Source organism: Micromonospora sp. CB01531 (assembly GCF_001905095.1).
Taxonomy (GTDB): Bacteria; Actinomycetota; Actinomycetes; order Mycobacteriales; family Micromonosporaceae; genus Micromonospora.
The window spans coordinates 1-56,666 of record NZ_LWLS01000073.1; the positions used below are offsets into that span (position 1 = coordinate 1).

At 73.2% G+C, this 56,666-nt stretch carries 53 protein-coding genes and 1 tRNA gene; 28 read left to right on the forward strand and 26 right to left on the reverse strand.

All coding sequences use genetic code 11. The features are described from left to right. Window positions 1-6: 6 nt before the first annotated feature. From A6A27_RS46050 to A6A27_RS20875, 3 genes are all read left to right on the forward strand, one after another. The gene (locus tag A6A27_RS46050; protein ID WP_073836331.1) at window positions 7-327 is read left to right on the forward strand and encodes a hypothetical protein; all 321 of its coding nucleotides are present in this window, start codon (window positions 7-9) and stop codon (window positions 325-327) included. 169 nt (window positions 328-496) lie between these two features. After that, window positions 497-1,009 (forward strand): hypothetical protein, encoded by a 513-nt coding sequence (locus A6A27_RS20870; protein WP_073836332.1) that lies wholly within the window; start codon window positions 497-499, stop codon window positions 1,007-1,009. Beyond that, window positions 1,002-1,793 carry a phosphotransferase gene (locus A6A27_RS20875; RefSeq protein WP_073836333.1) on the forward strand — a complete coding sequence of 264 codons (792 nt, stop codon included), beginning with the start codon at window positions 1,002-1,004 and terminating at the stop codon, window positions 1,791-1,793. Before A6A27_RS20870 ends, A6A27_RS20875 begins: the two co-directional genes overlap by 8 nt. Before the next feature lie 229 nt (window positions 1,794-2,022). Here the strand turns inward: A6A27_RS20875 and A6A27_RS20880 are convergent. Further along, window positions 2,023-2,097 (reverse strand) — tRNA-Val (locus A6A27_RS20880). 51 nt (window positions 2,098-2,148) lie between these two features. Continuing rightward, window positions 2,149-2,715, reverse strand: a complete 567-nt coding sequence (locus A6A27_RS20885) for a TIGR02611 family protein (protein ID WP_073836334.1) — start codon at window positions 2,713-2,715, stop codon at window positions 2,149-2,151. A 274-nt stretch (window positions 2,716-2,989) separates the two neighbouring features. On the opposite strand from A6A27_RS20885, the gene A6A27_RS20890 reads away from it, so the two are divergent. After that, a complete protein-coding gene (locus A6A27_RS20890) occupies window positions 2,990-3,421 on the forward strand; it encodes an SsgA family sporulation/cell division regulator (RefSeq protein ID WP_007457244.1) in 432 nt (143 codons plus the stop codon). Between the two features lie 87 nt (window positions 3,422-3,508). On the opposite strand, the gene A6A27_RS20895 is transcribed toward A6A27_RS20890, so the two are convergent. Then, entirely contained in the window at window positions 3,509-4,285 is a 777-nt protein-coding gene (locus A6A27_RS20895) for an SDR family oxidoreductase (RefSeq protein ID WP_073836399.1), read from the reverse strand. A gap of 202 nt (window positions 4,286-4,487) precedes the next feature. On the opposite strand from A6A27_RS20895, the gene A6A27_RS20900 reads away from it, so the two are divergent. The 4 genes from A6A27_RS20900 to A6A27_RS20915 all read left to right on the forward strand — a co-directional run bounded on the left by A6A27_RS20900 (window position 4,488) and on the right by A6A27_RS20915 (window position 6,744). Next, window positions 4,488-5,360: a helix-turn-helix transcriptional regulator gene (locus A6A27_RS20900; RefSeq protein ID WP_443189986.1), complete on the forward strand. Its 873-nt coding sequence runs from the start codon at window positions 4,488-4,490 to the stop codon at window positions 5,358-5,360. A gap of 7 nt (window positions 5,361-5,367) precedes the next feature. Next, on the forward strand, window positions 5,368-5,823 hold the full coding sequence (locus A6A27_RS20905) for an RrF2 family transcriptional regulator (RefSeq protein WP_073836336.1): 456 nt from the start codon (window positions 5,368-5,370) through the stop codon (window positions 5,821-5,823). Between the two features lie 115 nt (window positions 5,824-5,938). Continuing rightward, window positions 5,939-6,118 carry a DUF4236 domain-containing protein gene (locus A6A27_RS20910; protein WP_073836337.1) on the forward strand — a complete coding sequence of 60 codons (180 nt, stop codon included), beginning with the start codon at window positions 5,939-5,941 and terminating at the stop codon, window positions 6,116-6,118. Window positions 6,119-6,228: 110 nt separating this feature from the next. After that, window positions 6,229-6,744 carry a potassium channel family protein gene (locus A6A27_RS20915; protein WP_073836338.1) on the forward strand — a complete coding sequence of 172 codons (516 nt, stop codon included), beginning with the start codon at window positions 6,229-6,231 and terminating at the stop codon, window positions 6,742-6,744. On the opposite strand, the gene A6A27_RS20920 is transcribed toward A6A27_RS20915, so the two are convergent. Together A6A27_RS20920 and A6A27_RS20925 are read right to left on the reverse strand one after the other, a co-directional pair. Beyond that, window positions 6,716-7,612: a hypothetical protein gene (locus A6A27_RS20920; protein ID WP_073836339.1), complete on the reverse strand. Its 897-nt coding sequence runs from the start codon at window positions 7,610-7,612 to the stop codon at window positions 6,716-6,718. The genes A6A27_RS20915 and A6A27_RS20920 overlap by 29 nt on opposite strands. A 25-nt stretch (window positions 7,613-7,637) precedes the next feature. Next, a complete protein-coding gene (locus tag A6A27_RS20925; protein WP_073836340.1) occupies window positions 7,638-8,159 on the reverse strand; it encodes a VOC family protein in 522 nt (173 codons plus the stop codon). Between the two features lie 50 nt (window positions 8,160-8,209). On the opposite strand from A6A27_RS20925, the gene A6A27_RS20930 reads away from it, so the two are divergent. Together A6A27_RS20930 and A6A27_RS20935 are read left to right on the forward strand one after the other, a co-directional pair. After that, a complete protein-coding gene (locus A6A27_RS20930; protein ID WP_073836400.1) occupies window positions 8,210-8,671 on the forward strand; it encodes a MarR family winged helix-turn-helix transcriptional regulator in 462 nt (153 codons plus the stop codon). Between the two features lie 57 nt (window positions 8,672-8,728). Beyond that, entirely contained in the window at window positions 8,729-10,267 is a 1,539-nt protein-coding gene (locus A6A27_RS20935; RefSeq protein WP_073836341.1) for a tetratricopeptide repeat protein, read from the forward strand. A gap of 1 nt (window position 10,268) precedes the next feature. On the opposite strand, the gene A6A27_RS20940 is transcribed toward A6A27_RS20935, so the two are convergent. Together A6A27_RS20940 and A6A27_RS20945 are read right to left on the reverse strand one after the other, a co-directional pair. Next, window positions 10,269-11,687 carry an ATP-binding protein gene (locus A6A27_RS20940; RefSeq protein ID WP_443189987.1) on the reverse strand — a complete coding sequence of 473 codons (1,419 nt, stop codon included), beginning with the start codon at window positions 11,685-11,687 and terminating at the stop codon, window positions 10,269-10,271. 47 nt (window positions 11,688-11,734) lie between these two features. Continuing rightward, window positions 11,735-12,391 (reverse strand): response regulator transcription factor, encoded by a 657-nt coding sequence (locus A6A27_RS20945; protein WP_073836343.1) that lies wholly within the window; start codon window positions 12,389-12,391, stop codon window positions 11,735-11,737. Window positions 12,392-12,486: 95 nt separating this feature from the next. Between A6A27_RS20945 and A6A27_RS20950 the strand changes: the two genes are divergently transcribed. Together A6A27_RS20950 and A6A27_RS20955 are read left to right on the forward strand one after the other, a co-directional pair. Continuing rightward, window positions 12,487-13,620 carry a LolA family protein gene (locus A6A27_RS20950; protein ID WP_073836401.1) on the forward strand — a complete coding sequence of 378 codons (1,134 nt, stop codon included), beginning with the start codon at window positions 12,487-12,489 and terminating at the stop codon, window positions 13,618-13,620. 288 nt (window positions 13,621-13,908) lie between these two features. Beyond that, window positions 13,909-16,128 (forward strand): HelD family protein, encoded by a 2,220-nt coding sequence (locus tag A6A27_RS20955; RefSeq protein ID WP_241825373.1) that lies wholly within the window; start codon window positions 13,909-13,911, stop codon window positions 16,126-16,128. Window positions 16,129-16,222: 94 nt separating this feature from the next. Here the strand turns inward: A6A27_RS20955 and A6A27_RS20960 are convergent, their stop codons facing one another. Then, entirely contained in the window at window positions 16,223-16,645 is a 423-nt protein-coding gene (locus A6A27_RS20960; protein ID WP_073836345.1) for a hypothetical protein, read from the reverse strand. A 183-nt stretch (window positions 16,646-16,828) separates the two neighbouring features. Here A6A27_RS20960 and A6A27_RS46840 point away from each other — a divergent pair, with 183 nt between their 5' ends. Both A6A27_RS46840 and A6A27_RS20980 read left to right on the forward strand, forming a co-directional pair. Continuing rightward, window positions 16,829-18,871, forward strand: a complete 2,043-nt coding sequence (locus A6A27_RS46840; protein ID WP_274534570.1) for a glycerophosphodiester phosphodiesterase family protein — start codon at window positions 16,829-16,831, stop codon at window positions 18,869-18,871. Between the two features lie 168 nt (window positions 18,872-19,039). Next, window positions 19,040-19,435, forward strand: coding sequence for a hypothetical protein (locus tag A6A27_RS20980; RefSeq protein ID WP_073836402.1), 396 nt, complete (start codon window positions 19,040-19,042; stop codon window positions 19,433-19,435). A 59-nt stretch (window positions 19,436-19,494) separates the two neighbouring features. Here the strand turns inward: A6A27_RS20980 and A6A27_RS20985 are convergent, their stop codons facing one another. The 3 genes from A6A27_RS20985 to A6A27_RS20995 form a co-directional block, all read right to left on the reverse strand. Further along, window positions 19,495-20,454 carry a sporulation protein gene (locus tag A6A27_RS20985; protein WP_073836403.1) on the reverse strand — a complete coding sequence of 320 codons (960 nt, stop codon included), beginning with the start codon at window positions 20,452-20,454 and terminating at the stop codon, window positions 19,495-19,497. Between the two features lie 135 nt (window positions 20,455-20,589). Further along, window positions 20,590-21,366: a DeoR/GlpR family DNA-binding transcription regulator gene (locus A6A27_RS20990; protein WP_073836346.1), complete on the reverse strand. Its 777-nt coding sequence runs from the start codon at window positions 21,364-21,366 to the stop codon at window positions 20,590-20,592. Between the two features lie 29 nt (window positions 21,367-21,395). Then, window positions 21,396-23,462: a beta-galactosidase gene (locus A6A27_RS20995; protein WP_073836347.1), complete on the reverse strand. Its 2,067-nt coding sequence runs from the start codon at window positions 23,460-23,462 to the stop codon at window positions 21,396-21,398. 272 nt (window positions 23,463-23,734) lie between these two features. Between A6A27_RS20995 and A6A27_RS21000 the strand changes: the two genes are divergently transcribed. The 6 genes from A6A27_RS21000 to A6A27_RS21025 all read left to right on the forward strand — a co-directional run bounded on the left by A6A27_RS21000 (window position 23,735) and on the right by A6A27_RS21025 (window position 30,917). Further along, the gene (locus A6A27_RS21000) at window positions 23,735-25,063 is read left to right on the forward strand and encodes an ABC transporter substrate-binding protein (RefSeq protein ID WP_073836348.1); all 1,329 of its coding nucleotides are present in this window, start codon (window positions 23,735-23,737) and stop codon (window positions 25,061-25,063) included. 22 nt (window positions 25,064-25,085) lie between these two features. Then, window positions 25,086-26,042 (forward strand): carbohydrate ABC transporter permease, encoded by a 957-nt coding sequence (locus tag A6A27_RS21005; RefSeq protein WP_073836349.1) that lies wholly within the window; start codon window positions 25,086-25,088, stop codon window positions 26,040-26,042. Beyond that, window positions 26,039-26,947, forward strand: a complete 909-nt coding sequence (locus A6A27_RS21010) for a carbohydrate ABC transporter permease (protein WP_073836350.1) — start codon at window positions 26,039-26,041, stop codon at window positions 26,945-26,947. Before A6A27_RS21005 ends, A6A27_RS21010 begins: the two co-directional genes overlap by 4 nt. Next, entirely contained in the window at window positions 26,944-29,157 is a 2,214-nt protein-coding gene (locus A6A27_RS21015) for an alpha-galactosidase (RefSeq protein ID WP_073836351.1), read from the forward strand. Before A6A27_RS21010 ends, A6A27_RS21015 begins: the two co-directional genes overlap by 4 nt. Before the next feature lie 113 nt (window positions 29,158-29,270). Then, complete coding sequence (locus A6A27_RS21020; RefSeq protein ID WP_198940385.1) at window positions 29,271-29,663, forward strand: YciI family protein; 393 nt, start codon at window positions 29,271-29,273, stop codon at window positions 29,661-29,663. A 66-nt stretch (window positions 29,664-29,729) separates the two neighbouring features. Further along, on the forward strand, window positions 29,730-30,917 hold the full coding sequence (locus A6A27_RS21025; protein ID WP_241825370.1) for a DUF6596 domain-containing protein: 1,188 nt from the start codon (window positions 29,730-29,732) through the stop codon (window positions 30,915-30,917). Window positions 30,918-31,025: 108 nt separating this feature from the next. On the opposite strand, the gene A6A27_RS21030 is transcribed toward A6A27_RS21025, so the two are convergent. From A6A27_RS21030 to A6A27_RS21050, 5 genes are all read right to left on the reverse strand, one after another. Beyond that, window positions 31,026-31,184 (reverse strand): cellulose binding domain-containing protein, encoded by a 159-nt coding sequence (locus tag A6A27_RS21030; protein ID WP_083672750.1) that lies wholly within the window; start codon window positions 31,182-31,184, stop codon window positions 31,026-31,028. A gap of 116 nt (window positions 31,185-31,300) precedes the next feature. Further along, window positions 31,301-31,975 (reverse strand): response regulator, encoded by a 675-nt coding sequence (locus A6A27_RS21035; protein ID WP_073836354.1) that lies wholly within the window; start codon window positions 31,973-31,975, stop codon window positions 31,301-31,303. Continuing rightward, window positions 31,972-33,264, reverse strand: coding sequence for a sensor histidine kinase (locus A6A27_RS21040; RefSeq protein WP_073836355.1), 1,293 nt, complete (start codon window positions 33,262-33,264; stop codon window positions 31,972-31,974). The genes A6A27_RS21035 and A6A27_RS21040 overlap by 4 nt, the downstream gene beginning before the upstream one ends. Continuing rightward, the gene (locus A6A27_RS21045; protein WP_073836356.1) at window positions 33,261-34,109 is read right to left on the reverse strand and encodes a hypothetical protein; all 849 of its coding nucleotides are present in this window, start codon (window positions 34,107-34,109) and stop codon (window positions 33,261-33,263) included. Before A6A27_RS21045 ends, A6A27_RS21040 begins: the two co-directional genes overlap by 4 nt. Beyond that, window positions 34,109-35,053, reverse strand: a complete 945-nt coding sequence (locus A6A27_RS21050) for an ATP-binding cassette domain-containing protein (RefSeq protein ID WP_073836357.1) — start codon at window positions 35,051-35,053, stop codon at window positions 34,109-34,111. The genes A6A27_RS21045 and A6A27_RS21050 overlap by 1 nt, the downstream gene beginning before the upstream one ends. Window positions 35,054-35,290: 237 nt before the next feature. On the opposite strand from A6A27_RS21050, the gene A6A27_RS21055 reads away from it, so the two are divergent. Continuing rightward, complete coding sequence (locus tag A6A27_RS21055) at window positions 35,291-36,253, forward strand: TIGR03557 family F420-dependent LLM class oxidoreductase (RefSeq protein ID WP_073836358.1); 963 nt, start codon at window positions 35,291-35,293, stop codon at window positions 36,251-36,253. Between the two features lie 161 nt (window positions 36,254-36,414). On the opposite strand, the gene A6A27_RS44320 is transcribed toward A6A27_RS21055, so the two are convergent. From A6A27_RS44320 to A6A27_RS21090, 7 genes are all read right to left on the reverse strand, one after another. After that, window positions 36,415-37,422, reverse strand: a complete 1,008-nt coding sequence (locus A6A27_RS44320; protein WP_073836359.1) for a hypothetical protein — start codon at window positions 37,420-37,422, stop codon at window positions 36,415-36,417. A 41-nt stretch (window positions 37,423-37,463) separates the two neighbouring features. Then, on the reverse strand, window positions 37,464-38,267 hold the full coding sequence (locus A6A27_RS21065) for an endonuclease/exonuclease/phosphatase family protein (protein ID WP_073836360.1): 804 nt from the start codon (window positions 38,265-38,267) through the stop codon (window positions 37,464-37,466). A gap of 10 nt (window positions 38,268-38,277) precedes the next feature. Beyond that, the gene (locus tag A6A27_RS21070) at window positions 38,278-39,768 is read right to left on the reverse strand and encodes a phosphatase PAP2 family protein (RefSeq protein WP_073836361.1); all 1,491 of its coding nucleotides are present in this window, start codon (window positions 39,766-39,768) and stop codon (window positions 38,278-38,280) included. Between the two features lie 70 nt (window positions 39,769-39,838). Beyond that, a complete protein-coding gene (locus tag A6A27_RS21075) occupies window positions 39,839-40,840 on the reverse strand; it encodes a YihY/virulence factor BrkB family protein (RefSeq protein WP_073836362.1) in 1,002 nt (333 codons plus the stop codon). Beyond that, complete coding sequence (locus A6A27_RS21080; RefSeq protein ID WP_073836404.1) at window positions 40,833-41,840, reverse strand: diacylglycerol/lipid kinase family protein; 1,008 nt, start codon at window positions 41,838-41,840, stop codon at window positions 40,833-40,835. Before A6A27_RS21080 ends, A6A27_RS21075 begins: the two co-directional genes overlap by 8 nt. Before the next feature lie 124 nt (window positions 41,841-41,964). Beyond that, entirely contained in the window at window positions 41,965-42,543 is a 579-nt protein-coding gene (locus A6A27_RS21085) for a Clp protease N-terminal domain-containing protein (protein ID WP_073836363.1), read from the reverse strand. Continuing rightward, entirely contained in the window at window positions 42,543-42,779 is a 237-nt protein-coding gene (locus tag A6A27_RS21090) for an HTH domain-containing protein (RefSeq protein WP_073836364.1), read from the reverse strand. Before A6A27_RS21090 ends, A6A27_RS21085 begins: the two co-directional genes overlap by 1 nt. 107 nt (window positions 42,780-42,886) lie before the next feature. Between A6A27_RS21090 and A6A27_RS21095 the strand changes: the two genes are divergently transcribed. The 4 genes from A6A27_RS21095 to A6A27_RS21110 all read left to right on the forward strand — a co-directional run bounded on the left by A6A27_RS21095 (window position 42,887) and on the right by A6A27_RS21110 (window position 48,038). Beyond that, window positions 42,887-43,684, forward strand: a complete 798-nt coding sequence (locus tag A6A27_RS21095) for a PP2C family protein-serine/threonine phosphatase (protein ID WP_073836365.1) — start codon at window positions 42,887-42,889, stop codon at window positions 43,682-43,684. A gap of 119 nt (window positions 43,685-43,803) precedes the next feature. Further along, entirely contained in the window at window positions 43,804-44,631 is an 828-nt protein-coding gene (locus A6A27_RS21100; RefSeq protein ID WP_073836366.1) for a universal stress protein, read from the forward strand. A 126-nt stretch (window positions 44,632-44,757) separates the two neighbouring features. Then, entirely contained in the window at window positions 44,758-47,160 is a 2,403-nt protein-coding gene (locus tag A6A27_RS21105) for a phosphoketolase family protein (protein ID WP_073836367.1), read from the forward strand. Next, entirely contained in the window at window positions 47,112-48,038 is a 927-nt protein-coding gene (locus A6A27_RS21110; RefSeq protein ID WP_073836368.1) for a universal stress protein, read from the forward strand. The genes A6A27_RS21105 and A6A27_RS21110 overlap by 49 nt, the downstream gene beginning before the upstream one ends. A gap of 34 nt (window positions 48,039-48,072) precedes the next feature. Here the strand turns inward: A6A27_RS21110 and A6A27_RS21115 are convergent, their stop codons facing one another. Beyond that, window positions 48,073-50,412, reverse strand: a complete 2,340-nt coding sequence (locus tag A6A27_RS21115) for a heavy metal translocating P-type ATPase (RefSeq protein WP_073836369.1) — start codon at window positions 50,410-50,412, stop codon at window positions 48,073-48,075. A 189-nt stretch (window positions 50,413-50,601) separates the two neighbouring features. Here A6A27_RS21115 and A6A27_RS21120 point away from each other — a divergent pair, with 189 nt between their 5' ends. Continuing rightward, complete coding sequence (locus tag A6A27_RS21120) at window positions 50,602-51,612, forward strand: Acg family FMN-binding oxidoreductase (RefSeq protein ID WP_073836405.1); 1,011 nt, start codon at window positions 50,602-50,604, stop codon at window positions 51,610-51,612. 91 nt (window positions 51,613-51,703) lie between these two features. Further along, window positions 51,704-53,377 carry a GAF domain-containing sensor histidine kinase gene (locus A6A27_RS21125; protein ID WP_198940386.1) on the forward strand — a complete coding sequence of 558 codons (1,674 nt, stop codon included), beginning with the start codon at window positions 51,704-51,706 and terminating at the stop codon, window positions 53,375-53,377. Between the two features lie 48 nt (window positions 53,378-53,425). Here the strand turns inward: A6A27_RS21125 and A6A27_RS21130 are convergent, their stop codons facing one another. Beyond that, window positions 53,426-54,064, reverse strand: coding sequence for a response regulator (locus A6A27_RS21130; protein WP_073836371.1), 639 nt, complete (start codon window positions 54,062-54,064; stop codon window positions 53,426-53,428). Window positions 54,065-54,252: 188 nt separating this feature from the next. Here A6A27_RS21130 and A6A27_RS21135 point away from each other — a divergent pair, with 188 nt between their 5' ends. After that, the gene (locus tag A6A27_RS21135) at window positions 54,253-55,227 is read left to right on the forward strand and encodes an Acg family FMN-binding oxidoreductase (RefSeq protein WP_073836372.1); all 975 of its coding nucleotides are present in this window, start codon (window positions 54,253-54,255) and stop codon (window positions 55,225-55,227) included. Window positions 55,228-55,297: 70 nt separating this feature from the next. On the opposite strand, the gene A6A27_RS21140 is transcribed toward A6A27_RS21135, so the two are convergent. After that, window positions 55,298-56,305 carry an NAD-dependent epimerase/dehydratase family protein gene (locus tag A6A27_RS21140; RefSeq protein WP_073836373.1) on the reverse strand — a complete coding sequence of 336 codons (1,008 nt, stop codon included), beginning with the start codon at window positions 56,303-56,305 and terminating at the stop codon, window positions 55,298-55,300. Between the last annotated feature and the right edge of the window lie 361 nt (window positions 56,306-56,666).

Genomic DNA, 56,666 nt, shown 5'->3' on the forward strand with positions numbered 1-56,666 from the left:
TGCGCCCTGCCGAGTTCCCGGACGCTCACTAAGCCGGATCGGCCGAGCTACAGGACGGAGACAGCACCCCCGCATACCCCGCTGCGGCCGATGTGGGCGTGCCGCTCGTGTGGCCGGCCATGGCCCTGCGCCGAGGCGCGTCTCCTACTAAAAGTTGAGTACGAGTCCGCTCTCCCCGCCCTCTCGATTTACCTCAGCGGCTTGATGTACGAAGCAATGCGCGACCTCTTCCATCTAAACCCGCACGACGGGCCGAGCCCGCGCGAGATGTTCGAGCGCTTCGTGGCCTGGGGGCCGTTCCGAAGGTCAATCCTGGAGGGCCGGTGACCATGGGCTGTCGCCTGCCGAGGGCGAGGGCGCCTCCGCACCGACCTTGCCGCGAGCCTCCCGCGTACCCGTGATCGCTGACGCAAGACATGCACGGACGCAACTCCGCTTCGAAGGTGACGCGAAGCCGCACCTTCCTCGCTGCCCCGCACAGAATCAAGGAGGAGTCTTGAGTATCACCGCATACAGGCCGGTCACGACGACCGCCGTAGACCCTCGCACCCTCGTCTCGGCCGAGGTGTTCGACAAGATCGCCCGCTACGTCGCTGCCCGGCAGGAGGTGACCCAGACCTACGCCGAGCGTGCGGTCGGGCAGTTCCTCGTCTTCCTGAAGGCGTACGCCGACCGTGTGGACCAGCCCGACTTCGGGATGCTCCTGCCGACCGGCGAGTCCTACCGGGTCGTGCCGACCCGGCCGGTCGACGCCGTATGGCACGCCGCCCTCCAGATCAGTGAGCCCTACACCGCCGCCTGCAAGGAGATCGCCGGCCACTACGTACACCACCGGCCGATCCTGACCGAGGCCATGCAGGACGGCACCGCCATCACCTACACACTCGCGGCGCTGCACGACACCGGCTACCAGGTCGACATGGAATTCTGGGGTGGTGAGGCCGAGTCCTGCTGCCCGCCGAACCCGCCTCAGCCCCGGCAAGTAGCAGAGAAGAGAACCGATGCGTAGCGACTGGACAGCTCTGCCTGAGAGTGTCACGGCAGGGATCGCCGAACGGATCCGCGGAGCCTTCGACGTAACCCCGGCTCCCAGTGGCAACCACGCGGAGATCGCCTCAACGGTCACCGGGCCCGCCGGACCGGTCTTCGTCAAGGCGGCCTTGGGAGAGTTGAACGTTCGGTCACTGCGCTACGAAATGGCGGCAACCCACGCCATCGATCGGCACCCACCCGCAGTTCTGTGGCACTTCGAGTCCGATGGCTGGCTGGTGGTGGGGACCGAGCATCTCGCCGGCCGCCACCCCGACCTGTCACCCGGCAACGCAGACCTCGATCTACTCGCAGTCACGCTGAAGGCACTTCAGGACACTCCCGCCCCGGGCGAGCCATGGTTCACCCCGACAGCCCGGCTCGGGTTCGCGCACCCGGCGATGGACGGCGAGACACTCATCCACTCCGACCTCAACCCGGCCAACCTGATCGTGACCACACACGGCCTACGGATCGTCGATTGGGCGTGGGCAACCAAGGCCGCACCATGGGTCGAACTCGCGTTGCTCGTCCAGTGGCTGATCGGCAGCGGCCACAGCGCCGCACAGGCAGAAGAATGGCTAGCGCAGTTTCCCGCATGGACGGCAACTGACCGCGACGTCCTGGACGACTTCGCGTCAAGGAACGCATCGAAGTGGTCGGCGAAATCCCGGCAGAGCACCGAGGGCTGGGTACACGACCTCGCGATGTGGACCGGCGAGTGGGCGGCCCACCGGATCAACGGCCATCAGTCACGCCGGTGAGACGTAACGGGCCGCCAGTTCGTCACGCGGGGCCGGTCGCGGTACGTCCGGCTCCACGATCAGCCGGCGAGCCCGGTCGGGCACGTAACCAGTACCGCCGGGAGGCCGACGGCGGTCGGACACCTAAGCCGAACCGCCTGCTCCCAATCTGCTCCCAATTTAAGGGGCAACAGCTCGGAAGCCCGTTACCGGCTGGACCGGTGACGGGCTTCCTACCTGCGTATATCTATGGTGGGCGATACTGGGATCGAACCAGTGACCTCTTCGGTGTGAACGAAGCGCTCTCCCGCTGAGCTAATCGCCCTCAGCGCCGATGACTCTACCTGATCGACACTGCGGACCAAAAACCCGGGGGTCAGTGCGTCGCGAGGTAGTGCAGCGCCCGGGCGACCAGGTCGATGCCGAGGCTGTACTTGAGGGACAGCCACACCGCCACGCTCACGAACACCAGCCCGGCCGCACCGAGCACGAACCGCATCGGCAGCGACTGGCTGGTCGCCCAACGGGTCCAGGCCTGGACGTTGCGCCGGGTGAAGGTGAGCAGCCGGCGGGCCCAGTGGAACTCGACGGCCCAGACGCCCAGCCCGGCGATCACCAGCAGCCAGCCGGGCCCGGGCAGCGGGATGAGGGCGATACCGACAGTGACGATGATCGCGCCGGCGATGGCGATGAAGATCTTGAGGGTGATCCGGCCGGTGGGGTTGGCGCGGATCAGGTCGAGGGTGGTCTGCGCCCGGGTCCGCCAGCCGCCGCGGCGCCGCTCGGCGACGGCGCTGCCGGCACTGCCCTGGGGGGTGCCGCCAGCACCCCGCGGACCGCCGTTCACCGGCACCTCGCACCCCCGCCTTTCGGCTGCTCGGGCCGCTCCTTTCGGCGGGTCGGCCGTGGTCCTCGGCTCCACCGAGGAACCCTTCGTGACCATTTCCACCCCTAGTGTCGCGCGCGACCGTCACCCCTGCTGAGGACTGGACGTTACCGGAGTAAGTCGACGACTGAACCACCCGTTGCCGGGCGGGACGACGGACTGGGCAGAAGAGGGAATCCTACAAGAATTTTCACATTCTCAGAGGCGCTTCCAACCCCCTTCCCACCACTGGGTGAAGTCAGCGTATGGCGGAGCGTAACCAGGAGTAGCGGCTGAGTATGGGAAAAGCGGGACACGCGCGTTCCGCAGCGGTGCCGGGGGGAGAACGTCCATGAGTGTCATCCGACCGACGACCGTAGAGGTCGAGACGTCGCTAAGGCTCGTCGCGCCTGACGCCACCGCCTTGCCGGTGCGTGCCAGCTTGCGTTACGACCCTGCTGACCCGTATGCGGTCCATGTCCTGTTCCACGCCGAATCCGCCGGTGGCGAGGCGGTGAGCTGGTCGTTCGCTCGCGAACTGCTGGTCACCGGACTCGACGAGCCGGCCGGCATCGGCGATGTTCGGGTCTGGCCGTGGGCCACGCCGCGCGGCGACTTCGTCGCGCTCGCGCTGTCGTCCCCGGACGGCAACGCCCTGTTCGAGGTCCCACGCAGCGTCCTCGTGCGCTTCCTGCGCCGGACCTACGTCGTCGTCCCGCGCGGCCGGGAGGCCGAGCACCTGGACGTCGACACGGCGGTCAACCGGCTGCTCGCCGGCCGCTGATGACGCACACCGGGGCCGTGCGGATCTGCCGAGTCCGCGCGGCCCCGGTCCGTCACCAATTCGGGTACGCCGTCCCTGCTGCCCGATTCAGCCGTGGGTGGTGATTCCGCCGTCTACCGGGATCACCGCGCCGGTCAGGTACGCGCCGGCCCGCGACGACAGGTAGATCGCGGTGCCCGCCATGTCCTCGGGGCGGCCGATCCGGCCCAGCGGCACCTGCTGCTCGATCGCGGCCCGGGATGCCGGATCGTCCAGGGCGAAGGCCATCATCTTGCTCTCGAACGGCCCGGGGGCGATCGCGTTGACGGTGATCTGCTCGCCGGCGAGCTGGTGGGCGAGGCTGCGGGTGAGCATGTGCACGGCCGCCTTGGTCGCCGAGTAGGCGTACACCTCCATCCAGGGCACGCGGAGGCCGTCGATCGACCCGATGTTGATCACGCGGGCCGGATCTTCGGCGCTGGCTGCCGCGCGCAGCGCCGGCAGCAGCGCGGTGGTGAGCCGGAAGACGGCCTTGACGTTGACCGCCCAGAGCTTGTCGAAGGCGCTCTCCGGGTATGCCTCCAGCGGCGCGCCCCAGGTCGCGCCGGCGTTGTTGACCAGCACGTCGAGCCGGTCGGTGCGCTCCCGCACGGCGGCGGCCAGCCCCAGCGCGCCCTCGTCGTGGCCCAGGTCGGCGGGGATCGCCTCGCACCGGCCCATGCCGGACAACCCCTTGGCCACGGCCGCGCAGACGTCAGCCTTACGCGAGGAGATGATGACCTTCGCGCCGGCCTGGACGAAGCCCCGGGCGATCATCAGCCCGATCCCTCGTGAACCGCCGGTGACCAGGACCGTCTTGCCTTCGACCGAGAACAGATCCGTCATGCCCATCCCATCGCGAGTCGGCGGGGCCGCGGGTCGGTCGGACGGCCCATGCGCTACCGATCGGTAACCTAACCGCCTCGCCTTCCCGGCGACAAGACCCGCCCGGTCGGGTGAAACTGCCAAGGTGCAAGGTGCGCCGGGCAGGGTTAACGTCGAGACGATGGTCACTAACGGTCAGCTTCCCCCGGCAACCCGCACCGACCTGTCCGCCCCCGGATACGACAACGACGACATCACCACCGGCGCCCTCGCTGACCTCGCGCCCGGACCCGGCTGGCCCCGCCCCGTCCTGCTCGACGCGGACCTGCTGATCCTGGTCACCAGCGGTCACGGCACCGCCGAACTGGACTTCCGGGCCCGGCCCTGCCGGCCCGGCACCCTGCTCTACGTCCGCCCCGGCCAGGTGCTGCGCTGCCTCGGCCCGCACCTCGACGCCACCGTGGTCTGCTGGGGGGCCGGGTCGCTGCGCGGCCTCGACGTCGACCCGGACGCGGTGCCGGCCTACCGGCAGCTCGCCGGGGAGGACGAGGACGCGGTGATCAGCGAAGTGACCCAGCTCGCGGTCGACGCCGAACGGCACGCCGGAGTGCCCGCCGCCGCCGTGCTGCTCCGCCACCAACTCGCCGTGCTGCTGCTGCGGCTGAGCCTGCTCCCCGGCGGAGTGGAGCGGCAGACGACCCGCGCGGAGACGGCGACCTTCCACCGGCTCTGCCGGGAGGTGGAGCGCGGCTACCGGCACACCCGCCGGGTGGAGGACTACGCGGCGCAGCTCGGCTGCTCCGTGCGTACGCTCACCCGGGCCTGCCTGGCGGTGACCGGCCGCAGCGCGAAACAGGTGATCGACGAGCGGGTGGCGTTGCAGGCCAGCCGGCTGCTCGCCGCCACCGACGAACCGATCGCCCGGATCGGCCGGCGCCTCGGCTTCCCCGAGCCGACCAACTTCGGCCGCTTCTTCACCCGCGAGATCGGGGTGAGCCCCGGCGCGTTCCGGGCCGCCCGGGAACGACCACTGCCCGTCCGCCTGGTGCGCCCCCGCCCGCCCGTCGACTCCCCCGCGCAGCCGCGCCGGGCATGATGGCAGGGTGCAGATCTCCGCGCGCGGCGACTACGCGGTCCGGGCCGCACTGAGTCTGGCCACCGCGTACCCCGCCCTGCTGTCAACCCAGGCCATCGCGGCCGAGCAGGACATGCCCCGCAAGTTCCTCGAGGCCGTCCTGGCCGACCTGCGCCGGGCCGGGATCGTCCGCGCCCAGCGTGGCGCCGAGGGCGGCTACACCCTGGCCCGGCCGCCGCGCGACGTCACCATCGGGCAGGTGCTGCGCGCCGTCGACGGCCCCCTTGCCGGGGTACGCGGGCTGCGCCCCGAGGAGACCCGGTACGAGGGCGCGGCGCAGAACCTGCCCCGGCTCTGGGTGGCGGTCCGCGCCGCCGTGCGGCAGGTCGTCGACGAGGTGAGCCTGGCTGAGATGGCCAGCGGCAAGCTGCCCGGGCACGTCCGCAAGCTGATCGCCCGTCCCGACGCCTGGGAACCTCGCTGACCCGTCCGCTCCCCGGCGCCGCGCGCCTCCGGTGCGGATCCGACCCGGTTTCGCAAACCACCGGTTCGGGCATGTTCGAGGCCGCGGAGGCAGACAGACGGGAAGGAGCCAGGCGATGGGCATCATGTTTCGCAAACGGAAAAAGTTCGGCCCGCTGATCCTCAACTTCACCGAGAAGGGCTTCTCCTCGTGGAGCATCAAGGTCGGCCGATGGTCCTGGAATTCGCGTACCCGGGCACACCGGGTGGACCTGCCGGGGCCGCTGTCGTGGAAGCAGGACAAGTCGCGGGCGTGACGCCGTGAGGTCGGGTGGGGTGCCGGTGAACCGCCGGCACCCCGCCCGGCGTCCGGGCGACTTTTCTTTTCGGGGCGAACCGGCCGCCCGACCCGGCGGAGAATCGCGGCGTGGCGAACGGGGTGTACCGGCGGGAACGACTGCGGGCGCTGCTGGCCTGCCTGCTGCTGGTGGCCGCGTACTTCCTCGTGCCGCTGGCCCCCGACCCGAACGCGGCCCGGCTGACGCTGCGCGCGGTGGGCACCCTGCTCGTGGTGGGCGTCGTCGCCACCCTGGTCACCCGCCAGGTACGCCGTCAGCTCACCGCCTCGGCCGGCAACACGCCGGCCCGCTCGCTGGCCAACCTGGTCGTGGGCCTGGTCGCCGGCCTGCTCGTCTTCGCCCTCGCCGACTACATCATCGCGAACAACGCCCCCCACCAGTTCTCCGGCTTGTCGACCCGGGTGGACGCGCTCTACTTCGCGCTCGCCACGCTGACCACCATCGGCTACGGGGACGTGCACGCGCAGGGACAGGTCGCTCGGGTGGTGGTCTGCGTCCAGATGCTGTTCAGCATCGGGGTGATCGCCACCGGGGCGTCCATCGTGGTCCGGCAGGTCACCCAGCTGCGGCAGCCGAAGCGGTGATCAGCACGTCGCCGCCGAGCCGGCCGTGCTCGGGCTGCCGGGTCACCGCCCCGGAGGCGAGCAGCGAGGCCAACGCCCGGTTCGCGTCGGCGGCCCGGTAGACCGTCGAGGTGGCCGCGAAGCGGCGCAGTTCGGTCACTGTACGCGGGCCGGAGCGGGTGAGTTCGGCGAGCAGTTCGCGGCGCAGCGGGCCCGGTTCGGGTTCGAGGGTGATGTCGAGCAGTCGCCCCGCCGGGTCGGCCGGGTCGCGGTAGCGCACTCCGGCGTACTCGTCGACCGCCCAGAGCGCGTCCTTGAGCGTTTCCAGGCTCCGGTCCGAGCCGGTGGCGTAGCCGAGCAGCCGGGCCGGCGCACCGTCGGCGGGCACCAGTTCCACCTCGGTGACCAGCGGGAACCCGGCTGCGGTCAGCGCCGGCCGCAGGGGTCGCCCGGGCGCGGTGACCAGCAGCAGCTCGGCCGGTCGGCCGGAGGCGGCGGCGGCCAGCACGGCCGGGTCGGGGTCGCCGCCGTCGACCACGGTCAGCAGCGGAGCGCCGGCCGCGCCGGCGGCCTTGAGCGCCACCGGCAGCCGGTCCGGATGGCCCGGCACCACGTGCACGGCCACGTCCGCCGGGAGGGCCGCCGCCACGGTGCCGAGCCGGGCCGGCAGTTCCGCGCCGCTGTCGGCGAGCACCAGCACGGTCAGCCGCCGGCCGCGCAGCCGGTCGGCGAACTCGGCGACCACCCGCAGCGCCTCCTCGGCGTCGCCCGTGTCGCAGCCGGTGAAGGCGAGGGCGAGGGTGGCCCGCCGGGAGCGGTGCAGCGCTGCCGGCAGCCAGTGGTCGAGCTGCCGGACGAGCAGTTCGCGCAGGACGGCGTCAGTCGACATCCTGTCGTTCTACCGCATGGCCGACTCAGGCCGGGATGGAGATACCCACGCCGCCACGGGTCTGGCCGCCGTAGCGCTGCCGCTCCCGGTCGAGGTCGAGCCGGCCGATCCGCTTGCGGGCGGCCAGGGCGGCCTCGTCCAGCAGGTCGGCGGGAACGATCCAGACGATCTCGAACTCCAGCCCGTCCGGGTCCCGGCCGTAGAGGCTCTTGGTGGTGCCGTGGTCGGAGGCGCCGACCAGGGCGTCGGCGGCGGCCAGCCGCTCGGCGGTGGCGGCCAGCTCGTCGAGGGTGTCGAGCTCCCAGGCCAGGTGGTAGAGGCCGACGGTCGCCCGACCGGCCGGGGACGGGCCGGCGGCCGCGCCGATCTCGAACAGGCCGAGGTCGTGGTCGTTGGTGGAGTCGGGCGCCTGCAGGAAGGCGGCGCCGCGGAACCCGTCCGGGGTCATCGGGACCGGACGGAAGCCCAGCACGTCGCGGTAGAAGGCGACGCTGCGCCCGAGGTCGCGGACGTAGAGGACGGCGTGGTTGAGGCGGTGGATTCCCATGACCTCGACGGTAGCGCGGTTTTGTTGAGCGCTCAACAACTAGCGGTATGATGGCCGTCATGACCCGGTGGCTGGACCCCGACGAGCAGCGGACCTGGCGCGCCTTCCTCACCGCCTCCCGGGCGCTGATGGACACCCTCGACCGCGAACTGCAACGCGACGCCGGCATGCCGCACGCCTACTACGAGATCCTGGTCCGGCTCTCCGAGGCCCCCGACCGGCGGCTGCGGATGAGCGAACTGGCCGACGCCACCGGCTCCTCCCGCAGCCGGCTCTCGCACGCCGCCGCCCGGCTGGAGGCGGCCGGCTGGATCCGCCGCGAGGACTGCCCCACCGACCGGCGCGGGCAGATCGCCGTCCTCACCGACGACGGCTTCGCCACCCTCGCCGCCGCCGCGCCCGGCCACGTCGAAGGCGTCCGCCGGCACCTCTTCGACGCGCTCAGCCCCGCCCAGGTCGACCAGCTGCGACGGATCAGCGAAACCCTGACCGACCACCTGACCGGATCCTGACCAAACTGATCCACTCCGGGACTTGTACTTACCGTCGCCGGATGAGCACGATGGGGCGTGACCTCCGGCTTCGCTGACCTGACTGTCCAGGCGCACCACCTGGTGTCCGAAGGCGACCTCGCCGGTGCCCAGCAGCTGCTCGCCGACGCCCTGATCGACGCCGATCCGCGTCCCGCCAACGCCTCCCCGGAACTGGCCGAGGCCGCCGGCCTCCAGGCCCGGGTCCTGATCGCGCTCGGCGAGCCACACTCCGCACGCGGCTGGGCCGCCTTCGCGTACGCCGCGGCCACCCGCCTGTACGGGCGCTCCGACGAACGCACCGTCACCGCCGCCGCCACCCTGGCCGCCGTGCTGCACCGGGTCGGCAGCGAAGCCCGCGCCGCCCGGCTCTACTCCAACGTCATCATCGAACTGACCGCCCGCGACGGACCGGAGTCGCAGCGGGTGCTCGCCGCCCACGCCGACCTGGCCACCGTCGAGTACGCCCGCGGCCAGTGCGAGAGCGCCCGCGACCGACTGCAGACCGCCTGGGAACTGCACCGCGAGGTATACGGCGACGACCACCCCAACAGCATCAAAATGCTGGCCAAGCTCGGCGCGATGGAGCGCGACTGCGGCCGGCTGGCCGAATCCCACGAGCACCTAGCCCTCGCCGAGGAACTGTGCCGGCAGCACCTGCCCACCGACGACCCACTCACCGCCCAAGTGGCCGGGCTGGCCCGGGCCACCGCCGACCCGGACCACATCTGCCCCGAACCGGAGCCACCCGCCCAGCCGGCGCCGGTCGTACCGGCCGCCCGCGTCCCCCCGCCCGCCGAGGGGCCGCCCAAGCCCACCCTCCCCGAGCCGCCGCTCTACCACCCGCCGGACCGCGCCGACGGCGGGCGCCCCGCCGTGCCCGCCCCCCGGACGCCACCCGAGGCCGCCGACGAGCCATTCGACGACCACCCGTGGCCGCCGGACGAACCGGCCGAGGAACCCTGGCGCCCCGGGGAGAGCGCGCTGCCCCCGACCGTGGTCGGGCTGACCGACGACGAACCCGAGGGCGTACGTCGGGTGCCGCAGCCCGCCGAACCCGAGACGCTGGCGCGCCACCTCCCGGTGCATGTCCCCCGGCCGCCCGCGCCCGAGGGCCGGACCGGACCACGGCTGCCGCTGGTGCTGGCCGGGGTAATCGTGGTGCTGCTGATCGGCGCGATCGCGGTGGTCGCCGGCGTGTCCCGGCTGGACCGGCCCCGGGAGACGCCCGACCCCTCCCCCACCACCGGCCACACCGCGACCGGCACCCCCTCCGGTACGCCGAACGCCACGCCCGCCGCCTCCCCCGGCACCCCGCCCCAGCAGGTTCGGCTGACCGACCGGCGCGACAGCATCCTGCTGAGCTGGACCTACCCACCCGGCGCCGAAGGGCCGGTGGTGGTCGCCGGGGGCCGCACGGGCCAGCCGCAGCACACGTTCCTCGAACTGCCCGCCGGGACCGACAGCTACATCGCCTACGGGCTCAACCGCAACACCGACTACTGCTTCACCGTCGCGCTGGTGTGGTCCACCGACACGGTGGCCCAGGCCCCCTCGGTCTGCACCCGCCGCAGTTGAGTCAGTCCACCTCCGGGTCGACCAGCGCCGGCAGCCGCACGGTCACCCGCAGCCCCGGCCCGGACTCGATCGCCGAATCCGCCGGCACGGCATCGGCGAGGTCGACACCGCCGCCCGCCCGACGGACCAGTTCGCGGACGATGGCCAGACCCAGGCCGGCACCACCGGCGTCGCGCGCCCGCGCGTCGTCCAACCGGGTGAACCGCGCGAAGACCCGCTCCCGGTCGGCCACCGGGATGCCCGGCCCGTCGTCGGTGACCGTCACCAGGTGGTACGCCCGCCCCGGGCCCACCCCGCGCTGCCCGGGCACCGGCGGGTCGGGGTACGGGCCGGTGACCTCGAGCCGCACCTCGCCGCGAGCGTGCCGCAGCGCGTTGTCCACCAGGTTGGCCAGCACCCGGCGCAGCTCGGCCGGGTCACCCTCGGTCCACAGCGGCCCCGACGCCGGCGCGAGGCATACCGGCGGGGACGGGTAGCGGTCGGCGACGGTGCGGAGCAGCTCGCCCAGCTCCACCGGGCCCACGATCCGCGCCGGGGAGCCGTCCGGCCGGGTGGCCTGCTCGTCGACCCTGGCGAGCAGCAGCAGGTCGTCGACGAGCCGGCTCAGCCGGTCGGTGTCGGCGAGCAGGTTCTCCGTCACCGCCGGCCAGTCCGTCCCGTCGCCCAGCCGGCGGGCCACCTCCAGCTCGGTACGCATGTTTGTCAGCGGGCTGCGCAGCTCGTGCGCGGCGTCGGCGACGAACGCCCGCTGCCGGGCCCGGGCCGCCTCCAGCCGGTCGAGCATGTCGTTGAGAGTGATCGCCAACCGCTGGATCTCGTCCGCCGCGGCCGGTACGGGCAGCCGCCCCGGCCCGGCCCGTCCAGTGATCTCGGCGGCGCCGCGACGCAACGACTCCACCGGGCGCAGCGTCGCGCCGATCACCCGCCAGGCGACCACGGCGAGCCCGGCGACGAGCAGCGGGAAGCCCACCAGCAGCAGGGTCCGGACCATGTGCAGGCTGTGCCGGACGTCGCTCATCGACTTGGCGACCAGCACGGTGAGCGGCTCGGCCGGGGTGCCCGCCGGCACGGTCACCACCCGTACCGGGCCGGTGAGCCCGACCCGCCGGCCGTCGACGACGAGGCGCTGGCGCTGCCCGGCGCGGAGCTGGTCGGGGCGGAGCATCGGCACCAGCCGGTCGGCGTCGATGGAGGCGGCCCGGATCCGGCCCTGCCCGTCCACCACCTGCACCCGGAGCTGACCGCCGGCGACCGGCAGCGGGTCGGGCAGGGCGTCGGAGGCGCCGAGCAGTGCCACCGCGTCCGCGGTCCGGAACGCCTCGGCGTCGACCGTGCGCTGCAGCGTCCAGCCGAGCGCGCCGAGCAGCAGCACCCCGCCGAGCGCGAGCCCCACGCTCAGCCCGGCCACCCCGATCACCAGCAGCCGGGCCCGCAGGCCGAGGCTGGGCAGCCAGCGGCGCGGGCCGGTCATGTGGCCAGCCGGTAGCCGGCGCCCCGGACGGTCTCCAGGCGTTCCCGGCCGATCTTGCGGCGCAGGTAGCCGACGTAGACCTCGACGGCGTTGGGGGCGGTGTCGAGGCTGGCGTCCCAGACGTGGTCCAGCAGCTCGGTCTTGGACACCACCTGGCCGGCCCGGCGCATCAGGTAGTCGAGCAGGGCGTACTCGCGGGCGGTCAGGGCCACCTCGGCGTCGGCCCGGGTCACCCGCCGCCGGGCCGGATCCAGCCGCAGGTCGCCGACGGTGAGCACGGTCGGGCGTTCCGGCGCGCCCCGGCGCAGCAGCGCCCGCAGCCGGGCCAGCAGCACCACGTACGAGAAGGGCTTGGTGAGGTAGTCGTCCGCACCGCAGTCCAGCCCGTCGGCCTGGTCGTACTCGCCGTCCTTGGCCGAGAGCATGAGCACCGGCAGCCAGTGCTCCTCGGCTCGCAGCCGGCGCACCACCTCGTAGCCGGACAGGCCGGGCAGCATCACGTCGAGGATCATCGCGTCGTAGCCGCCGTGCCGGGCGGCGTCCAGCCCGGCCGGGCCGGTCGACTCGACGTCCACCGCGAACCCCTCCGCCGCCAGGCCCCGCCGCAGCGCGGACGCGAGCCGCGTCTCGTCCTCCACCACCAGCAACCGCACCCGTCCAGGGTGCCACCCGGGTGACACCCCTAGGGAATCTCCTCAGCGGCCTCACAGCGACCCTCCTGCACCATTACGGTCAGGAGGTGCCCATGATGTCCGTACTGAAGAACCGTGCCGTGCTGCGCTGGCTGGTCCCGGTGACCGCGGGGGTCGCCGTGGTCGGCGGCGGCGCCGCGATCGGCACGTTGGCCGCCGGGGCCGACCCGGCCCTGCCGCCGCGCACCGCGGCGCAACTGCTTGAGGATCTGCGCTCGTCCCGCCTGGACGGGCTCTCCGGCACCGTGGTGCAGCGCGCCGATCTCGGGCTGCCGCCGATCGCCGACCTGGCCGGCGCGGCCGGCGGCAACGAGCTGGCCAGCCTGCTCACCGGAACGCACACCGTGCGGGTCTGGTACGCGGGCCCAGACCGGCAGCGGATCGCCCTGGTCGACACGCTCGGTGAGCGGGACATGCTGCGCAACGGCCGCGACGTGTGGTCGTGGAGCAGCCGGACCAACACCGCGTCGCACCGGACGCTGTCGGCCACCGAGAAGACGATGCCGTCCGCGCCGGCCACCCCGGTCGACGCCGCCGACAAGGCGCTCGCGGCGATCGACCCGAGCACCGCGGTCACCGTCGGGCGCAGCGCGAAGGTCGCCGGCCGGGACGTGTACGAGCTGGTGCTGACGCCGCGCGACAAGGACTCGCTGGTGCATCAGGTGCGCGTCGCGCTGGACGCGAAGGAGCACGTGCCGCTGCGGTTCGAGGTGCTCGCCGACGGCGCCGACCAGCCGGCGTTCGAGGTGGCCTTCACCCAGGTCGACTTCCGCACGCCGGACGCGGACCAGTTCCGGTTCAACCCGCCGCCGGGGGTGACGGTCACCGAGGAGAAGGCGAGCGCGCCCGGGTCGACCCGGCAGCAGCGGCCGGACGCCGAGCGGCGGCCGGACGTGCGTACGGTCGGGACCGGCTGGACGACGGTGCTGGTCGCGAAGTTGGACGCGGCGGGCCTGACCGGCGCCCCGGGTGCCAAGCCGGGCGAGGCGGCGGCGCCGGCCGGCGCTCCGGACCGGGCTGGCGCGGACGCGGTGGCCGGGCTGCTGGGTGGGCTGCCGAAGGTGAGCGGTGACTGGGGCAGCGGCCGGCTGCTGACCGGGAAGCTGTTCAGCGTGCTGCTCACCGACGACGGCCGGGTGCTGGCCGGCCTGGTCACGCCGGAACGGCTCTACCAGGCGGCCAAGGGCTGACCTAGCAAGCGAGCCTCATCAGGGGCCCGGACGGCGGAAGCCGTCCGGGCCCCTGATGCGTGTGCGGAGGAAGCGCGGCGCGGCGGTGTGAGGTGGCCACGGACGGCCTGGTTCACTTGGCCCGGTAGCGGGCCAGGCGGTATCTTTCTCAGTTCAAACACAAAAGGAACGGCCCATAAAAGCCATTCCTGCAGCGATTTTAGGCGATGAGGAGCCGGCTTGTCAACGCACTCCGACGTAGAGCTGCACCAGGACGACGAGATCGGGCGCGAGCAGGAGTACGTCTCGATGCTCTACGACCGGCTGGACGGCATGCGCGAGCAGGCCGGCCGGCGGCTCACCGAGGAGCTGCGGAGCACCGGCGGCACAATGCAGGCCCGCTCCCAGCGCGACGCCGCGGTCGGGATGTACGCCGACCAGGTCGAGCAGTTCTCCGCGGTGGAGACCGGCCTCTGCTTCGGCCGCCTCGACGGCGACGACGACTCCCGCCGCTACATCGGCCGGATCGGGATCTTCGACACCAGCGGCGACTACGACCCACTGCTCATGGACTGGCGGGCCCCGGCGGCCCGGGCGTTCTACCTCGCCACCGCCGCCAACCCGCAGGGCATACGCCGGCGCCGGCACCTGCGCACCCGGGAGCGGAAGGTCACCGGGATCAACGACGAGGTGCTGGACATCGCCGCCGCCTCCCCCACCGCCCACGAGGAACTGACGGGCGAGGCGTCGCTGCTCGCCGCGCTGAACGCCGGCCGCACCGGCCGGATGCGCGACATCGTCGAGACCATCCAGGCCGAGCAGGACCGGATCATCCGCGCCGACCTCCCGGGCGTGCTCGTGGTGCAGGGCGGTCCCGGCACCGGCAAGACGGCGGTGGCGCTGCACCGGGCCGCATACCTGCTCTACACGCACCGGCAGCAGCTCTCCACCCGGGGCGTGCTGCTGGTCGGCCCGAACGCCACCTTCCTGCGCTACATCTCCCAGGTGTTGCCCGCGCTGGCCGAGACGGGTGTGCTGCTGCGTACCCAGGCGGACCTCTTTCCCGGGGTGCAGGCCCGGCGCACCGAGCCGGCGGAGACCGCCGCGTTGAAGGGGCGTGCGGTGATGGCCGAGGTGCTGGCCAACGCGGTACGGGACCGGCAGTGGGTGCCCGAGGAGCCGCTGGAGATCGAGCTGCCGCAGCGGGAGACCCTGACCCTGGACCCGGCCGTGGTCCGGGAGGCCCGGGAACGGGTCCGCCGCGCCGACCGCCCGCACAACCTCGCCCGCGCGCTGTTCGACATCGAGATCGTGCACGCGCTCGCCGACCAGGTCGCCGAGCGGATCGGCGCCGACCCGCTCGGCGGGGAGAACCTGCTCTCCGAGGCCGACCGCGCCGAGATCCGCCGGGAACTGCGCGACGAGCCCGAGGTCCGGGCCAGGCTGGACGAGCTGTGGCCGGTGCTCACCCCGCAGCGGCTGCTCGCCGACCTGTACGGCGCGCCGGAACGGATCGCCGCCGCCGCGCCGATGCTCACCGACGCCGAGCGGACCATGCTGCACCGCGAGCCGGGCGGCTGGACGCCGGCCGACGTGCCGCTGCTGGACGAGGCGGCCGAGCTGCTGGGTGAGGACGAGCGCGCCGCCGCGGCCCGCCGGGAGCGGATCCGGTCGCTGCAACGCGAGTACGCCGAGGGCGTGCTGGAGATCGCCCGCGGTTCCCGGTCGATCGACGTCGAGGACGAGGCGGACGGCGGCGAGATCCTCGGCGTCACCGACCTCATCGACGCCGACCGGCTGTTGGAACGGCAGGAGGAGTCCGACCGGCTGACCACCGCGCAGCGCGCCGCCGCCGATCGGAGCTGGGCGTTCGGGCACGTGATCGTCGACGAGGCGCAGGAGCTGTCGCCGATGGCGTGGCGGCTGCTGATGCGCCGGTGCCCGAGCCGGTCGATGACCATCGTCGGGGACGTGGCACAGACCGGCGCCCTCGCCGGCACGCCGTCCTGGTCCGAGGCGCTGGCGCCGTACGTGGCGGACCGGTGGCGGCTGGAGGAGCTGACCGTCAGCTACCGCACCCCCGCCGAGATCATGGCGGTCGCCGCCGACGTGCTCGCCGCGATCGACCCGGCGCTGCGCCCGCCCCGCTCCGTACGCGCCAGCGGCGTGCCTCCGTGGGACCGGACCGTCGACGCCGACCGGCTCGCCGCGGAGCTGGTCGCGGCGACGGCGCGGGAGGCGGCCGGGCTGACCGACGGGCGGCTCGGCGTGATCGTGCCGGCCGGCCGGGTGGCGGAGCTGGGCGGGGCGGTCACCGCCGCCCTGCCGGAGGCCGCCGTCGGGGAGCAGCCAGAGCTGGCGAACCGGGTGGTGGTGCTCACCACCGAGCAGGCCAAGGGCCTGGAGTTCGACTCGGTCCTGGTGGTGGACCCGGACCGCATCGTCGCCGAGTCCCCGCGCGGCCACAGCGACCTCTACGTCGCTCTCACCCGCGCCACCCAACGCCTAGGCATCCTCCGCGCCCCCTAACCCCCGGCTGATCATGAGGTTGACGGCGATCGCGATCTCCACGAGTGCCGCCAACCTCATGATCGACAGGGCGGGGATCCCGCCGGTCAGCCGGTCAGCCTGGGTGGGGTCGTTCGTCGGTGAAGTTGCCGACCTGGCTGCCGCTCGACGACGCGTCACTCGTGGAGCCGCCGGCCGGGGTGCTCAGGCCACCGGTGGTGGCGTCACCCGTGGTGGTCGGGGCCACCTTCCCGCGGTGCCGCTCCGGCTGGCGGGCCAGCCTGCGGGCGCTGGCCGGGCCGGCCGTGCCCCCCGTCGTGGTGACCGCGCCCTGACCGCGCGTCGGGCCGCCGTCGCGCAGCACGTTCGGGTCGACCGGCACGTGCGCCGGGTCGTCCGGATCCTCCTCCTGAATCACCCGCAGCACATCGGTCTGCGGCACGGTGACCTCGTCCACCGCGCCCTTGCCGTACACGCCGCCGGCGATCCGGTCCTCGGCCCGCCGGGCGGCCTCCTGCCGCATGTCGTCCTCACGCACGTCAACCACCTCGCAGCGTTCTCGGATCTCTGGTGCGTGCCCGACGACCGGCGGTCCAAACCCACGCTGGTCGTCCGCCCGGGTTCACCGGCGCGTCTCCCGCTGCTCGCCTGTCGGCCGCCCGGGCTGCCCATGCTGAGCCGCGGGTTGGCGGGACCCGCCCGCCCCCGAAGGGAAGACAGCGTGCGCACCGTACGCCGTACCACCCTCGCCGCGCTCCTGGCGGCGACCGTGACCGCCGGTCTCCCGGCGGCCGCCGAGGCGGCCCCGCGGCCCGGCCGAACCTTCGACCTCCAGGCCCACCGCGGCGGCCTGGGCCTGCGGGTGGAGAACACCCTCGCCTCGTTCGGCAACGCCCTTCAGCTCGGCGTGAGCACGCTCGAACTGGACGTGCAGATCACCGAGGACGGACAGGCCGTGGTGACCCACGACCGGAAGGTCAGCGCCGCCAAGTGCGTGGACACCGCACCGGCCACCCCGGGTGACCCGGAGTACCCGTACGTCGGAAAGTACGTCAACACGCTCACCCTGGCCCAGGTGCGCACGTTGGACTGCGGCTCGAAGACCCTGGCCGACAAGCCCGGCCAGCTCGCCGTGCCCGGCGCCCGGATGCCCCTGCTGCGCGAGGTCTTCGCCCTGGTCAAGCGCTACCGGGCGGACGACGTGATGCTCAATGTGGAGACCAAGGTGGAGGCCGGCGCGCCGGCCGAGACCGCGCCGCGCGAGCAGTTCGTGCAGGTCACCGCGCGGGAGATCCGGAACGCCGGGATGCTGCGCCAGGTGACGATCCAGAGCTTCGACTGGGGCGCGCTGATGCGGATGCGCCAGGTGGAGCCGCGACTGCCGCTGGTGGCCCTGACCAACTACGACTTCCTGCAGGTCGGCCAGCCGGGCGCCTCGCCGTGGCTGGGCGGCCTGGACATCGACGACTTCGGCGCCGACCCGATCGCCGCGATCCGCAGCTTCGGCGCGGCGGCCTTCTCACCGGTGCACGGCTTCCCGCAGAACGGCACAGTCACCGATGCCGGCTACCGGCCGTACGTGACGAAGGAGATGGTGGCGCACGCGCACCGCAACGGGATCAAGGTGATCCCGTGGACGGTGGACGACGTGCCGACCATGGCGAAGCTGATCGACGACGGCGTGGACGGCCTCATCACCGACTACCCGGACCGGCTGCGCGGGCTGCTCGCCGAGCGCGGCTACCGGCTGCCCCGGGCGTACGTCTCGCCCTTCGACATCCAGGCCCACCGGGGCGGCCGGGCCACCCGCCCGGAGAACACCCTCCCCGCCTTCGCGCACGCCCTGCAGAACCCGGCCATCTCCACTCTGGAGCTGGACACCGGAGTGACCGCCGACGGGCACCTGGTCGTGCTGCACGACCGGGCGGTCAACGGGTCGCACTGCGTGGACACCGCGCCGGTACGCCCCGGAGACCCGAAGTACCCGTACGTCGGGAAGCTGGTGCACGAGCTGACCCTGGCCCAGTTGAAGACCGTCGACTGCGGCGCGAAGACGCTGCCCGAGTTCCCCGCCCAGGTGGCCGTGCCGGGCGCCCGGATCCCCACCCTCGACGAGGTCTTCGCCCTGGTGTCGTCGAGCGGCCGGGACGACGTCCGGATGAACATCGAGACGAAGATCAGCCCGCTGGTGGCCGACACCGAGCCGTACCAGAGCTTCACCCGCAAGCTGGTCACCGCCATCGAGCGGGCCGACTTCACCCGGCGCGCCACCGTCCAGTCGTTCGACTGGCGCACCATCGAGTACGCCCACCGCCTCAACCCCCGCATCGACACCGTCGCCCTGGTCTGGCAGTACGGCCCGGTCGAGTGCGCCACCCTCGCCGACGAGTGCTCGCTGCAGGCGGTCTACGGCGACCCGACGGTGCGGAGCCCGTGGACCGCCGGTCTGGACTGGTGGCGCCACGAGGACCTGGGCAAGCTGGTCCGGCAGTCCGGCGCGACCACGGTGTCGGCGAACTGGCAGGTGCACGACCCGGGGCAGGGCACGGTGGCCTCGGCCGACTGGTACCTGCGGCAGAACCCGGCATACTTCCACGGACCGGACGTCCCGACCCTGCAGCGGCGGTACGGGCTCACTGTAGTCCCCTACACCGTCAACGACGCGGCGGTGATGCAGCGGGTCATCGACCTCGGCGTGGACGGCCTCATCACCGACGACCCGGACCTGCTGATCACGGTGGCCGTACGCAACGGCCTGCGCTGACCGACCGGCAGGAGCCCCGGGGAGACCACATCCGCCGCCGATCGGGTGTTACCTCTCCGGGGCCCTCGGGTAGACGCGGGGTGCCCCCGCCACGAAACGCGAACCGTGCCGTGGCCGAAACGCGGTAGCGGGGCGGGTGTGCAACTCATCGCATCCGAGGAGGACAAGATGAGCACGCAGGCTGCGTCCACCAGGCCCGTGAACCGGCCGATGCAGGAGACGCCGACCCGGGCGAGGCAGGACATGCCCGACCGGGCAGCGATGGAAGAGACCCGCCAGATGCCGATGATGCACGACGGCTTCCGGGAGCGGGCGCCGGGCACCGAGACGAAGCAGGCGTTCCTTACCACCGAGTTCTGGGTGTACGCCGCCGCCGTCGCGGTCGTCGTGGTCGTCTCGTACTGGCATGGCTCGATCACCAGCGGGCTGAAGATCACCAACCCGAACCTGTCGTGGTGGTACATCACCGTGCTGACCGCCGCGTACCTGTTCAGCCGTGGTCTGTCCAAGGCTGGTAGCACACGGCGGTCCTTCGCCGAGCGCCGGGCGGCCCGGCGCCAGTGAGCAACACCTGAGAGCGGCGGTGGCCCCGGGAGTTTCCCGGGGCCACCGCCGTGCGTGGACTACTCGAAGTCCCCGCCGAAGTCCCCGAAGTCGCCCTCGAAGGCGTCCTCGATCAGTTCACCGGCGACCAGGCCACCGGCCACCCCCAGGGCGGCGCCCGCCACCATGCCGCCGACCCCCGGCCCACGGCGCCCGTGGTGGCCGTGGTGCCCGTGCGGTCCGAAGCCCTGGGCCCGCAGGTTGCCGTAGCGAGAGGTGGTCTCCCGCAGCCAGCCGTCCACCACCTGGGCCCAGTCGGTGCGGCCCGCGTCGCTGTGCGGGACGGTGTACCGGCCGAAGACGTCGTGCCCGGCGGTGAAGAAGCCGCCCCGCTTGTCGCACTCCAGGATCACCTCGACGCCACGCTGGCTGGTCACGAAGGTCAACTCGACCTCGTTGACGGCCTGCGCGTACTGCGGCGCGGCGAAGAACTCGATCTCCTGATAGAACGGCAGCGTCTGCTGCACGCCGTAGATGTGGCCGCGCTCCAGGTCGGCGTGCTTGAACCGGAAGCCGAGCGTCTGGAACGCCTCGAGGATCCGCTCGTGGATCGGCAGCGGGTGCACCGCCACCTGGTCCAGGTCGCTCTTGTCCACCGCGCGGGCCACCGCGACCTCGGTACGCAGCCCCATGGTCATACCGCGCAGCCGCTGCCCGTACACGTCGGTGACCGGGGTCTCCCACGGCACCGGGAGCTGGAACGGGAGGGAGAGCTGCTGCTTCGGCGCCAACTCCAGGCGGCCGCTGACCGGCATCCGGTGGAACTCCATGATGCCGGCGTACTCGGAGTCGCCGCTCTCGACCTCGACCCGGGTGACCAGGCCGACGCTGATCTGCTCGATGCTGGCCGGCACGTCACCGCCGACCAGGTTGACGTGCCCGTCGAGGGCCAGGCCGGGCCGGGTGTTCGGGTTGGTCAGCACCGTGTCGACGCTCGGGCCGCCGACGCCGAACGCGCTCAGCATCTTCTTGAAGACCATCGCCACTCCGCTTCCACCTTCGGCACACTCCACGACAGAGCGCGCACGGGACCACCAAAGGCACGTTAACCTGCAGCGCTGTGAAGTGGCTGTGAGCACGAGGGCCTCCGCCGGCACGGCGCGCTCGTCGCGGTGTCAGTCGACCCTCACGACGATCAGCTCGCCGACCTGCTCGCCGATCTGCTGCCGTCCCTCCGCGGGCAGCCCGCCGTCGGTGATGAGCACGTCGGCCGCCGCGAGCGGGGCGATGGTGGCGATCCCGATGGTCTCCCACTTTGTGTGGTCGGCGAGCACGACGAGCCGCCGGGCGGCCGCGATCAGCCCTCGGTTGACCGCCCCCTCCAGCAGGTTCGGCGTGGTGAACCCGGTTCGCGGACTCATCCCGTGCACGCCGAGGAAGAGCAGGTCGACGTTGAGGGCGGCGATGGCCGCCTCGGCCACCGGCCCGGTCAGCGCGTCCGAGGGCGTACGGATGCCACCGGTGAGCACGACGGCCTGGTCGGGGCGGGGGTTCTGGTAGAGGGCGTCGGCGACCGGGACCGAGTTGGTGACCACGGTGAGCCCGCGAACGTCGGCGAGCCGGGCGGCCAGGGCGGCGGTGGTCGTGCCGGCGGAGAGCGCGATCGCCATCCCGGGCTCGACCAGACCGGCGGCCCGCTCGGCGATGGCCCGCTTCTCGGCCTGCTGCCGGATCGACTTCGCGGCGAACCCGGGCTCCTCGGCCGAGCCGGGACCGGCCAGCGTCGCACCACCGTGGACCTTGTCGACCAGCCCCCGCTCGGCGAGCACCTCCAGGTCCCGCCGGATGGTCATGTCCGACACCCCGAAGCGGCTGACCAGATGGCTGACCCGGACGCCACCACGCTGGCGGATCAGCTCCAGGATGGCGCTCTGCCGTTGCTGGGCGAGCATGGATCCTCCTTCGGGTGCAGGGGCCACGGTCAGGCGGCCTCGGCCGTCCGGTCCGTCGCCGGATCGCCGGCCCCCACCCTGGCCGGCGCCGGCTGGTCGGCGGCGCGGGCCGGGATTTCGCGGACCACCGCCACCTCGCCGGCGGGGACCACCAGCTCGCCGTCGCAGCGGCCGCCGCCGAGCAGCTCGACGCCGGTGACCGCCAGCCGGGCCTCGGCGTCGGTGTGGTTGATGACGAACAGCCAGCTCCGGTCGGCGGACCGGCGGCGGACCACCTCCACCCCCACCGGGGCGGCCACCGGCGGGCGGGCGCCGGACTCGGCGAGCAGCCGGGCGACGAGCCGGTCGGTGGCGGCCGCGTCCAGCCGGGTGGCGACGTACCAGGCGGCTCCGGCGCCGACCGCGTGCCGGGTCAGCGCGGGCACCCCGGGCAGCGGCCCGTCGGCGTACGAGGCGAGTACCTCCGCCCCGTCGGCGTGCAGCCACTCGGTCCACACGTCGGCGGTGGCGCCGTCGTCGAGGCGTACCCGCTCACCCTCGCGGAGCGGGAAGAACTCCTCGGTGCGGACGCCGAGCAGCTCCCGGAACGCGCCCGGGTAGCCGCCGAGCCGGATGTGGTCGTGCTCGTCGACGATGCCGCTGAAGTAGGTCACCAGGGCGGTGCCACCCGAGGCAACGAACGCGCGCAGGGCCTCGGCGTCGGCGTCGCGGACCAGGTAGAGGGTGGGCGCCAGGACCAGCCGGTAGCGGGACAGGTCGGCCGACGGGTGCACCACGTCGGCGGTGACCCCGGCCCGCCAGAGCGCGCCGTGCAGGGCGGCGAGCCGGTCCACGTAGGTGACGTCGGTGCTGGGGTGGGAATCGAGCTCGACCCCCCACCAGGCCGCGTAGTCGAACAGGATCGCCACCTCGGACTCGACCCGGCTGCCGCGTAGCTCGGCGAGGGCCTTCAGGTCGGCGCCGAGCCGGCACACCTCGCGGAACACCTTCGTCTCCGGTCCGGCGTGCGGGACCAGCGCGGAGTGGAACTTCTCCGCGCCCGCCCGGGAGGCCCGCCACTGGAAGAAGAGCACCCCGTCGGCGCCGCGCGCCACGTGGGCGAGGCTGTTGCGCCGCAGCTGGCCCGGGGTCTTGGCGACGTTGCGCGGCTGCCAGTTGACCGCGCTGGTGGAGTGCTCCATCAGCAGCCACGGCCCGCCACCGGCGACGCCCCGGGTGTGGTCGGCGGCGAGCGCCAGGTCGACGTGCGGCCGCGGGTCGGCGGCGATCAGGTAGTGGTCGTTGGCGACCAGGTCCACGTCGGACGCCCAGGAGTGGTAGTCCAGGTGCTTGACGCCGGTGCCGATCATGAAGTTGGTGGTGACCGGCTGCCGGGTGAGCCGGGTCAGCACCTCCCGCTCCGCACGCAGCTGGGCGCGCTGCTCGTCGGAGGAGAAACGCAGGAAGTCCAGTTGCTGGGTGGGGTTGGCGAAGGTCGGGGCGGTCCGTGGCGGGTTGATCTCGGCCCAGTCGTGGTAGCGCTGGCTCCAGAACGCGGTGCCCCAGGCGGCGTTGAGCGCGTGCAGGTCGCCGTAGCGCTCGCGCAGCCAGCGGCGGAACGCCTCGGCGCTGACGTCGCAGTAGCAGTGCACGTTGTGGCAGCCCAGCTCGTTGGAGACGTGCCACATCACCACGGCCGGGTGGTCGGCGTACCGGCCGGCGACGGCCTCGACCAGCGCGAGAGACCGCTGCCGGAAGACCGGTGAGCTGGGGCAGTATGCCTGCCGCCCGCCCGGCCAGAGGACCGTGCCGTCGGCGCGTCGGGGCAGCGTCTCCGGGTGTCGGTGGGCCAGCCAGGGCGGCGGACTGGCGGTGGCGGTGGCCAGGTCGACGCTGATCCCGCCGTCGTGCAGCAGGTCGAGCGCCCGGTCGAGCCAGCCGAACTCGTAGCGGCCGGGGGCGGGTTCCAGCAGGGCCCAGGAGAAGATCCCGACCGAGACCAGATTGACCCCGGCCCGGCGCATCAGCGCGACGTCCTCGACCCAGGTCTCCTCGGGCCACTGCTCCGGGTTGTAGTCGGCGCCGTACCAGATCCGCTCACCGTGCCAGGTCCGCATGAGTGCAGAGGGTGCCCCCCGAACGGCCACCAAGTCAACACTTTCCAACATCGACAGGGATTACCACGGTTGTCCGGTCTCGGCCATGTCACAACTGGGTTATCGCTGTCCGCTTCCCCCCTTGACAGCGCGGAACCAGGGGGTAGCTTCTACCGCCACCGGCTGTTTGTGTTCGGACATGTGGATTCGCGGTTGATCCACCGCCGGCGCGAACACCCATCCCACCATCACGGCTTTTGGACGCAGCGCACCTCTTCCCCGCAGGAGGCACCATGTCCCGTCCCCGATCGCAAGCCGACTACCTCGCCCGACTCGTGCCCCCGTCCGTCGCCGGCCTGAATCGCCGCTCGCTGCTCGCCGGTGCGGCCGGCGCGGGCGCGCTGCTCGGCACGGGACTGCTCGCCGGCTGCGGCTCCGACTCCGACTCGGGCGGAGGCTCGAAGACCGTCTCCGTCGGCTCGAACGCTTCGGACCCGACGCCGAAGGACGTCCTCGCCAAGCTGGCGGCCGGCTTCCAGAGCTCGTCCGGGGTCCAGGTCAACATCAACACGGTTGACCACAACACGTTCCAGGAGAACATCAACAACTACCTGCAGGGCAAGCCGGACGACGTGTTCACCTGGTTCGCCGGCTACCGGATGCGGTTCTTCGCCGCCAAGGGCCTGACCGGCGACGTCAGCGACGTCTGGGGCAAGCTCACCGGCTTCTCGGACGCGTTCAAGAAGGCATCCACCGGCGACGACGGCAAGCAGTACTTCGTGCCCGCGTCGTACTACCCGTGGGCGGTCTTCTACCGCAAGTCGGTCTGGCAGCAGCACGGCTACCAGGTGCCGACGACGCTTGACGACCTCACCACGCTCGCCGGGCAGATGAAGAAGGATGGTCTCATCCCGATCGCCTTTGCCGACAAGGACGGTTGGCCGGCGATGGGCACCTTCGACATCCTCAACCTGCGGATCAACGGCTACCAGTTCCACGTCGACCTGATGGCGGGCAAGGAGGCGTGGACCTCGGACAAGGTGAAGAAGGTCTTCGACACCTGGGCCGGCCTGCTCCCGCTGCACCAGCCCGACGCCCTCGGCCGGACCTGGCAGGAGGCCGCCCAGTCGCTGCAGCAGAAGAAGAGCGGCATGTACCTGCTCGGCCTCTTCGTCGCCCAGCAGTTCAACGACAACGAGCAGGACGACATCGACTTCTTCACCTTCCCCGAGATCGACTCGACCATCGGCGCCAAGGCCCTGGACGCGCCGATCGACGGCTACATGATGGCCCGCAAGCCGAAGTCCGAGGCCAACGCCAAGAAGCTGCTGGATTACATCGGCGGCGTCGACGCCGCGAACATCATGGTGAAGGGCGACCCCGGCACCCTGGTCGCCAACAGCGGCGGAGACACCAGCGGCTACACCGCGCTGAAGAAGAAGGCCGCCGAACTGGTCGGCTCGGCCACGGAGATCGCCCAGTTCCTCGACCGGGACACCCGGCCGGACTTCGCCTCCACGGTGATCATCCCGGCGTTCCAGCAGTTCATCAAGAACCCGAAGGACATCAGCGGGCTGCTCACCAGCATCGAGAACCAGAAGAAGTCGATCTTCACCAGCTGACGGCGGAAGGGAGGAGGACACCATGTCCGACCTGCCCCTGATCCAAGCGGATCGCGCCGTACCACCGCCGGCCGCGACCACCACCACGAGTGGTCGCCGCCGGCGGCTACGGCTCCTGTCCCGCACCGACCGCGTGGTGATCACGCTGATGGTGCTGGTACCCATGCTCCTCGTCGTCGGCCTGGTCTGGCTGCCGGCGCTGGCCACCGTGCTGCTCTCCGGCACCAACTGGGACGGCATCGGACCGTTCAGCGAGATCGACTGGGTCGGCCTGAAGAACTACGACGACGTGGTGAACATCTACCCGCCGTTCGTGCCGGCGATCCAGAACAACCTGCTCTGGCTGGCCGCGCTGTTCGTGGTGGCCACCCCGTTCGGGATGTTCCTCGCCGTGCTGCTCGACAAGGAACTGCGCGGCAGCCGCTTCTACCAGACCGCGCTCTACCTGCCGGTGGTGCTCTCCCTGGCGCTGATCGGCTTCGTCTGGCAGCTCATCTACAGCCGCGACCAGGGCCTGCTCAACGCGCTGCTGGGCACCCAGACCGACTGGTACGGCGACCCGCACGTGAACATCTGGGCGGTGCTCGTCGCCGCCGGCTGGCGGCACGTCGGCTACATCATGCTGCTCTATCTGGCCGGCCTGAAGGGCGTCGACCCGTCGCTGCGCGAGGCGGCCGCCGTGGACGGCTCCTCCGAGGCCAGCACCTTCTTCCGGGTGGTCTTCCCGGTCATGCGGCCGATCAACATCATCGTGCTGGTGGTGACGGTGATCGAGTCGCTGCGCGCGTTCGACCTCGTGTGGGTCATCAACAAGGGCCGCAACGGGCTGGAGCTGATCTCCGCGCTGGTCACCGCGAACGTGGTGGGCGAGGCCAGCCGGATCGGCTTCGGCTCCGCCCTGGCGACCATCATGCTGGTCGTCTCCCTGGTCTTCATCACCCTCTATCTGGCCACCGTGATGCGGGAGGGCCGGCGATGACCACCGTCCTGACCCGGGAGACCACGGCCACCGCGCCGGCCGGGCGCCGCCGGCCACTGCGGCCCGCCCGGGTGGTCCTGCACCTCTTCCTGGGTACGGTCGCCGTCGGCTGGCTCTTCCCGATCCTCTGGGCGACGCTGACCTCGCTGCGGTCCTACGAGTACACCGCCACCCACGGCTACGTCTCCCTCGGCGGCTGGACCATCGACAACTACGTCACCGCCTGGCGGACCGCGGAGTTCGGCAAGCACTTCCTCAACTCCGTCTACATCACGGTGCCGGCGGTGCTGCTGACGCTCTTCCTCGCCTCCTGTGTGGCGTTCGTGATCGCCCGGTTCAGCTGGAAGTTCAACCTCGTGCTGCTCGGGCTGTTCACCGCGGCGAACCTGCTGCCGCAGCAGGCCCTGCTGATCCCGCTGTTCCGGATGTTCACCGAGATCCCGCTGCCGGCCTGGATGAGCGACTCGGAGCTGCTCTACGACAGCTACTGGGGGCTGATCCTGGTCAACGTCGCCTTCCAGTGCGGCTTCTGCGTCTTCGTGCTGAGCAACTACATGAAGGCCCTGCCGCACGACCTGTACGAGGCGGCGATGGTGGACGGGGCCAGCGTGTGGCGGCAGTACTGGCAGGTCACCATGCCGCTGTGCCGGCCGGCCCTGGCCGCGCTGGCCACCCTCGAGGTGACCTGGATCTACAACGAGTTCTTCTGGGCCACCGTGCTGATGCGCACCGGCGACAAGTTCCCGGTGACCAGCTCGCTGAACAACCTGCGCGGCGAGTTCTTCACCGACAACAACCTGGTCTCGGCCGGCTCGGTGCTGGTCGCGATCCCCACCCTGGTGATCTTCTTCCTGTTGCAGAAGCAGTTCGTCCGGGGCCTGACCCTGGGAGCCAGCAAAGGATGACGATCCTGCACCTGCGCCGGGCCCGGACCAGCCTGGTGCTCGACGCGCGCGGCCCGGGCCTGCCCCGGGTCGTGCACTGGGGCGCCGACCTCGGCCCGCTCCCCGCCGACGAGCTGCCCGCCCTGGTCGACGCCACCATCGCGCCGGTGGTGCCGAGCAGCTTCGATGCGCCGACGGTGCTGTCGCTGCTGCCCGAATCCAGCGCCGGCTGGAGCGGCCGGCCCGGCCTGGCCGGCCACCGCGACGGTCGGGACTGGTCCACCGCCTTCCGCCTCGACGGGCTCGACGTCGTCGACGTCGCCCCGGAGCCGAGCCGGGTGGCGGGGGGCGGGGAGGCGGTGCGCGTATCCGGGGCGGAGCGGGACCTCGACGGGGCCGGGGCCGCGCGGGTGACCGTGCGGGCGGCGGACCCGGGCGCGGGCCTGACCCTGACCGTCGAGCTCACGCTCGACCCGACCGGACTGCTGATGCTGCGGCACCGGCTGCGCAACGACGGCGACCGGCCGTACGAGGTGCGGGACCTGACCCCGGTGCTGCCGGTGCCGGCGGTCGCCACCGAACTGCTCGACCTGACCGGGCGCTGGTGCCGGGAACGCGCCCCGCAGCGGCACCCGTGGTCGATGGGCGCCTGGGTACGCGAGGGCCGGCACGGCCGCACCGGCCACGACGCCACGCTGCTGCTCGTCGCCGGCACGCCGGGATTCTGCTTCGGGCACGGCGAGGTGTGGGCGGTGCACACCGCGTGGAGCGGCGACCACGTCACGGTGGCGGAACGCCGCCCGACCGGGGAGTCCGCCCTGGGCGGGGGCGAACTGCTCACCCCAGGCGAGATCGTGCTCGCCCCCGGCGCGGAGTACGCCACTCCCCTGCTCTACGCGGTCCACTCGACCGACGGGCTGGACGGGCTCAGCGACGTGCTGCACACCCACCTGCGGGCCCGCCCGCAGCACCCGCGCGCACCCCGCCCGGTGACCCTCAACGTCTGGGAGGCGGTCTACTTCGACCACGACCTGGACCGGCTCAGGGACCTCGCCGACCGGGCCGCCGAGGTGGGCGTGGAACGGTACGTGCTCGACGACGGCTGGTTCCGGGGCCGCCGGCACGACCGGGCCGGGCTCGGCGACTGGTGGGTCGACGACGACGTCTGGCCGGACGGGCTGCAACCGCTCATCGACCACGTCCGCGGACACGGGATGCAGTTCGGGCTCTGGGTGGAGCCGGAGATGGTCAACCCGGACTCGGACCTGTTCCGGGCCCACCCGGACTGGCTGCTCCAGGCGCCCGGCCGGCTGCCGCCGGAGTGGCGGCACCAGCAGGTGCTCGATCTCGCCCACCCGGACGCGTACGCCCACCTGCTCGGCCGGCTGGACGCAGTGCTGACGGAGCACGACGGGATCGCGTACCTGAAGTGGGACCACAACCGGGACCTCACCGAGGCCGGGCACGGCGGCCGGCCGGGGGTGCACGCGCAGACCGTGGCGGTCTACCGCCTCCTCGACGAGCTGCGGGTTCGCCACCCCGCAGTGGAGATCGAGAGCTGCTCGTCCGGCGGGGCGCGGGTCGACCTGGAGATCCTGCGCCGCACGGACCGGGTGTGGGCCAGCGACTGCAACGACGCCCTGGAACGGCTGTCGATCCAGCGCTGGACCGGCCTGCTGCTCCCACCCGAACTGGTCGGCACCCACATCGGACCGGAACGCTCGCACACCACCCACCGCGTGCACGACCTCGGCTTCCGGGCGGTCACCGCGCTCTTCGGCCACCACGGCATCGAGTGGGACATCAGCGGGATCACCGCCGCCGAGCGGGGGCAACTCGCCGCCTGGGTCGCCCTGCACAAGCGGCTGCGTCCGCTGCTGCACGGCGGCCGGGTGGTCCGGGTCGACCACCCCGACCCGGCCGTCCAGGCGCACGGCGTGGTCGCCCATGACCGGTCCCACGCGGTGTACGCGATCTCCCGGCTGACCACCTCGGTCGCGCAGGTGCCGGGCCCGGTACGCCTGCCGGGGCTGGATCCGGCGCGGCGCTACCGGGTGCGGCCGCCGGCCGGGCTGCCGGAGCCGGCGGTGCTGGAGCTGACCCCACCGGCCTGGCTGGCCTCGGCCGACGGGGTGACCCTCGGCGGGTCGGTGCTCGCCTCGGTGGGGCTCCAACTGCCGGCCCTGCACCCCGAGCAGGCGCTGCTGCTGGAGGTCACCGCCGTCGGCTGAGAATTCCTGGAATTTCTCCGCCCCGGATGTCGAGAACCGGAGTGGCAGCTTCTACCTCAGGGTGGAAGCGCCGAGAATCGGTGCACAGGCGTGAGGAGCGAACCGTGAAGTACATGCTGCTGATGCAGTTCAGCGCCGCCGGGGCCGACTTCCCGTCGATCGACACCTGGACGCCGGAGGAGATCCGGGCGCACATCGGGTTCATGGGTGAGGTCAACGCGAAGCTCACCGCCGACGGGGAGTGGGTCCAGGCGGAGGGCCTGGGCGGGCCGCAGCAGGCGCGGATCGTCCGGGCTGGCGAGGGCGGCGCCCCGGTCGTCACCGAAGGGCCGTTCGCGGAGACCAAGGAGTTCCTCGCCGGCTGGTGGATCGTCGACTGCGAGACGCCGGAGCGGGCGGTCGAGATCGCCGCGCACATCTCCACCGCGCCCGGGCCCGGCGGGCGACCGCTGAACATGCCGATCGAGGTGCACCCGATCATGTCGGCGCCGCCACAGGAGATCTGACCGCTGGGCACCCTGGACCGGACCGTCGAGGACCTGCTGCGCGAGCTGGCGCCGCAGGTCCTCGGCGTGCTCGCCCGCCGGTTCGGTGACTTCGCCACCGCCGAGGACGCGGTGCAGGAAGCGCTGCTGGACGCGGCCACCCAGTGGCCGGCGCAGGGGCTGCCGGACAATCCGCGCGGCTGGCTCGTCCAGGTCGCGTACCGCCGGATGATCGAGTTGGTCCGGGCGGAGGCCGCCCGGCGGGACCGGGAGGACCGCGCCGCCCGGCGGGAGGGCGACCACCGGCGGACCGCGCCGGCCGCGGACGAGCCGCTGATCTCGGACCGGGACGACACCCTGGTTCTGCTCTTCCTCTGCTGCCACCCGACGCTGTCGACCGCCTCGGCGATCGCGCTGACGCTGCGGGCGGTGGGTGGGCTCACCACCGCCGAGATCGCCCGCGCGTTCCTCGTCCCCGAGCCCACCATGGCGCAGCGGATCAGCCGCGCCAAGCAGCGCATCCGGAGCTCCGAGCTGCCGTTCCGGATGCCGGACGAGGGCGAGCGCGAGTCCCGCCTCGCGGCGGTGCTGCACGTGCTGTATCTGATCTTCACCGAGGGGCACACCGCCAGCCTCGGCACGGACCTGCGCCGGGTGGACCTGTCCGAGGAGGCGATCCGGCTGGCCCGGGCCATGCACGCGCTGCTGCCGGACGACAGCGAGGTGGCCGGCCTGCTCGCCCTGATGCTGCTCACCGAGGCCCGCGCCGCCGCCCGGACCGGCCCGTCGGGTGAGCTGATCTCCCTGGCCGACCAGGACCGCAGCCGGTGGGACGCCGCCGCGATCGCCGAGGGGACCACGCTCGTCACCCGGGCGATGGCCCGCGGGCCGGTCGGGGCGTACCAGCTCCAGGCCGCCATCGCCGCGCTGCACGACGAGGCGCCCACCGCCGCGCAGACCGACTGGCCGCAGATCCTCGCGCTCTACCAGGTGCTGGAACGCCTCTCCGGGAACCCGGTGGTGTCGCTCAACCGCGCGGTGGCGACCGCCATGGTGCACGGCCCGGCCGCCGGGCTGGACGCGCTCGCCGCGTTGGACGCCGATCCCCGGATGGCCGGGCACCACCGCCTCGACGCGGCCCGGGCGCACCTGTACGAGATGGCCGGCGACCGGGACGCCGCGGTAGCCCACTACCGGGCCGCCGCCGGGCAGACCACCAGCCTCCCCGAGCAGCGCTACCTGCAGATGCGCGCCGCCCGGCTGGCCCAGCGCTGATCGTTGATCCACTCCGGATCGGCGAGGTGGCGGTAATCCGGGCGGCGCAATACCGCCACAGCGCCGATCCGGGCCGGCCGGGTCGGGCGGGCCAGGCCGTCGGGAGGGTCAGCTCGCCGTGCAGGTCAGGGATGGGGCGGTGTTGGTGCCGTTCCAGCTGCCGAGGAAGCCGAAGCCGGTGCTGGCACCGGCACCCAGCAGGCCGTTGTAGTCGACGTTGCGCGCGGTGTACGCCGTGCCGCTGTTGCTGATCGTGGCGTTCCCCAGGTGTGGTCATCCCCACCACAGGATGATGCGCCAATACCGATCAAGCCCGGACTGTCGGCTGCATCCCTCCCGCCGTCAACATTCGCGGCGACGAAGGGTTGGATCATCGCGGGTGCTCAGCGGGCGGGCCGGGTGAGTCCGGTGTCGTAGGCGATGATCACGGCGTGGACCCGGTCCCGGGCGCCGAGTTTGCTGAGGATCCGGCTGACGTTGGTCTTGATGGTGGACTCCGCCAGGTGGAGATGGGTGGCGATCTCCTTGTTGGTCAGCCCGGTGGCGAGGTCGCGCAGGACCTCGCGCTCGCGGTCGGTGAGCTGGGCCAGACGCGGGTCCATCCCGCCTCCGGCGGTGCCGGTCGCGCTTCCGGGTGGGTTGCGCGTGTATGCGTCGAGCAGGCGACGGGTCAGTGCGGGGGCGGCGACCGCGTCGCCGGCAGCGACCGCCCGGATGCCGTGGAGGAGTTCCTCCGGTCGAGCGTCCTTGAGCAGGAAGCCGCTCGCACCCGCCAGAAGCGCTTGATAGACGTACTCGTCCAGGTCGAACGTGGTGAGCACAAGGACCCGGGAGCGATCACCCGAGGCGGTGATCTGGCGGGTGGCTTCGATGCCGTCCATGCCCGGCATGCGGATGTCCATGAGTACGACGTCGGGGCGCAGTCGCGCGGCCAGCCGGATGGCCTGCGCGCCGTGCTCGGCCTCACCCACGACGGAGATTCCGCTGTTGCCGTCGAGCAGCATCCGGAACCCGAGCCGCTGTAGCGGTTGGTCGTCGACGATCAGAACGGTGGTCATGGTCGCTCCGGTCGGGACGAGGGTCGGGCGAGGCGGGGCAGGATGGCGCGGACGGTCCATCCTCCCGCCGGCCGGGGTCCGGCCGTGGCAGAACCTCCGGCCAGGGCCGCTCGTTCGCGGATACCGATGAGCCCTCGGCCTGCCCGGTCGCCGACCGGCGCGGGGGCCGGGTCGGGTGGACCGGTGTCCGTGACGGTGAGGCGCACCTCCTGCTCGGTGACCTCGACAGCGACCCGCACGCTGGTGCGGGGGCCCGCGTGTTTGATGCTGTTCGTGGTGGCTTCCTGAATGATCCGGTAAAGCGCGAGTTGCAGGTCGCGGGCCAGATGCCTGAGGTCGCCGGCGGTCGTGTAGGTGACCTGCGGTCCGGCGGCGCGAACGTGGTCGAGTAGCCGATCAACGTCGGCGACGCCGGGCTGCGGGCTGAGTTCGGCGTTCGCCACGGTCGCGGTCACGTCGAGCGGGCGCTCGCGGAGGGCGTCCAGGGTACGGCGCAGCTCGGTCAGCGCTTGGCGGGCGGTGTCGCCGATGATGTGCAGGGCTTGGGCGCCAGCCGCCGGGTTGGTGCTGATCCGGAACTCGCCACCGTCCGCCAGACCGACGATGACGGCCAGGCTGTGGCCGAGAATGTCGTGCATTTCGCGGGAGACCCTGGCCCGTTCGGCGAGGGTGGCCAGCCGTTCGCGCTGTTCCCGCTCGGCCTCGGCGCGCGCGGCCCGTTCAGCCAGCGCCGCGAGCCGTGCCTGTCGGTCGCGGGCGACCAGGCCCAGGGTGGCGCCCGCGGTTGCGGCGCTGGTCAGGAAGAACAGCCCGACCCAGAACTGCTGATGGAGCTGCGGTACCCGGAAGGCGGCGATCGGCAACGCGGCCAGGGTGGTTGCGCCGGCCCAGGGCAGCAGCCACAGGGGCGCGTATCGGGCCAGGGTGTACAGGCAGATCATCAGGCTGGCGTCGCTGCGCGGGATCACCCCGGTCGCCCAGTGCGCCAGACACAGGGCCAGGAAGACGGTGAACACAGCCAGCGGCGCGCGGCGGCGCCAGGCCAGGGCGGCGCACTGGACCGCGATCGTGGCCGGTACCAGCGCGCCGGGTAGTTCGATGCCGAAGCCCTGCGGGATGGCCGGCTCCCGCTGCCAGTTGACCTGGCCGAACAGCAGAATGGCCCCGGCCAGTAGGGTGTCGAACCACCAGGGGTGGGCGCGGAACGCCCGGTGAGCCCTGCGCAGCGGATCGGGCCACACTGGAGCGTGGCCCGAGCCGGTTGCCGCGGTGGAGGTTGAGAGCCTCACGCGTCGGTCCGGGCCAGCCGCCAGGCCGCCCCCGCCAGCGCTAGGGCGGTCCAGCCCGCGAAGACGGCGAGCCCGGCTTGCGGGGTGAGGGCGTGCGCCGACTGGTGCAGGGCGAACATCGAGCCGCCCGCGTTGCCCGGCAGGTACGGGCTGATGTCGTCCCGCAGGCTGTCCGGCAGCAGATCGGACAGCAGGGGTACCAGCAGCAGGACGGCAGCGAGGATCGAGATCCCGCCGGCGGCTGAGCGCACCAGCGCGCCCAGCGCCACGCCGAGCACCCCCACCAGCGCGAGGAATCCGCCGGCCCCGGCCAGGCTGCGCAGCACCCCGGGTGCCGAGAGCGACAGCGCAACGTCCGTACCCTGGAGCGGTCCCGCTCCGGCGAGGAAGGCGAGGAACGCGCCAGCGCTGCCCACGACGAGGGCCACCGCCCCGAAGATCGCACTCTTGGACCACAGAACTGGAAGGCGGCGGGGCACTGCCGCCAGCGTCGCGCGGATCAGGCCGGTGGAATATTCACCCGCGGTGAGCAGCACGCCCAGGGTGCCGAGCGCGAGCTCGCCGAACTTCATTCCGGTCAGGGCGATGCTGACCGCGTTGGCGGCGGGGCCCCCGTTGCCCCCGCCCGGGCCCAGTCCGGGGCCGCCGGGGCTGTAGGTCGTCGCGCGGACGAGGCCGAGCAGGAGCAGGAAGAACAGGGCCAGGCCCAGCGTGATCCAGGTGGAGCGCAGCGACCACAGCTTGGCCCATTCCGAGCGCAGCACCCGGCCGCCGGTCACCCGGTAGGTGGGACGTTCGGCCGTGCGGGTGGCGGGAACGGCGGGGGCGGAAGATGGCGTGGTCATCACGAAGCGCTCCGGAGGGTGCTGGTAAGGGCAGCGGTGGTGGTGCCGTGGTAGTCGACCGCGTCGCCGGTCAGGGACATGAAGGCGTCCTCCAGCGAGACACTCCGCGGGGTCAGTTCATACACGGCGATGCCGTGGTCCGCCGCGACCGATCCGACCTGACGGGCCGTCAGTCCGACGACCTCAAGCTCCTCCGAGCCCGCCGCACCGGTGATCTCGACACCTGGGCCCAGCAGCAGCTCACGGAGCCGGGCCGGGTCGCCGCTGACCACCTTCACGCTGTGGCCACCAGCGTCGCGGATGAACTGAGCCACGGTGGTGTCGGCCAGGAGCCGGCCGCGCCCGATCACGATGAGCTTGCTCGCCGTCAACGCCATCTCCCCCATCAGATGCGAGGACACGAACACGGTCCGGCCCTCGGCGGCGAGCCCGGTCAGCAGGTTCCGGATCCACAACACGCCCTCGGGGTCCAGCCCGTTCACCGGCTCGTCGAGGATCACGGTCTGCGGATCGCCGAGCAGCGCCGCGGCGATGCCCAGACGCTGCCCCATCCCCAGCGAGAACGCGCCGGCCCGCTTGCGGGCGACCGCTGCCAGCCCGGCAAGCTCGATCACTTCGGCCACCCGGCGCCGAGGAATGCCATGGGTGAGCGCGAGAGCGCTCAGATGGCTCACCGCCGAACGCCCCGGATGGATCGATCGCGCCTCCAACAGTGCGCCGACCTCCTGGAGCGGGGCCGCGAACTCGCGGTAACGGCGACCGTTCACCCTGGCCGAACCACTGGTCGGGGCATCCAGTCCCAGGATGACGCGCATGGTGGTGGACTTCCCGGCACCGTTCGGGCCCAGGAAGCCGGTGACCTCACCTGGGCGGACGGTGAACTCCAACTGGTCCACGGCGGTCTTGTCCCCGTACCGCTTGACCAGCTGACGGACCTCGATCATGCTCGTGCCCCTGCTTTCGGTGTGCAGTCTGACGGCCACCTGACGGCCGCAGGACCACCGTAGGAAACCAGGCACCGCCCGCAGCGGCACCGGGGTCGCTTTCCCGGGCCGGCGGGAGGTACCGCGGTACCTCCCGCCGGCGTTTGCGGGGCGGACGGCTGCCGCGAAGCGGACACCAGGGTTGACCGGCGCAGGGCGGGGTATGCGATGAGGATCGGCCCGGAAAGGAGACGCGCCATGGTCAACGTCGGCTACACCCTCCTGTGCGAGCAGGCCGGCCCGAAGCACCTGGTCGATCACGCCGTCCGCGCCGAGGCCGCCGGCTTCGACCACCTGGTCATGTCCGACCACTACTACCCGTGGCTCGACGCGCAGGGTCACTCCCCGTACGCCTGGTCGGTGCTCGGCGCGGTCGCCCACGCGACCAACCGGGTCGGGCTGATGTCCTTCGTGACCTGCCCGATCCGCCGCTACCACCCGGCGGTGGTGGCGCAGAAGGCCAGCACGGTCGGGGTGCTCTCGGACGGCCGGTTCACCCTCGGGCTGGGTGCCGGGGAGAACCTCAACGAGCACGTGGTCGGCGGCTGGCCGCACGTGGAGCAGCGGCACGAGATGTTCGAGGAGGCGTTGCAGATCATCCGGCCCCTGCTCAACGGCGAGACGCTGACCTTCTCCGGCAACCACTTCGACGTCCCCGACGCGTACGTCTGGGACCGGCCGGAGCGCCCAGTGCCGATGGCGGTCGCCGCCTCCGGCCGGCAGTCCGCCACCCTCGCCGCCGAGTACGGCTACGGCATGATCGCCACCGAGCCCGACGCGCACCTGATCCAGATGTACGACGACGCCGGCGGCGCCGGCAGGCCACGCTACGGCCAGGTGGCGATCTGCTACGGCCCGGACGAGGCCGAGTGCCGCAAGATCGTGCACGACCAGTTCCGCTGGTTCGGCCTGGGCTGGAAGGTCAACGCGAACCTTCCCGGGCCCGAGTCGTTCGCCGCGGCGACGCAGTTCGTGCGCGAGGAGGACGTGGCCGGGTCGATCCCGTGCGGGCCGGACGTGGACCGGCACGTGGCGGCGTTCAAGCAGTTCGTCGACGCGGGCTTCACCCACGTGGCGCTGATCCAGGTGGGCGCGGACAGCCAGCCGATGTTCCTGAACTGGGCGCAGGAGGAGCTGTTGCCCCGGCTCCACGCGCTGTGACCGCTCGACCTGCGATGGTGGGTCCATGCGTATCGGGAACACCGAGATCCGGCCCCTCGGGGGCGGAGTCGGCTGCCTGTTGATGATCCTCTTCTCGATCCTCGTCTCGGTGGTGCTGACCGTGGTGCTGAACCTGCTGATCTGACCGCAGAGGACGCCGGTCAGCGGCGCAGGCCCAGGGCGGTGAGCAGCTCCCGGCTGGCGACCCGGACCGGGTCCAGCACCGTCCGACGCAGCCAGCGGCGGGTCGGCCCGACCGTGGCCCGCCACGCCGTACGCATGCCCCGCGCCGCCGGGACGACGGCGGCCCGCCAGCCGGCCCGGACGGCCCGGCCCAGCGGTACGGCGGTGTGCCGCCACAGCCAGCGCAGGGCCCGACCGAGCGGACGCAGCAGCACTCGATAGAGCAGGCCGAGCACGCGTCCGGCGAGCCGCCAGGCGCCGACGACCGCGTCCACCAGTACCCCGGTGAGGGCCCGGGCGACGGCGGCCAGCACACGGCCGACCGCGACGAGCCCGGCGGCGAATGCCCGACCGACGGCAGCCAGCCCGCGGCCGAGCAGCGCCAGCCCGGCGAGCAGCGACCGTCCCACCGGGGCGAGCACCCGCGCCAGCCAGCGCAGCGGCCGGACCACCAACTCCCGGACCAGCCAGGCCAGCGGACGCCAGAGCACCCGCACCGCCACCCAGGCGGCGCCGCTCGCCAACCACACCAACGGCTGCCAGATCAGGTGCACCGCAACCCAGGCGAGGCTCCGGGCCAGCCACCCCAGCGGCAGCCACACCAGCAGCGTGCGCACGGCCCAGGCCAGCGGACGCCACAGCAGGTGCACGGCGACCCAGGCCGCCCCACGCGCCAGCCAGACCAGCGGCAGCCACAGCAGGGTGCGCGCGGCCCAGGCCAGCGGGCGCAGCAGCCAGCGGTGCAGGAACCGGCCGCTCGGCCTGACCAGGTACCGGTCCAGCAGGCGGCCGGCGGCGACGGCCAACTCCCAGGCCAGGCGTACCGGCAGGACCACGATCACGGCGACGGCGCGGGCGACGGCCGCGACCAGCGGGGGCGGCGGCTCGGCCGGGGCCCGCGGGTCGGTCGGCGCGGCGGCGTCCGGCCAGGGCGACGTGGGTGGCCGGTCCAGGTCGGACGGGCGCGGGGGCGGCGGGCCGGTCACGGCGTCACGGTAGTCAGCCGCGGCAACGACCGCCGCCCCGGTCAGGCCGGGTCCAGCGCCAGGTCCGCCACCACCGGATAGTGGTCGGAGGCGGTGTCCGCGTCGCCGCCCCGGACCACCCGCAGCTGGCGGGCCAACGCGGCCAACGCGGGCGTGGCGAGCAGGTAGTCCAGGCGCATCCCGGCGAACTCCGCCCCGCCGTGCCGGGTCGGCACGGTCAGCCCGCCGGGCTCGCTCCCGCCGCGGTCCGGCCACAGGTCGACCAGGCCGGCGTCGAGCAGGCGGGACACGGCGCGGGTGTCGACGGTACGGCCGTCGCGGCGCAGGTGCCGGCGCCGGTACCGATCGGGCAGGCCGGCCAGCCGGGCGGCGTGGTCGGCGGTCGGCTCGAGGGTGTTCAGGTCCCCGGCGAGCAGGGCCAACTCGCCCCCGGTACGCCGGACCGCCGCCGCGAGCCACTCCGCCTCCATCCGCCGCCGGCCGCCCGAGTACGGATCAAGGTGGGTGCTGAACACGGTGAGCGGCCCCGCCCCGGTGGACACCTGGACCCGGGCGGCGGCGTGGTGGAAGGGTCGGCGTACCCGACCGGAGCGCAGCACCCGCAGCGGCGCGCGGACCAGCACCGCCACCGGCTGCCCGAAGCAGGACCGGGCCAGGTGGGGCACCATCCCCAGCCGGCCGGCCAGGTCCGCCAACCGCCCGCCCCGGTCGAGGCCGCGCAGTTCCTGCAGGGCCAGCACGTCGGGGCGCTGGCCGCTGACGACCGCGACGATCCCGGGCCACCGGTCGGGCCCATCCCGGTCCCGCCCGCCGGTCCGGATGTTCCAGGTCATCACCCGCAGCATCGGCGCCCGGTCACTCCTCCCGGCCGGCCCTGGCCAGCTCGTCGGGCAGTTCAGGCACCTGCTCCGACTCGATGGCCGGACGGTTGCCCCGCCCGACGTCGGCGTTGGGGCCGACCACCCACCAGAGCAGCCCGATCCACAGCCCGCTGAGCAGGATCGCGCCCATGACGTCGGTCGGGTGGTGCATACCGCGGTACATCCGGGAGACGGCCACCCCGACCGGCATGATCACCGCCATGGCCACGAACAGCCACCGCCACCAGTGGTCGGTGCGGGCGAGCACGATGACGGCGATCGCTGTCCAGAGGCAGATGGTGGCCGCGATGTGCCCGGACGGGAAGGACGAGGTGGGCAGGTGCCCGTCCAGGTTGTCCACCGGCGGGCGGGGACGGTCGACCGCTCCGGAGGAGGCGAGGAAGAGGCTCAGCTCGCCGAACATCGCCAGCGCCACGAAGAGCACCGGCCGCCAGCGCTTCCAGATCGCCAGCACCAGCGGGCAGAAGACCAGCGAGATCAACAGGATGGCGTGCGTGTCGCCGAACTTGCTCCACCACCAGCTCAGGCTGTTCAACGAGTCGGTACGCCGGGCCGCGAGCCACTGCGGCACCTCGGTGTCGAGGGTGTCGAGGAACGTGCCCTTGGCGTGGTAGCTGACCACCATGCCGAACGCGTAGAGGGCGCCGAAGACGAGCACCCAGCCGACCAGCAGCTCGGCGACGGCCGAGCGGGGGTGCTCCAGCACGTGCTCCTCGTCCGGCGCGGGGGTGATCTCCTCCCCCGCCTCCGGCTCCAGGCCCTCGCTGATCGGTGGCACCGGGCGGCCGCGGTCGCGCCGCCACAGCCGGAAGGCGTACGCGGTGACGCCGAGCCAGGTCGCGCCGAGCAGCCAGCCGCCGAGCACGTCGGAGACGAAGTGCACGCCGAGCGCGATCCGGGTCAGCCCGATCAGCAGGACCAGCCCGCCGACCAGGACAATGGCCGGTCGGCGCCACCGGGGCGGCATGGCCGGCAGGAAGACCAGCAGCAGCGCCCCGTACGCGACGAACGAGCCGAGCGCGTGCCCGCTCGGAAAGCTGTTGCCGGGCGCGTGGGTGATCGGCACGTCGACCACCGGGCGCAGCCGCCCGACCAGCGCCTTCAGCGACGGGTCGAGGATCAGCCCGCCCACCCCGCTGATGATCAGGTAGACCGCCAGTCGGGGCTGACGGCGGATCAGCAGGCCGACCACCGCGATGGTGACCAGCCAGATCAGCACCGGCCGGCCGCCCAGGTCGGTGACCGCCTGGAGCGCGGTGACCAGGGGGTGGTGCGGCGCCACGAGGCCGTTGAACCACTCGGCCGCCTCGTGGTCGGCGCGGTACAGCGGGGCCCAGTGGAACCGGACGAGCATGAGCAGCACCCCGAACGCGACCCCCGCCCCGGCGACCGCGAGCAGCCCTACGACGCTGCGCCCGGCGAACCGGCCGAGGGGTCGGCGGTGGGTCTCCTTGACCACGGTCACCCGCACCTCCCTTGTGTTCTGCCGAGGCGCGCTGTACCCGGTTCGCGCTCCGCGTACACGCGATCGCCGGTCAGAGCGCGGTCATCTCGCCGGTGTCGAGGACCGTCGCGTGTTCGGCTGCCGGCTCCCAGTGGTCGGGCTGGGCGGGCTCCGCCACGCCGATCCGCATCGCCTCCAGCTGGGCGGCGAAGGCCAGCCCGCCGAAGAGCGCCATCCCGGTCAGGTTGGCCCACAGCAGCAGGGCCATCATCCCGGTCAGCGCGCCGTAGGTCTGTCCGAAACCGTCGCTGTACTTGACGTACGCGGCGAGCAGCAGGCTCGCCAGCCACCAGAGCGCGGTGGCGATGCCGGCACCGAAGAACAGCCAGGACAGGCCGGGCTGCCGGCGCCGGGGCGCGTGCCGGAACAGCACCGCCACGGCCAGCACGGTCAGCCCGACGCTGAGCGGCCAGCGGATCACGTCCCAGGCGGCGTTGGCGACGCTGCCCCAGGCGTAGTGCCGCCGCACCGACTCGCCCATCGCCCGACCGCCGACCAATATGAGGAACCCGGCCAGCGCGGGTACGCCGGCGGTCACCGCGAGGACGGCGGCGCGGCCGTACTTGGCCAGGGCCGGGCGGTCCCGCTCAACGCCGTAGATGCGGTTCGCGCCCCGTTCGATCTGGGCCATGGTGGTGGCGAGCGCGACGAGGCCGGTGAGCAGGCCGAGGGTCAACGCCAGTTCGCCAGCGTGCTCGCTGTGCTCGCCGTCGGCCAGCAGCTGCTGCACCACCGACTCGCTCTGGCCGGGGGTGAGCGCGAGCACGGTGTCGGCGACCACCTTGCCGCCCTCGTCGGCGCCGAGGTCGGTGATCAGGCCGGTGAGCGCGATGAGGAACGGCACCACGGCCAGGCAGAGCTGCAGGGCGAGGGCCCGGGAGTGGCTGAAGCCGTCGCCGTAGCGGAACCGGACGAAGGCGTCCCGCAGCAGGCACCAGCCGCCGTGCCGGCGCAGGGTGTGCCAGGCGTCGTCGGCGGAGAGTTCGTCCGCCGACATCAGCCGGGTCTCGGGGACCAGCTTGGTGCTACTCACGGCGGGCGTCCTCGACCAGGCGTTCACCGCGCTGACCGGCGGCGTCGGCGTCCACCGACAGATCGGGGTGGCACTCCGGCCGGGCCACGCAGAGCCAGAGCGCCGCGGGCCGGATCTCGGCCGTGAGCGAGCGGCCGGGCTCGATCAGGTCACCGTCGAGCTCCCGTGGCTGGGCCCGGTTGCTGGTGATCTCGACCTTCCGGCCCCGGAGGATCTCCATCCGGGGCACCCGGCCACGCCGGCGGACGAGCGCCCAGCCCATGGCCAGCCAGTGGCCCAGCGTCCGGGGGGTGAGCACCGCGACGTCGAGCCAGCCGTCGTCGGGCTCGGCGTCGGTGAGCAGGCGTACGCCGCCCTGGAGGCGGCCGACGTTGGCGACCAGGACCGAGCGGGCCCGGCGGCGCAGCGGCGGGTGGTCGTCGATCCGGATCCAGACCCGCATCGGCCGGTCCCGCAGGTGCTTCACGGCGCCCACGACGTACGCCGGCCAGCCGATCCGCGCCTTGGTGGTCTCCGAGGTGGCGTCGAGCATCTGCGCGTCGAAGCCCATCCCGGCCATCACGGCGAAGCACTGGTCGCCGACGACCCCGACGTCCAGCCGCCGCATGCCCCGCTCGACGGCGACCTCCAGCCCGGCGGCCAGGTCGCCGGAGAGACCGAGGTTGGCGGCGAGCAGGTTGCCGGTGCCCTGGGGCAGCACGGCGAGCGCCACGTCGGTGCCGGCCAGCGCGCTCACGCAGGCGCGTACCGTGCCGTCGCCGCCGCACGCGAGGACGACCTCCGCGCCGGCCTTGACGGCCGCCTCGGTCTGGCCGCGGCCCGGGTCCTCGACGGTGGTCTCGTACCACGTCGGCGGGGGCCAGCCGGCGGCGTCGAGGGCGCCGTCCACCGTGCGGCGGAACTGGTCGAGATCGGTCACCTTCACCGGGTTGACCACCACCGCCGAGCGCGGCGCGGCGTTGCCGGCGGTCACCAGCCGCTGGTCCGCTCCACCGTTCACGGCGTCAGTGTGCAGCAACTCCAACGGGTCAGCGAGTCGACGGCGACGGACGTTGCATGGACCGCAAACAGGTTTACGGACCGCACTGGCCGGTTGGCGCCGCCGGCGTTCGTGTCGTCGGGCGTCAGGCCGCCGTCCGCAGCGCCGCCTCCACCCGCCGGCGCAGGTCGTCGAGGTCGGCGCCGGCCTCGGTGAGCACCAGCGCGGCCAGGCCGTTGCCCTCGCGGAGCAGGCCGAGCAGGATGTGCTCGGTGCCGATGTGGTGGTGGCGCAGCCGGATCGCCTCGCGCAGACTGAGTTCCAGCACCTTCTTCGCCCGGGGCGAGAACCGGCCGTCGTCGGGCCGGCGCCGGCCCCAGCGCCGGCGGGGTGGGGGCGCCGCCTCGCGCAGCGCGTCGGGTCCGAAGGACTCCTCGATCCGCGCGACGATCGCCGCCAGGTCGATGCCGATCTCCCGCAGCGCCGCCGCGTCGGCCTCGCCGAGGCCGTCGACACCGCCGGCCGTGTGCCGGGCCACCGCGGCGCGCAGGTCCTCGGCCCGGACGCCGGCCTGGGCCAGCAACCGGACGGCCAGGTTGTCGCCGTCGGCGAGCACGCCGAGCAGCAGGTGCTCGGTGCCGACGGGGCGCCGGCCCTCGGCGCGGGCCTCGTCGACCGCGTGGCGCACCACCGTCCGAGCCCGGTCGGTGAACCGTTCGAACATCACGCCTCCCAGCTTCCGGGCACCGCCGGTCGCCCGGCGTGCTTCTTGTGGACCGCCTGCCGGCTGACCTCGAGCGCGTCGGCGATCTCCTGCCAGGACCAGCCCTGTCGTCGGGCGTTGTCCACCTGGACCACCTCGAGCCGCTCGAGCAGCCGGCGCAGGGCGAGAACCGCGCGAAGCCCGACCTTCGGGTCGGTGCTGCCGGCGGCCGCCGCGAGTTCCGTCGCCTGACTCATGCTGTCAACATAGGTTGACAGCACTCCCCTTGTCAACCCTGGTTGACAAGGAGCCGACACGACCGCGACGCGCCCGGCGCAGCGCCAGCTGGTGCTACGGTCCGCTGGTGTTCCGCCGCCGCTCGCTGGACCGACCGGTCGAGGCCGCCCGCCGGCTGACCGTCGGGCGGCTCACGCTGGAGACGGCCGGCGGCAGCGTGGTCGGGCACCACTACCCGGAGAACTTCGACGTGCTGCACGTCGACCCGGAGCTGCCGCTGTTCGCGGTGGCCGACGGGATGGGCGATGGTGACGGCAGCCGGATCGCCGGCGCCACCGCGACGAGCACCTTCGTCGAGCGGATCCGCGCCACCTGGCCCGCCGTCGGCGCCCGCGAGCTGCGCGCCGCGACCGCGGAGACCCAGCTGCGGGTACGCCAGGCCGGGGCGGGACTGGCCGGGCTCACCGGCTGCACGCTGACCGCGCTGGCCGTCGAGCCCGACGGCGGGCAGGGCTGGCTCGTCCAGCTCGGCGACTCGCGGGCCTACCGGCTGCGCGACGGGCTGCTGGAGCTGGTGACGGTCGACCACACCATGGCCTGGCTGGGGGTGGTGCACGGCTGGTGGCCGGCCACCTCGCCCGAGGCGGCCCGGGCCCGCTACCAGCTGCTGCGCTACGTCGGCCACCCGGACCGGCCGGAGCCGGACGTGCTGGCCGTCCCGCTGCGCACCGGGGACACCTGGCTGCTCTGCACCGACGGGGTCAGCGACCAGCTCGGCTACCACCGGCTGCGGGACCTGCTGGCCGAGCGGGACCCGGCGCGGGCGGCCCGCGCCCTGCTCTCGGCCAGCCTAGAGGAGGGCGGTGACGACAACGCCACCGCCGTGGTGGTCCGCGTCCTGCCCACCGTGCCCACCCCGCGCTGACCGCGGGCCGCGCCGCGCATCCCGGCGCGGTGACCGGGCCAGTTCCGCCGACCCGGTCCGGGCGGGCATCCGCCACGACTACCGTGGGTGAGGAGTGCGCGGTCGGGAGGTGAGGCGGGATGGCCGCACCCACCGAGGACGCGGTGGTGGTCGGCGTCGGCCGGTCGGACGAGGACCTCCAGGTGGTCCGGACAGCCGCCGTGGAGGCCGCCGCCCACGACCGCCCGCTGCACCTGCTGCACGCCTTCAACTGGGCGGCGCAGGCCGCGACGTCCGCGCCGGGCGGACCCCGCGCCGCCGCCGAGGGCCTGCTGGAACAGGCTGGACAGGTGGTCGCCGAGGCGGAGCCGGCGGTGCCGGTGAGCGGTGCGATCGTCGAGGGCTCCCCGGTCGAGGCGCTGATCCGGGCCTCCGAGTCGGCCTTCCTGGTGGCGCTCGGCGACGGCGGGATGGCCGGCTGCACGGACTGCGTACCGACCGACGCGCCGGCCGTGCAGCTCGCCGCCCGGGCCGGCTGCCCGGTCCTGGTCGGCCGGGCCGAGGCGCCGCCCCCCGGACCGGTGCTGGTCGGCGTGGACGGGTCGACGTCCTCCCACACCGCCCTCGGTTACGCCTTCGACTGCGCCGAACGCCGCGGGGCCCGGCTGCTGGCGATCCGGGTCGTCGAGTCCGGCCGCGCCGGCGACGGCGACGACCTGCTCGCCGAGACGGTGGCCCGGTACGCCGCCCGGCACCCCACGGTGGCCGCCGAGTGCCACACCGTCCGCGGCGACCCCGGCACCGTCCTGGTCGAACAGTCCCGCTCGGCGCAGGTCGCGCTGGTCGCCGCGCGCGGCGACGAAGCCTGGCGGGGGATGCTGGGCGAGGTCAGCCAGTCGCTGCTCTACCACTCGCCGGCCCCGGTGATCGTCGTCCGTGGACTCGCGCCGGACGCGTACGGGCCATGACGCCCGCCCGGCCCGGGACCTCCGGCCCTGCCTGCCCGACCGGCACGGGGCCAAGCTGGACCCGCCCGGACGGGATATCCGCCTACGGGCTGCAGAAGTCCCCGAGCCGCGAGAGGCTATTGCAGCATGGACACCGCTCTCGACCTGCACAGCCCACTGACCGAAGACGAGCTGCGCCGGCTTGACGCCTACTGGCGGGCGGCGAACTACCTCACCGTCGGGCAGATCTACCTGCTCGCCAACCCGCTGCTCCGCGAGCCGCTCAAGCCCGAGCACGTCAAGCCCCGGCTGCTGGGGCACTGGGGCACCAGTCCCGGGTTGAACCTGCTCTACGCCCACCTCAACCGGGTCATCGTCAACCGCGACCTGAACGTCATCTACCTCACCGGTCCCGGCCACGGTGGGCCGGCGATCGTGGCGAACACCTGGCTGGAGGGCACCTACAGCCAGCTCTACCACTCGGTGACCCGGGACGAGACGGGGATGGCCCGGCTGTTCCGCCAGTTCTCCTTCCCCGGCGGCATCCCCAGCCACGTCGCCGCGGAGGTGCCGGGTTCGATCCACGAGGGCGGCGAGCTGGGATACGCGCTGAGCCACGCCTACGGCGCCGCCTTCGACAATCCGGAGCTGCTGGTGGCCTGCGTGATCGGGGACGGCGAGGCGGAGACCGGTCCGCTGGCCGGCAGTTGGCTGTCCAACGTCTTCCTCAACCCGGCCCGGGACGGGGCGGTGCTGCCCATCCTGCACCTCAACGGCTACAAGATCGCCAACCCGAGTGTGCTGGACCGGATCCCCGAGGACGACCTGCTCGGCCTGATGCGCGGCTACGGCTACCAGCCCTACGTTGTCGCCGGCGACGACCCCGCCCGGGTGCACCAGAGCCTCGCCGCGACGCTGGACCGGACGCTCGACGAGATCGCCGAGATCCAGCGCCGGGCCCGCTCCGGCGGCCGGGTCGAACGCCCCCGCTGGCCGATGATCATCCTCCGTACGCCGAAGGGCTGGACCGGCCCGCGGGAGATCAAGGGCAAGCCGGTCGAGGGGACCTTCCGCGCCCACCAGGTGCCCATCGACGGCGTACGCAAGAGCCCGGAGGCCCTGGCCGAGCTGGAGCGCTGGCTGCGCAGCTACCGGCCGGAGGAACTCTTCGACGCCACCGGCGCCCCGGTCGCCGAACTGGTCGACCTGCCCCCGAAGGGGGACCGGCGGATGAGCGCCAACCCGGTCACCAACGGTGGGGTGGTGCTGCGCGACCTGAACCTGCCGGACTTCCGCGCCTACGGGGTCGACGTCGAGCATCCGGGCGAGCCGGTGGCCGGCTCCACCGGCGTCCTCGGCCCGTGGATCCGCGACGTGATCACCGCCAACCCGCAGAACTTCCGCCTGTTCGGGCCCGACGAGGTCGCCTCGAACAGGCTCGGCGCCGCCTTCGAGGTCACCGATCGGGCGTTCGTCGGTGCCACGGTCCCCGGCGACGACCACCTCTCGCCGGACGGTCGGGTGATGGAGGTGCTCTCCGAGCACCTCTGCCAGGGCTGGCTGGAGGGCTACCTGCTCACCGGCCGGCACGGCATCTTCACCAGCTACGAGGCGTTCATCCACATCGTCGACTCGATGGTCAACCAGCACGCCAAGTGGCTGAAGGTGACCCGGGGCATCCCCTGGCGGGAGCAGCTCGCCTCGCTGAACTACCTGCTCTCCAGCCACGTCTGGCGGCAGGACCACAACGGCTTCTCGCACCAGGACCCGGGCTTCATCGACCACGTGGTCAACAAGAAGGCGGAGGTGGTCCGGGTCTACCTGCCGCCGGACGCCAACACCCTGCTCTCCACCATGGACCACTGCCTGCGCAGCCGGCACTACATCAACGTGGTGGTGGCCGGCAAGCAGCCGGCGCCGAACTGGCTGACCATGGACGAGGCCATCCAGCACGCCCGGCGCGGCCTGGGCATCTGGGATTGGGCCAGCACCGACGAGGGCACCGAGCCGGACGTGGTGCTGGCCTGCGCCGGTGACGTGCCGACGCTGGAGACGCTGGCCGCGGCCGACCTGCTCCGGCGGCACCTGCCCGAGCTGAAGGTGCGGGTGGTCAACGTGGTCGACCTGATGCGGCTGCAGCCGCCGTCCGAGCACCCGCACGGCCTGCCGGACTTCGAGTTCGACACCATCTTCACCCGCGACAAGCCGATCATCTTCGCCTACCACGGCTACCCGTGGCTGATCCACCGGCTCACCTACCGCCGGACCAACCACGACAACCTGCACGTGCGCGGCTACAAGGAGGAGGGCACCACCACCACGCCGTTCGACATGGTGATGCTCAACGACCTGGACCGCTTCCACCTGGTCATCGACGTCATCGACCGGGTTCCCGGGCTCGCTTCGCGCGCCGCCCACCTGCGCCAGGACATGGTCGACGCCCGGCAGGCCGCTCGCGACTACACCCGCGAGTACGGCGAGGACGACCCCAAGGTCGCCGAGTGGCGCTGGATCCGGGAAACCGAGCTCGGCCTGCGAGGCGGGCAGTGAACCCGGTCGACGTCAGCCGCGACGAGATCCTGGTCGGCTACGACGGCTCCGCCGACTCGACGGTGGCCCTGAACTGGGCACTGGACGAGGCGGGCCGCTCCGGCCGGCCGGTCCGGCTGGCGTACGTCTTCGAATGGCTGACGGTGGCCGGCTGGATCGGACCCGGGGTGGCCCCGGGGATCTGGCCGGACGAGACCGCCCGGCGCAAGGTCGAGGAGCTGGTCCGCAAGGCGGCGGCGGACGCCGGCGCCGAACGGCCCGGCCTCACCGTGACCGGCGAGGTCTTCGACGGCCCGCCCGCCCTGGTGCTGCAGGAACGCTCCGCCGACGCGGGGCTGCTGGTGCTCGGCAGCCGGGGCCACGGCGGCTTCGGCGGCCTGCTCGTCGGCTCCACCGCGGTCTCCGTCACCGCCCACGCGCACTGCACCGTGGTGGTGGTCCGGCAGGGGCAGGTGGCCACCTCCGGGCCGGTCGTGGTCGGCGTGGACGGCTCCGAGTCCTCCCTGCGGGCGCTCGGGTTCGCCGTCGAGCGGGCCGCCCAGCGGGACGTGCCGCTGCGGCTGCTGCGGGCCTGGGCGCCACCCGCCGAGCGGTGGGTGGATCCCGGCGCCGGCCCGGAGGAGACCGAGGCCGCCGAACGGGCAGCGGCCGAGGAGAGCCTGGCCCCGTGGCGGAAGACCTTCCCGGACGTCCCGGTCGAGATCCAGGCGAGCCCAGGCAACCCGGCCGCGCTGCTGGTCGAGGCGAGCCGTGCGGCGCAGTTGGTGGTGGTCGGCAGCCGAGGCCGGGGCGGGCTGCGGGGGATGCTCCTCGGCTCGGTCAGCCAGCAGCTCATCCACCATGCGAGCTGCCCGGTGGCGGTGGTCCGGGAACGCTGAGCGGCGACGGCCCGGGCGACCGGCCCGCGGCCGGTCAGCGCGGCGGAAGGTCGGCCGGGTTGAGCGAGAAGAAGTCCTCCTCTTCCTGCGCCAGGTGCAGCCGGAGCACGGCGTCCAGCCCGTACAGGGCGGACAGCAGGTCGGGCAGCTCGTCGCGGCGCAACCGGCCGTCCGGGTGCTGGGCCAGGTGACCGCCGATCCGATCCACCAGCCGGCTGATCTCCACATGGCCACGGCTCATCGTCGAGGTCGCCTCGGCGCTGCCCAGCGGGCCGGCCAGCGCCGGATAGAGGTGCCGTTCCTCGGCCGCCTCGTGCGGGAGCACCTCGTCGACCAGCCGGCGGTGCACCTCGCGCAGCGCCGGTACGCACTCCGGCGCGTCGGGGCGGGTCGCCACCAGGTCGGCGGTATCGCGCAGCCCGGCCAGCACGTCCCGTACCCCGCCGTGCTCGTCGGCGTACCGGTCGAGCAGTTCCCGGGTCTCCGGCGGGACGTCCCGGTGCCGCAGGCCGCCCCGCAGGGCGCGCAGCGCGTTGACGATGACCAGCACGTCGATGCCCTCCTGGAGGAACGCGCCGGCGACCGGGGGCAGCCCGCCGGCGGCGGCCGCCACCATCGCCACCACGGCCAGGCCCATCCCGACGGTGGCGCTCTGCACCGCGATGCGCCGCGCGTACCGGGCGATCTCGACAGCGTCGGCGAGCCGATCCAACCGGTCCACGGCGAGCACCGCGTCCGCCACGTCGGCAGAGGCGGTCGCCCCGGTGGCGCCCATCGCCACCCCGACGTGCGCCTCGGCCAGGGCCGGGGCGTCGTTGACGCCGTCGCCCACCATCACGGTCACCGCCCGGCCGGACTCCTCCCTGACCCGCGCCACCTTCGCCTGCGGCGAGCACTGGGCGATCACGTCGTCCACGCCGACGATCCGGGCGACCTGCTCGGCGGTGCGCGGCCGGTCGCCGGTCACCATCACCAGGCGGTTCAGCCCGGCCTGGCGGAGCCGCCGCAGGGTACGCCGGGCGTCGGGGCGTACCGGGTCCTCCAGCAGGATCGCGCCGAGCAGACCATGATCGTCGCTGACCCAGACGGTGGAGCGGCCGGCCAGCTCGGCGCGCTCGCGGGCCCGGTGAGCCCACTCGGGCGGCTCACCGGCGAGCTGGCCGACGCGCACCAGGCGGCCGTCGACCCGGCCGGTCACCCCGCGGCCCGGCTCCTCGGTGACGTCTGCCGGCTCGGCCAGCGGCAGCCCCTGCTCACGGGCCTGCCGGACCAGGGCGGCGGCCAGCACGTGCGGGGAGAGCTGTTCGACGGAGGCGGCCAGCCGCAGCACCTCGTCCCGGTCGCCGCCGGGCGCAACCACCGTCTCGGCGGCGCGGGGACGGCCGGCGGTGAGCGTGCCGGTCTTGTCCATGAGCAGGGTGCGGGCGCGGCCCAGCAGCTCCAGCGACCCGCCCTCGCGGACCAGTACGCCGCGCCGGGCCACCCGGGACAGCCCGGAGACGATCGCGATCGGGGTGGCCAGCAGCAGCGGGCAGGGGGTGGCCACCACCAGCACCGCCACCGCCCGGAGGAACTGGCCGGAGAGCGCCCAGGCGACCCCGGCCAGCAGCAGGGTGAACGGCACGAACGCAGCGGCGTACCGGTCGGCGAGCCGGACCATCGGGGCCTTGTGCGCGGTCGCCTCCTGGGCCAGCCGGACGATGCCGGCGTACGTGCTCTCGGCCGCGCTTCGGCGGGCCCGCAGCCCGAACCCCGCGCCCGCGTTGACCACACCGCTGGCCACCTGCTCGCCCGCAGCGCGGGTGACCAGCTGCGACTCGCCGGTAACCACCGACTCGTCCAGCGTGGCGGTCTCCTCGACCGTCCCGTCCACCGGCACCACGTCGCCGGGGCCGACCACCAACCGGTCCCCCACCGCGACCCGGTCCAGCGGCACCACCTCGATCCCGCCGTCCGGGGTACGCCGCCGGGCCTGCCGGGGGGCGCGTTCCAGCAGCGCGCGCAGGTCGCGGCTGGCCCGGCGCTGGGCGTAGTCCTCCAGCGCCTGCCCGGTGGCGACCATCACGGCGATCACCGCACCGGCCAGGTACTCACGGACCAGCAGCGTGCCGACCAGCGCCAGCACGGCGATCACGTCCACCCCGAACTGCCGGCGCCGCAACTGCCGCACCGTCGTCCAGGCGGCCGGCAGCAGCGCCACCACGGTCACCGCCGCCCAGACCAACTGGGCCACGCCCCGCAGCCCGGCGAACCACAACCCGGCGCCGGCCAGCACGGCCAGGGTGAGCAGGGTCAGCGGCGCCCACTCCCGCCAGTCCGCCCGGTGCCCCGGCACCGGCCGCTCCGGCACGCACTCGCGCGGTTCCGCTCCCACCTGCGGATCGTCTCAACGGTCCGGGTTGCCGGGCAGGGCAACGAGGGTATTCGGCGCGGGCCGAAGGGCCCGGGTACGCGGGTCGTGCGGGCCGTGCGACCGCCCGCCGGATGCCAGAGGATGGAGCGGCAAGGCCGCCCGGACCCGCGCGGGGTGGGGCACGATGAGGGAAACGGAAAGGTCGTGACGATGAGCCACGAGACGCCGACCACCGACCGGGCGCTGACCACCGCGCTGACCGAGGCCGCCGCAACGTCCGGTCGCGCCCCCTCGGTGCACAACACCCAGCCGTGGCGCTGGAAGGTGCTCCCCGACGCGCTGGAACTGCGGATGGTGCGGGAAGCCCGGCTCACCGCCACCGACCCGGAGGGCCGGCTGGTGACCCTGAGCTGCGGCGCGGCGCTGCACCACGCACGCGTGGCGCTGGCCGCCGAGGGCTGGACGGCACTGGTGGAGCGGCTGCCCGACCCGGCGCAGCCGGAACTACTCGCCCGGCTCACCGGGTTCCGGCACACCGGGGCGGATCCGGACGCGATGCGCCTCGTGCAGTGCATGCACGTCCGGCACACCGACCGCCGGCCGGTGCGCGAGGAGCCACTTCCCGGCCCGGCCCTCGACGAGATCGTGCGGGCGGCCCTCGCGGAGGGCGTACGGCTCGAGGTGCTGGACTCCGACCAGGTGATGGAGCTGGCCGCCGCAGCCGGGCAGGCCGCCACGGTGACGGCGGAAGACCCGGAAACCCGCGAGGAGCTGGAGTACTGGACCAGCCGGGCCGGCACCGGCACCGGGCTGCCGCCCGAGGTGCTGCCCGAGCAGGCCCCGCAGACCACCGTGCCGGCCCGGGACTTCGGCCGTCCCGGCACGCTGCCGATCGGCCCCGGGCACGACCGGGCGGCCGTCTACGGGATCCTCTGGAACACCGAGGACGAGCCGGACAACTGGCTGCGCGCCGGTGAGGGCCTCTCCGCCGCCTGGCTGACCGCCACCCGGCTCGGCGCGTCGATGGTGCCGCTCAGCGGCGTGGTGGAGGTGGAAGGCACCCGGCAGACCGTGCGCCGGCTGCTGGCCGGGCTCGGCTTCCCATACCTGGCACTACGGCTGGGGCTCGCGGACCCGGCGCACGCGGGACCGCCGCACACCCCGCGCCTGCCCACCGAAGAGATCGTCGACACCTCCGCGGTACGCGCCGGCAGCGCTTAGCGGCTCGTTCCCGACGGTCACCGGGCGATAACATCGCCCGGTGACCAGCGCACCGAATCCCCGGAACGAGCACGTCACCCCGTCCCTGGGGCTGACCCCGCTCTCCCGGGTCCGGCTCGACGAGCTGCTGCAGGAGATGCTCGACCGGGTCGGCGAGGTGGTCACCAGCCGCGAACGGCTGCGCGCCCTGCTCGACGCGGTGGTCGGCATCGGCACTGACCTCGACCTGCGCAGCACCCTGCAGCGGATCGTGCAGTCGGCGTGCGAACTGGTCGGCGCGAAGTACGGCGCGCTCGGCGTGATCGGCCCGGACCGGCTGCTGCACGACTTCATCATCCATGGCATCAGCGAGGAGCTGCACGCGAAGATCGGCGAGCTGCCGCACGGCCGCGGGGTGCTCGGCCTGCTCATCGACGACCCCCGCCCGGTACGCATGCCGGACATCACCCAGCACCCCCTGTCGTACGGCTTCCCACCGCACCACCCGCCGATGCACAGCTTCCTCGGCGTGCCGGTGCGCATCCGCGACCACGTCTTCGGCAACCTCTACCTCGCCGAGAAGCAGGGCGCGGCCGAGTTCACCGAGGACGACGAGGAGATCGTGGTCGCGCTGGCCGCCGCGGCCGGCGTCGCGATCGAGAACGCCCGCCTCTACGCGCTGGCCCACCGGCGGGAACGCTGGCTGGCCGCGACCGCCGAGATCACCTCGGTGCTGCTGGGCGAGGTCCGGCGTACCGACGCGCTGACCCTGGTGGCCCGGCGGGCCCGGGAGGTCGCCGAGGCGGAACTGGCCCTGGTGCTGCTCTACGACGAGGACGAGGGCCAGTTCACCGTCGAGGTGGTCGACGCCACCGACGGGGCCGCCCGGGACCTCGTCGGCGTGGTGCTGCCCGCCGCCGAGACCAGCTTCGCCGGCTCGGTCACCGAACGCCGCCACGAGCTGCTGGCGAGCCTCGCCGAGGCCGCTCCCTGGCCGCGGCCCGTGGTCGCCGGGCCGGCGGTGGTCTCCCCGCTCGCCGCGGCCGACGCCCTGCACGGCGTGCTGGTGATCGCCCACCGGCCGGACCACGGTCCAGTCGGCCAGGACGACGCCGCACTGCTGAACAGCTTCGCCGGGCAGGCCGCACTGGCCATGGAACGGGCCCGGGGCCAGGAGGAACGGGAACTGCTGGTGGTCCTGGAGGACCGCGAACGGATCGCCCGCGACCTGCACGACGTGGTGATCCAACGGCTGTTCGCCACCGGCCTGCAGTTGCAGAGCACCGCCCCCGTGGCGATGCGGCCCGAGGTGGCCAAGCGGATCAACCAGGCGGTCGACGACCTGGACGCCACCATCCGGGACATCCGCCGCACGATCTTCGAGCTGCGCACGCCGATGAGCGCCGCACTGCGCACCGAGATCCGCGAGGCGATCGAGGTGGCCGCCGAGGCGCTGGGCCACCGCCCTCACCTGGAACTCAGCGGCCCGATCGACAGCGCCGTCCCGGACGAGCTGCGACCCGAGCTCACCGCCGTGCTGCGGGAGGCGCTGTCCAACGCGGTACGCCACGCACAGGCCGACCATGTGTCGGTGACGATACGGGTCGACGCCGGCTGGGTGACCATCACCGTCACCGACGACGGCGTCGGCTGCGACCCGGACGCGGCCCGCAGCGGCCTGGTGAACCTGCGCGAGCGGGCCGACCGGCTCGGCGGCGACTTCCAGCTCAGCCGGGTGGTCCCGCACGGCACCGAGGTGCGCTGGAGCGTCCCGCTGCTCGACTGAGCCGCGCGACAGCTCAACCGCGGCGCGCGGGCCCGGCGGCCGGCGCCGTCAGTGCCGCTGGCCGAGCAGCCGGGTGGCCAGCACCGCCGCCTGGGTACGCCGCTCCAGGCCAAGCTTGGCCAGCACGCTGGAGACGTAGTTCTTCACCGTCTTCTCGGCGAGGAACATCTTGCCGGCGATCTCCCGGTTGGTGAGCCCCTCCGCCACGTACTCCAGGATCCGCCGCTCCTGCTCGGTGAGGGACTTCAGCTCGCGCGGCTGCTCGACACCGCTGCGGATCCGCTCCAACACCCGAGTGGTGATCGCCGGGTCGAGCAGCGACTGCCCGGCCGCCACCCGGCGGACCGCGTCCACCAGGTCGGTACCCCGGATCTGCTTCAGCACGTACCCGGCGGCACCCGCCATGATCGCCGCGAAGAGCGCCTCGTCGTCCTCGTACGAGGTGAGGATCAGCCCCTTGATCGAGGAGTCCACGGCCCGGATGTCCCGGCACACGTCGATGCCGTTGCCGTCGGGCAGCCGGGCGTCGAGGATCGCCACGTCGGGGCGGAGCGCCGGGATCCGGCGGGCGGCCTCCTGGGCGGAGCCGGACTCGCCGACCACCTCGATGTCGCCGCTGCTGGTGAGCAGGTCGGCAAGGCCACGACGGACGACCTCGTGGTCGTCGAGCAGGAACACCCGAATCATCCGTCCTTTCTACCCCGCCGGCCCCGGCTCGGCACGGGCCGAAGGTCCCTACCGTGCCGAGCCGCCCCAGGCAGACGGGCCCGCCCAGGTGGGGACCTCCGGCCCTGCTCGCGAAGCTGCTGGTTGCCGCACGGTAGGAGGGAACCACCCGGAAGATGGGCACGGCCTGCCACGGAAGGAGCACCACCATGACCACGGGGTTCACCGTCGAACAGCTGCGGGCCGCCGCCACCGACGCCGTCCGGGCGCCCTCCCTGCACAACACCCAGCCGTGGCGGTTCCGGCTGCGCGACGGCGGGATCGAACTCTCCGTCGACCCGCTGCGCCGGCTGCCCGCCACCGACCCGACCGGCTGGGGCACCCGGATCGCCTGCGGAGCGGCCCTGTTCAACCTGCGGCTGGCGCTCGCCGTGGCGGGCACGCCGGCCACAGTCCGGCTCCGCCCGTACCCCGCCAACCCGGACGTGGTCGCCCGGCTGATCCCGGACCTCCCGCGCCGCCCGACTCCCGCCGAGCAGAGCCTGTCCGCAGCCATCCACCGCCGGTTCAGCAACCGGGCCCCGTTCTGGCCCGACCCGGTCCCCGCCGACGCCCGCTGGCGCCTCGGTGAGGCCGCCCGGGCCGAGCAGTGCTGGCTGGAACTGGTGATCGGCACCGGCGCGGTCAACGCGCTCGCCGAGGTCGCCCGCAGCGCCCACCGGGTCCTGGAACGCGATCCGGCGTACGCGGCCGAGCGGGCCGAATGGATCCGCGCCGAGCCCTCGCCCGACGGCGTACCGGCCGCCGCGGGCGGGCCGCCGAGCGAGCCGCAGGACCTGCTGCCGCAGCGCGGCTTCGGCGGCCGCAACCGGGCACCCGGCCGGGACTTCGAACCGGAGCCGCTGGTCGCCGTGCTCGGCTCGACCGGGAACACCGCCGCCGACCAGGTCATCGCCGGCCAGGCCCTACAACGGGTGCTGCTCACCGCCACCGACGCCGGGCTCAGCGTGTCGCTGATCTCCCAGCCGATCGAGGTGCCCGGGGCGCGGGAGGCGCTACGACTGTCCCTGGGCCGGTTCGGCACCCCGCAGATGGTGATGCGGATCGGCTACGGCCAGCCCGGCACCGCCACCCCGCGCCGCCCCGTCGACGAGGTGCTCGACCTGCCGGTGGTGCCGGCCTGACCTCGCCGCGCCCGGTCCCGGTCCTGGCGTCGCGCCTCCACAGCGCGGCGGCCAGCAAGTCCGGCCCAGGTCAGGCCGTCGGGGTAAAGCCGGCCAGCAGCTTCGCCTCCCGCTCCGGGTCGAGCCCGACCGCCGACCGGACCGGCCGCCCGGCACGGGGCGGCACCTGGCCCACCGCGCGCAGCCAGCGCCAAGTGTCGGCGACCGTCTCGGCCACCGGCCGGCAGACCAGCCCCGCCGCGTACGCCCGCTCCACGCCCCGCTCCTGCAACCATCGATACGGGTGGCCCGACGGAATCCAGATCGGCAGGTCGTTCCAGGGCTCCACGCCCCCGGCCAGGATCGGCTCCGGGTCCGTCCAGTGCAGGCTGGCGTCCGCGCCGGTCGCCACGACGGCCGCGTCGAGCAGCTCACCCATCGTCGCGTGCCCGGTCCGGCTCACCACGTTGTACGCCCCACCGACACCCTCGGCACCTCGATCCAGCAGCCAGATCGCAAGGTCCCGCGCGTCGACATACTGCAGCGGCAGGTCGCGCGGCCCCGGAGCCAGGACCGGCCCGCCCCGGGCGATCCGCTGCAACCACCACGGCAGCCGCCCGATGTCCTCGCCCGGCCCGAGGATCAACCCGGCCCGGGCCAGCAACGCCCGCTCGCCGTACACCTCGACCGCAGCCCGCTCCCCGCCCGCCTTGAGCTGCGGATAGTCGCCGTCGACCGCGTCCGCCGCAGCGTCAACGGTCGACGCCTCCTCGCCCACGCCGGGCGGCACCGGCTCGGCATAGACCGACCCGCTGGAGACATAGACGTAGTGCGGCACCGCGTCGGCCAGCACCCGGGCCGCGTCCCGCACCGCCCGGGGCGCGCCGTCCCAGGTGTCCACGACCAGGTCCCACGCACCGCCGGCGAGCGCCGCCAACCCGTCCGGCGCCGTCCGGTCCCCCCGCAACCGGCGTACGCCCACCGGCACGTCACCGTGCAGCCCCCGGTTGAACACCGTCACCGACCAGCCCCGGCGTGCCGCCTCGGCCACCACGGCCCCACCCACGAATCCCGTCCCGCCCAACACCAGCAGTCTCATACGCCCCACCCTGCCCCCTGCGCGGCCCGTCGGTGAACAACGTTCTCGGTGAGCGGATCTGCCCAGGGCAGAAACCCTCCGCCGGCCGGCCGAAGCCGGCGCGCCTGGAGATCCCCGCCTCGCCCCTGCGGCCCGGCCCCGTGGCCCTGGCGAGGCGCTTCCGGCCTCCCGGCGGCCCCCTGCGCGTGATCGTCTGCCCCGTCCCGGCTCGCCGGCCCCGCCGCCGCCTGGCCGGGCTGCGGCTGCTGACCGGGCCGAGCATCCCGACCTCCCAAGCTCCGGCTGAACCGTGTTCGACTCCGTTTGCCGGACGTGGCGGTATCGCCGCTCGCCAGGCGTTGTGGCCGGCGATGTCCGGTTT

Excerpts from the sequence above, each read along its gene's own strand:
- A6A27_RS21105 (WP_073836367.1), top strand. The coding sequence starts at position 44,758 with ATGGACACCGCTCTCGACCTGCACAGCCCACTGACCGAAGACGAGCTG.
- A6A27_RS20930 (WP_073836400.1), top strand. The coding sequence starts at position 8,210 with ATGGCCGTCATGACCCGGTGGCTGGACCCCGACGAGCAGCGGACCTGG.
- A6A27_RS21140 (WP_073836373.1), bottom strand. The coding sequence starts at position 56,305 with ATGAGACTGCTGGTGTTGGGCGGGACGGGATTCGTGGGTGGGGCCGTG.
- A6A27_RS20980 (WP_073836402.1), top strand. The coding sequence starts at position 19,040 with ATGAGCACGCAGGCTGCGTCCACCAGGCCCGTGAACCGGCCGATGCAG.
- A6A27_RS20950 (WP_073836401.1), top strand. The coding sequence starts at position 12,487 with ATGTCCGTACTGAAGAACCGTGCCGTGCTGCGCTGGCTGGTCCCGGTG.
- A6A27_RS21005 (WP_073836349.1), top strand. The coding sequence starts at position 25,086 with ATGTCCGACCTGCCCCTGATCCAAGCGGATCGCGCCGTACCACCGCCG.
- A6A27_RS21050 (WP_073836357.1), bottom strand. The coding sequence starts at position 35,053 with ATGATCGAGGTCCGTCAGCTGGTCAAGCGGTACGGGGACAAGACCGCC.
- A6A27_RS21085 (WP_073836363.1), bottom strand. The coding sequence starts at position 42,543 with ATGTTCGAACGGTTCACCGACCGGGCTCGGACGGTGGTGCGCCACGCG.
- A6A27_RS20885 (WP_073836334.1), bottom strand. The coding sequence starts at position 2,715 with ATGGTCACGAAGGGTTCCTCGGTGGAGCCGAGGACCACGGCCGACCCG.
- A6A27_RS21135 (WP_073836372.1), top strand. The coding sequence starts at position 54,253 with ATGACCACGGGGTTCACCGTCGAACAGCTGCGGGCCGCCGCCACCGAC.
- A6A27_RS20995 (WP_073836347.1), bottom strand. The coding sequence starts at position 23,462 with ATGCGGACCTGGCACGGTGAGCGGATCTGGTACGGCGCCGACTACAAC.
- A6A27_RS21065 (WP_073836360.1), bottom strand. The coding sequence starts at position 38,267 with ATGCTGCGGGTGATGACCTGGAACATCCGGACCGGCGGGCGGGACCGG.
- A6A27_RS20925 (WP_073836340.1), bottom strand. The coding sequence starts at position 8,159 with ATGGGAATCCACCGCCTCAACCACGCCGTCCTCTACGTCCGCGACCTC.
- A6A27_RS20910 (WP_073836337.1), top strand. The coding sequence starts at position 5,939 with ATGGGCATCATGTTTCGCAAACGGAAAAAGTTCGGCCCGCTGATCCTC.
- A6A27_RS20895 (WP_073836399.1), bottom strand. The coding sequence starts at position 4,285 with ATGACGGATCTGTTCTCGGTCGAAGGCAAGACGGTCCTGGTCACCGGC.
- A6A27_RS20920 (WP_073836339.1), bottom strand. The coding sequence starts at position 7,612 with ATGTCGACTGACGCCGTCCTGCGCGAACTGCTCGTCCGGCAGCTCGAC.
- A6A27_RS21000 (WP_073836348.1), top strand. The coding sequence starts at position 23,735 with ATGTCCCGTCCCCGATCGCAAGCCGACTACCTCGCCCGACTCGTGCCC.
- A6A27_RS20990 (WP_073836346.1), bottom strand. The coding sequence starts at position 21,366 with ATGCTCGCCCAGCAACGGCAGAGCGCCATCCTGGAGCTGATCCGCCAG.
- A6A27_RS20985 (WP_073836403.1), bottom strand. The coding sequence starts at position 20,454 with ATGGTCTTCAAGAAGATGCTGAGCGCGTTCGGCGTCGGCGGCCCGAGC.
- A6A27_RS21020 (WP_198940385.1), top strand. The coding sequence starts at position 29,271 with ATGCTGCTGATGCAGTTCAGCGCCGCCGGGGCCGACTTCCCGTCGATC.
- A6A27_RS20890 (WP_007457244.1), top strand. The coding sequence starts at position 2,990 with ATGAGTGTCATCCGACCGACGACCGTAGAGGTCGAGACGTCGCTAAGG.
- A6A27_RS20875 (WP_073836333.1), top strand. The coding sequence starts at position 1,002 with ATGCGTAGCGACTGGACAGCTCTGCCTGAGAGTGTCACGGCAGGGATC.
- A6A27_RS21090 (WP_073836364.1), bottom strand. The coding sequence starts at position 42,779 with ATGAGTCAGGCGACGGAACTCGCGGCGGCCGCCGGCAGCACCGACCCG.
- A6A27_RS21035 (WP_073836354.1), bottom strand. The coding sequence starts at position 31,975 with ATGACCACCGTTCTGATCGTCGACGACCAACCGCTACAGCGGCTCGGG.
- A6A27_RS21015 (WP_073836351.1), top strand. The coding sequence starts at position 26,944 with ATGACGATCCTGCACCTGCGCCGGGCCCGGACCAGCCTGGTGCTCGAC.
- A6A27_RS21045 (WP_073836356.1), bottom strand. The coding sequence starts at position 34,109 with ATGACCACGCCATCTTCCGCCCCCGCCGTTCCCGCCACCCGCACGGCC.
- A6A27_RS21120 (WP_073836405.1), top strand. The coding sequence starts at position 50,602 with ATGAGCCACGAGACGCCGACCACCGACCGGGCGCTGACCACCGCGCTG.
- A6A27_RS21130 (WP_073836371.1), bottom strand. The coding sequence starts at position 54,064 with ATGATTCGGGTGTTCCTGCTCGACGACCACGAGGTCGTCCGTCGTGGC.
- A6A27_RS21010 (WP_073836350.1), top strand. The coding sequence starts at position 26,039 with ATGACCACCGTCCTGACCCGGGAGACCACGGCCACCGCGCCGGCCGGG.
- A6A27_RS20955 (WP_241825373.1), top strand. The coding sequence starts at position 13,909 with ATGCTCTACGACCGGCTGGACGGCATGCGCGAGCAGGCCGGCCGGCGG.
- A6A27_RS21055 (WP_073836358.1), top strand. The coding sequence starts at position 35,291 with ATGGTCAACGTCGGCTACACCCTCCTGTGCGAGCAGGCCGGCCCGAAG.
- A6A27_RS21100 (WP_073836366.1), top strand. The coding sequence starts at position 43,804 with ATGGCCGCACCCACCGAGGACGCGGTGGTGGTCGGCGTCGGCCGGTCG.